The organism is Mycobacterium sp. PS03-16 (genome assembly GCF_004570325.1).
Taxonomy (GTDB): Bacteria; Actinomycetota; Actinomycetes; order Mycobacteriales; family Mycobacteriaceae; genus Mycobacterium.
In genome coordinates this window covers 57,672-114,009 of the sequence record NZ_SPQO01000012.1, presented here as the reverse complement: position 1 = coordinate 114,009, position 56,338 = coordinate 57,672, and the positions used below count along the sequence as shown (strand labels likewise).

Sequence of the window (56,338 nt, the reverse complement as noted above, 5' to 3'; positions counted from 1 at the left end):
CGGGGTACCCATCCACTCGCCGTAGGCCGCGAAGAACGGCGGTCCCGCCTCCCCCTTGCCGGCCTGATTGGGCACGGTGAGGCTCGGCGGCCGCATCGTCTTGGCCCACTGCAGCAGCCAGCGGGGCCTGGTCAACCCCTCCGGCATCATCCGGATCGCGGTCTTGAGGTCCATCGCCTCGGGGATCTTGGGGCTGCCCCAGTCCCGCCCGTGGCTGAAGCTCCAGTCGGTGGTGACGATGAGGCCGACGGCGCCGGCGGCCCGGGCCCGCTCGACCCGCGCGGCGATCGCGTCGCGGCCCCCCAGCCAGTACACCTGGAAGAAGAGCTTGGGGTTGGCGGCGATGACCTCTTCGACGGGCTTGCTGGCGAACGACGACAGACCCATGGCAGTGCCGCGGGCGGCGGCCGCGCGGGCCACCGCGACCTCGCCGTCGGGGTGGACGGCCTGCACGCCGGTCGGTGAGATCACCACCGGCAGCGAAATCTCCTGCCCCATGACCGTTGTCGCGAGGTCACGCTTTTCCAGCGCACCGATGACGTGTGGCGCGAAACCCAAATCGTTGAAGGCCTCGTTGTTGCCGTTGACCGTCAGCCCCTTCTCGCTGCCGCCGATCAGCGCGCCGTATGCGGACTTGGGCAGTCGCTTCTTCGCGCGTTCCTGCGCGATGGCGACGGTCTCGAACCACTGGTCGCGGGCCATGGTCACACCGGGCTTTCGTTGCACAGCCGGGCGGGCGGCTTGGTGAGCAGTTTCAGGGGGATGGGGCCCTGTTTGGTCCCCCGCGAGTGGTCGCCGCTGGGCTTGGGTTTGACGCGGTCGCGTTCGAGCGCCGGGGCGCCGTAGCCCTGCACGCACTCGGGGTCCGGCCCGTCGAGCGGCAGACCGGTGAAGAACTTCGCGGCCATGCACCCGCCGCGACAGCTGTCGTAGTGGCCGCAGCTGCCGCACGCGCCCGCCGACTGCGGCTCACGCAGCTCGCGGAACAACTCGGAGTTCTGCCAGACGTCCCGGAATCCGTTGCTGGTCAGGATGTTTCCGGCCAGGAACTTCTCGTGGATGGCGAACGGGCAGGCGTAGACGTCGCCGACCGGATCGATCAGGCACACCACACGTCCCGCGCCACACAGGTTCAGCCCGGCCAGTGCACCGGGCTCCCCCAGCCCCGACAGGTGGAAGAACGAGTCGCCGGTGAGCACGCGCTCACCCTTGGCGACCAGCCAGTCGTAGAGCCGCACCTGCTGCTCGGCGGTGGGGTGCAGCTCGTCCCACACGTCGGCGCCGCGCCCGGAGGGCCGCAGCCGCGTGATGCGCAGGGTGGCGCCGTAGCGGTCCGCCAGCGCCTTGAAGTCGTCGAGCTGGTCGACGTTGTGCCGGGTGACGACGACCGAGATCTTGGCGTCGGCGAAGCCGGCCGCGGCGAGGTTCTCCAGCGCGCGGACGGCCATGGCGAACGAACCGGGTCCGCGGACCGCGTCGTTGACCTCGGCGGTCGCGCCGTCGAGTGAGATCTGCACGTCGACGTAGTCGCTGGCGGCCAGTTTGGCGGCGATCTGCGGGGTGATGCGCACGCCGTTGGTGGAGAACTTCACCCCGACGTGGTGTTCGGTCGCGTAGTCGACCAGCTCCCAGAAGTCCGACCGCACAGTGGGTTCCCCACCGCCGATGTTGACGTAGAACACCTGCATGCGCTCGAGCTCGTCGATGATGTCCTTGCACTGCTGCGTCGACAGCTCGCGCGGATCGCGTTTGCCCGACGAGGACAGGCAGTGCACGCACGCCAGGTTGCAGGCGTAGGTGAGCTCCCAGGTCAGGCAGATCGGGGCGTCGAGGCCCGATTCGAACTGCTCGACGAGCCGGGGTACCGGCGCGGGCGCCGGAACAACGTGAGTCATGGCATCTCCTCGCGGACGAGCATCTTCGACTGGGCGAGCACACCGAGGGCGTGCAGGTAGGGCGCCTGTTGTTCATCGTCGATTCCCGCTGCGCGGCAGGCGGACCGGGCGTCGCGGTGCTCGGCCAGCGAGTTCACCACGTCGACGATCGTGCGGTTCTTCAGGAACGACAGCTTGCGGGTCCCGAAGTGGTACAGCAGCGCCCCGAACGGCTCGGGCCGCACCGCCACCTGGTGGTGCAGCCGCCAGCACGCATCGGGGTCGAACCCTACAGGCGCCGTCACCGTCAGTAGACCCCGCACATCCCGTCGATCGAGACCTCTTCGACCAGGCTCTCGGTGACCAGGCCGCTGTCCGGGGTCGCCGCGGCGGCGGTGTCGGTGACGTGCTGATTCGGCTCCATGAGCGCTGCCTTTCGTCGCGTAGGGTCACTCGAAGTGTGACCTAGGTCGCTTACGATATGGCATCGGGTGCCAGAATGGAAGGGTGGATCTCATGCGGCAGGAGGCCCCGCCCCGGGTGGGCCGGCGTCGCACGACCACCCGTGACCACATCAGCGCCGTCGCCCTCGACCTGTTCGCGGCCCGTGGCTTCGACGAGGTCAGCGTCGACGACGTGGCGGCCGCGGCCGGCATCGCCCGGCGCACGCTGTTCCGGTACTACGCGTCGAAGAACGCGATCCCCTGGGGCGATTTCGACGCCCATCTCGGACACATGCGTGATCTGTTCGACCGGGTCGATCCCGACGTGCCGATCGGTGACGCGCTGCGCTCCGCGCTGTTGGCGTTCAACGAGTTCGACGAGAACGAGACCGCGCGGCACCGCCAGCGTATGCGGGTGATCCTGCAGACCGATGCGCTGCAAGCGTATTCGATGACCATGTACGCCGGGTGGCGGACGGTGGTGGCGGAGTTCGTGGCGCGCCGCCTCGGGGCCGACACGCAGGACCTGGTGCCGCAGACCGTGGCGTGGACGATGCTCGGGGTGGCGCTGTCGGCATACGAGCGCTGGCTGGCCGACGAGTCGGTGTCGTTGGCGCAGGCACTCGGCGCGGCGTTCGACACCGTCAGCCACGGCCTGCGCGCCCTGCCTTGAGCGATTTCGGTGTCGCCCGTAGCGGTGGGCGCGACGAAGTACACCGAAATCGCTTCACGATCGGGCGTCGGAGTTGGGCGCCGCGCGGCGACGATAAGGGTGTGAGCGCCGAACCGGACGGCGACGACGCTCCGCGCGCCCTGATGGCGCTGTATGACGAGGCCCTGCCGGTGGTGTACGGCTATTTCGTCAGACGGTGTCCGGACCGCGGAACCGCCGAGGACCTGACGTCGGAGACCTTTCTGGCGGCGATGGACGCCGCCCGCAGGGGCACCGCCGCCACGCTGAGCGTGCCGTGGCTGGTCGGGGTGGCGCGGCACAAACTGGCCGACCACTACCGCCGTCGCCACGACCGGCACAGCGTGCCGGTCCCGGAACTGCCCGAACCGGCGCAGCCCGCCGACGACTGGGACGCCGAGCTGGACCGGATCGTCGCCGAGAGCGTGCTGGCCCGGCTGCCCGAACAGCACCGCACCGTGCTGACTCTGCGGTATCTGGACGGCTGCTCGGTGCCCGAATGCGCCGACCTGATCGGCCGCACGGTGCACGCGACCGAAGCGTTACTGGTGCGGGCCCGCCGCGCCTTTCGCGCGCACTACCCGGAAGGAGGTGCGTCGTGAGCGACGACCGCGACCCGCTGTGGGCGCTGCACAGCGCCGACCTCCCGGTGCAGCCCGACCCGGCCTTCGCCGCACGGTTGCGCGGCCGGCTGGAGGCGGCGCTGCGACTGCCCGTCAACACCGAAGGAGTGGACATGAGTGGAACCGACACCGCCATCGCCGAACTGACCCGGCCCGCAAGCGCGCCGGCGCCGGTCGTCCCGCGCAGCGCGGCACTGCCGTACCTCACCGTCGACCGGGCCGCCGAGGCCATCGCCTGGTACGTCGACGCGCTGGGCGCCTCGCTCGTCGGCGACCCGATCCGGATGGACGACGGCCGCATCGGGCACGCCGAGCTCGCACTGTCCGGCGGCGTCTTCTACCTGGCCGACGAATATCCCGAGATCGGCGTGAGAGCGCCGCAGCCTCAAGCCGTTCCGGTCAGCCTGATGATCGCGGTCGACGACACCGACGCCGTGCTCGCCCGCGCCAGGGCCAAGGGCGCCAGCGTGACCTCCGACGTGCGCGAGGAGCACGGCTCGCGCAACGCGACCATCGTCGACCCGTTCGGGCACCGCTGGATGCTGACCGGTCCGCTCACCGGCGGCGCCGTCCCGATCCAGCACGGTGACGTCGGGTACGTGTCGGTGTGGACTCCCGACGCCGACCGCGCCGCCGCGTTCTACGGCCACGTCCTGGGCTGGACCTACGACCCGGCCACCCGCCAGGTCACCAACACCAGGGCACGCATCGGACTGTTCAGCGTCGCGAGCCGGCAGGGCATGCTCTGCTGCTACGCGGTCACCGACCTCGACGGCGCACGCCGGTCGATCCTCGACGGCGGTGGCACGGTGGGCGAGGTCCGGGAGTTGGAGTTCGGCACGGTGCTCGACGCCACCGACCCCGAGGGCACCGAGTTCGCGGTCTTCCGCCCGGCACCGGGGACACCGCGTCCGGAACTCAACGGCGCTGGGCCGGGCGAACTCTCGTACCTCACCTATCAGGTGCCCGACTCCGCGGCGTTCAAGGCCTTCTACAGCCGATTCCTGTTCTGGTCCTACGAACCGGGCCACGTCGACGACGGCTGGCAGATCCGCCAGACCCATCCGATGGCGGGGTTCGCCGGCGGCAGCGCGCAGGCGGTCACGGTGCCGATGTGGACCGTCGCCGACATCGACGCCGCGGTCGCCCGGGTCCGCGAGGCCGGCGGCACGGTGCTCGACGAACCGTCGCGCCAGCCGTACGGGCGCTCGGCGCTGTGCACCGACGACCAGGGCACCCGCTTCTACCTCGGTCAGTTGTGATTTCGGCGTGGTTGGTAGCGCCCAGCGCAACCAACGACGCCCGAAGCGCTAGCCCAGGACGTCGGCGATGGGGGCGCCGTTGGCGATCTTGGCGCGGGTCTTCATGACCTTGCCCGGCATCCCGCCGCCGACGACACCGGCCACCACGCCGTCGCGCTCGTAGAACGCCAGGAACTTGCGGCCGTCGTCCTCGACGATGTGCACGGTGTCGTCGGCCTCGGGTTCACCCAGGCACTGGATCTTGACGTCGTACTGGTCGCTCCAGAAGTACGGCACCGAGACCACCGGCGCGGCGTCCTGGCCGAGCAGCGCCGGCACCAGCACCCGCGCCTGGTCGGCGACGTTGCTCCAATGTTCCACGCGCACTTGGTTGCCGATGGTGTCGAGCCACGAGGCGACGTCGCCGATCGCCCAGACGTGCGGTGCACTGGCGCGACCCGCCGCATCGCACACCACGCCGTTGTCCAGCGTGAGCCCGCTGCCCTCGAGCCATTCGATGGCCGGGCGCGACCCGATGCCGACCACGACGAGGTCGGCCTCGACCTCGGTGCCGTCGGACAGCACGACCGACCGCACCGCGTCCTGACCCTTCACCTCGGCGACGCCGATCCCGCAGCGCACATCGACGCCCTCGGCGCGGTGCAGCCGGGCCACCAGCTCGCCGATCCGGGTGCCGAGCACGGAGGCCAGCGGCGCGGGTTGCGGTTCCACCAGCGCGACGTCGACGCCGAGTTTGCGCAGGCTCGCGGCCACCTCGCAGCCGATGAACCCGGCGCCGATCACCACGGCACGGCGCGCCGAACCCGCCTCCTCGCGCAGCTTGAGGCTCTCGTCGAAGTTGCGCAGGACGTGGATGCCGGCGAGGTCGGGGAACGACGGGATCCGCTTGGGCACCAGCCCGGTCGCGATCACCACCTCGTCGTAGCCGATCTCGCGGCCGTCGGTCAGCGTCAGCGTCTGCGTCTCGGTGTCCAGGGCCGCCGCGCCTGCGCCGAGCAGCACGGTGATGTCGTTCTCGCGGTAGAACTCGGCCGGTTTGAGCGTGACGTCATCGGTCTCGCTACGCAGGACCTCCTTGGACAGCGGCGGCCGGTCGTAGGGCAGGTGGTCCTCGTCGCTGACGATCGTGACCGGCCCCGCGTACTCCGAACGGCGCAGCTGCTCGGCGGTGCGGGCGGCCGCCAGACCTCCGCCGACGATGACGACGCCACGAGATGTGCTCACGTGGTGGTTCTACACGATCCCCCGCGTGATCGGTACGCCCCCCTGTGACCCACGACTCAGGCGCGGGCGCGCTCGATCAGGTTCGACAGCACCACGATGCTCTCGCTGCGTTCGATGTCCGCGCTGGCCCGGATGCGTTCCAGCGCCTCCTCGAGGTGGCGCATGTCGCGGGCCAGCACGTGCAGGATCGCGTCGGCCGTCCCGGTCACCGTGGCCGCGCTGACCACCTCGGGAATGTCCGCCCAGGCCGCCCGCAGCGCCTCGGGCGCAATGGTGCCGTGGCAGAAGACCTGCACGTAGGCCTCGGTGTTCCAGCCGATCGCGTTGCGGTCGACCACGGTGGTGAAACCCTTGATGACGCCGTCGTCGAGCATGCGGTCGACGCGGCGTTTCACCGCGGGCGCCGACAGGTTCACCCGCTGCCCGATCTCGGCGAACGTCGCCCGGGCGTGCTCGGCCAGCTCGGCCAGGATCTTCTCGTCGGTCTCGTCCAGCCGCTCCATGATCACTCCTGCGCAACGCATCGCCGCTTCCGGCGGTCCAGCACAACAAACTGAGCATATACGCGCAAGGTTCGGCGATTGATTGCGCCAGCCGGCCTGCATATCGTCGATTCATGACGATCCCGGTCGCCAGAATTCCCCGTGTCCGCCACTACGTCATGACGGCGCCCACCTTCTTCGCCGTCGACTACGCGATCAATCCCTGGATGGATCCCGCCGCGACGGTCGACATCCATCGCGCACTGGATCAGTGGGAGACGCTGCGCCGCACCTATAAGGAACTCGGTCACACCGTCGAGGTGATCGAACCGATCGCCGGCCTGCCCGACATGGTCTACGCCGCCAACGGCGGTGTGCTGGTCAACGGACGGGCGGTGGTGGCGCGGTTCGCCTATCCGCAGCGCGAGGGAGAAGCCGATGCGCACGCGGAGTGGATGACCCGGCACGGGTACCGGCCGATGCGCACCCGCCATGTCAACGAGGGTCAGGGCGACTTCCTGGTGGCCGGCCGGATCATGTTGGCAGGCTACGGTTTCCGCACCGACCGGCGCGCGCACGACGAGGTCGCCGCGGCCGTCGGGATGCCGGTGGTCAGCCTCGAGTTGGTCGATCCGCGGTTCTATCACCTCGACACCGCGTTGGCGGTGCTCGACGACACCACAGTGGCCTACTACCCGCCGGCCTTCGGTGCCGCGTCGCTGGCCCGGCTGCGGGAGATGTACCCGCACGCCATCGAGGTGGACGACACCGACGCGTACGCATTCGGGCTCAACGCGGTTTCCGACGGTCGCCACGTGGTGCTGCCCGCGGCGGCCACCGGCTTCGCCGCGCACTTGCGGGCGGCCGGCTTCCGTCCCGTCGGCGTCGACCTGTCCGAACTGCTCAAGGGCGGCGGATCCGTCAAATGCTGCACACTGGAGGTACATCCGTGACCGTTCTGGACCACGAGACCGCGACCGACGCGGTGATCGCCGACGACGATCGTCACGTCGCGCACAACTACTCACCGCTGCCGGTGGTCGCCGCCCACGCCGAGGGCGCGTGGATCACCGACGTGGAGGGCCGTCGCTACCTCGACTGCCTCGCGGCGTACTCCGCGGTCAACTTCGGACATCGCCACCCGCAGGTGATCGCGGCCGCGCACGCCCAACTCGACGCGGTGACGCTGGTGAGCCGCGCATTCCACTCCGAGCGGCTGGCGCCGTTCTGCCGTGCGCTGGCCGGGCTGTGCGGCAAGGACATGGTGCTGCCGATGAACACCGGCGCCGAGGCCGTCGAGAGCGGTATCAAGGTGGCGCGCAAGTGGGGCACCGACGTCAAGGGCGTCCCCGCCGGTCAGGCCAACCTCATCGTGGCGCGCAACAATTTCCACGGCCGCACCACCACGATCATCAGCTTCTCCGACGACGACACCGCCCGCCGCGGGTTCGGCCCGTACACGCCGGGTTTCCGCGCGGTGCCGTTCGGGGACGCGGCGGCGCTCGCCGCCGTGATCGACGAGAACACCGTCGCGGTGCTGCTCGAGCCGATCCAGGGTGAGGCGGGCATCATCGTCCCACCCGACGACTACCTGCCGCGCGTGCGGAGCATCTGCACCGAGCGCAACGTCCTGCTGATCGCCGACGAGATCCAGTCCGGGCTGGCACGGACCGGCCGCACGTTCGCCTGCGACCACTGGGATGTGGTGCCGGATGTGTATCTGCTCGGCAAGGCGCTCGGCGGCGGGGTGGTGCCGGTGTCGGCGGTGGTGGCCGACCGAGACGTGCTCGGCGTGCTGCACCCCGGTGAGCATGGGTCCACGTTCGGCGGGAACCCACTGGCCGCGGCCGTCGGCGCCACCGTGGTGGAGATGCTGCAGACCGGCGAATACCAGCGTCGGGCAACCGAACTCGGCGCGCACCTGCACGCCCGGCTCAACGAGCTGGTCGGTCGCGGGGTGCTGGCCGTCCGCGGCAAGGGTCTGTGGGCCGGCGTCGACATCGACCCGGCGCTGGGCACCGGGAAGCAGATCAGTCACGCGCTGGCCGGGCGCGGGGTGCTGGTGAAGGACACCCACGGGTCGACGCTGCGATTCGCCCCGCCGATCGTCGTCACCGCCGACGAGATCGACTGGGCAGTGGCGCAATTGACCGAGGTGCTGGCGCTGCGCTAGTACTTGGCGGTGCCGCGGTCGACGGCGATCTGCGAACCCGAGATGGTCCGCGATCCGTCGCCGGCCAACCAGGCCACCACATCCGACACCTCTTCGGGCGTCATGAACTCCTGCAGGCCCGGCTTACCGTCGTGCGCCACGGGTTTGTAGGGCATCGGCGAGAAGCTGTGCAGGAACGCCGGGTACTTGCCGAAGATCTCCATCATCGCCTCGGGCTCCACCATCGGCGTGTCGATGGAGTACGGGTGAATCGAGTTGACCCGGATGCCGAACTCGCCCGCCTCGATCGCAAGCGCGTTGGTCAACGCCACCAGGCCGTGTTTCGACGCCGCGTAGTGCGCGTTGCCCGGCGTGGCCTTGGTACCGGCCGACGAACTGACGATGACGATCGACCCGCCGTTGCCGGCTTCGATCATAGCGGGGACAGCCGCACGGAGGGTCTTCCAGGTGCCGTTGAGGTTGACGTCGATGACGGTCTCCCACTGCTCCTCGGACATCTCCCAGATGCGCCCCCAGCTCAGGATGCCGGCGTTGGCGACGACGATGTCCAGGCGGCCGAACTGCTCGACCCCGTCGGCGACCACCTGCTCGAGCGCGGCCAGATCGCGGATGTCGACCTCGCGGGCGAGCACCTTGCGGCCGGTCTCCTCGACCAGGCGCACCGTCTCGGCCAGTTCCTCGGAGGTGGCCGCCGGGTAGGTGACGGTGTCCGAGACGGGACCGCAGATGTCGATCGCGATGATGTCGGCGCCGTCGTTCGCCAGTCGGACCGCGTGCGCGCGGCCCTGGCCGCGGGCGGCCCCGGTGATGAATGCCACTCGACCGTCCAACGGGCCACCATCTGCCGCCACCGCTGCTCCTTCCGATCCGATGCGGACAGGCTAACAGCCGAACTGGAACGTGTTCTAGGAACCGTCCCGGCCGCCTACAGGGCGTCGATGATCTGCTGACGCTTGGCGGTGTACTCGGCCTCGGTGATGGTGCCGGTCGCGCGCAGCGTCTCGAGTTCCTGCAGCCGCTGCGCGGTCGACGGCTCCGCCGGGGCGGTCGTCGCCGCGGCGGGCGCCATCGCGGGCGGCGCGGGCGCCGGCATCGGCTGCTGCGCGGCCGCGTTGCGCACGATGTGCTGGACCTGTTCGCGGGCAGCCGGATTGGAGCGCAGGTCGATCATGTTGTTCATCCCGATGCCGTGCGCTTTGAGGATCTGCAGGATCTCGAGCAGTGGTCCGGCCTGACCGGTCAGATCGTAGGTGCGGTTGTCCTCGGAGACGGTGAACGTGGCGGGCATCAGGCCGCTGATCAGACCGCTTCGCTCCCAGTCGATCTGGTAGGAGTTGGTGGCCGGGTCCACCAGGGCGACGAGCTTGCGGTTGGTGATCATCGGCAGCCGCGACACCGAGGCCACCACTCGGTCCTGGGTCGTGAACGGCGTCAGACCCGGCCCGGTGATGTGCAGGTCGAGTTTGACCAGCGGCTGTTCGTTGATCGTGGTGTTGGTGTCGTGGATGCCGGTGATCTGCGCCAGCCCCAGCACTCCGCGGGCCTCGAGTTCGGCGGTCTTGGCCGCCGACCGGGCGCCGAAGCTGGTGATGGCCAACGCGATCAGCACGTCGGCGGCCGTGATGAGCAGCCCTGTCCAGAACATCCACTTCATCATCGGGTCGGGCCCGAGCATGAAGTAGACGGCCAGGAAGATCGGGCCGACGATGCCGCACAGCAACACGAACAGCTGGATGCGGACGTAGCGCCAGAAGGTCGACATGGCCATGCTCCTGTCGGTCGCGCGGGCGCTCACAGCGTAGCCCGCGCGAGCGCCCGGCGGTGCCGGAGCGACTCAGGCGCCGGCGACCGAGATCTGTCCCGCGACCGGCGCCGGGCCGAGCAGCTGGTACAGCGGTGCGGTCCACGAGTAGCCGCCCGCGGGCGAGGTGGCGTAGCCGGTGTGCACGGCCACTGCGGTGGCGGTGATCTCCTCGGCCTCGGGGTCGTAGTCGCAGACCGCGTCGCCGAGATCGCACACGCTGACGGTGCGGGCGGCGATGTCCAGCGGTAGCGGCGCGGGCGCGTGCGCGAGGATCGGCCAGTCCTGGGCGACGCCCTTGCCCGCGCCGGGGACGGCCGTCACCGACCCGACGTTGATGGTGGCGTCGGTGGGCAGCCGGTCACCGTCGGCGATCAGCAGCGCGGCGGCGAGGTTCGGGCTGGCGGCCAGCGCCTGCAGGTTGCGGTGCACCACCATGGCGCCCTGCGAGTAGCCGGCCAGCACCACCTTGCTGGCCGGGCAGCGCGCGACGAACGCGTGATACTGGTTGGCCAGCGCCGCGGTGCCGGCGTCGACACTGCTGATGAAGCCGGCCCAGCCGAGGATGCTGTCGTCGGCGGGCACCGGTGTCGCGGGGTAGATGACCGCCTCGGAGGTGACGGTGCGGCCGTCCCGGGCGGCGTAGGCGCTGAAGTCCTGCAGCGACCGGTAGGTCACCCGGCCCATACCGTCGTTGGTGCCCACCTCGGCGCCGCGCTCACCGGAGCCGGCAGCGCCGATCCAGTGGACGTCGGGGCAGCTCGGCTGGGCGCCGGCGGCTCCGGCGGTGACGAGTGCGGATCCGGCCAGTGCGACAGCGGCCACCAAACCAGCGATACGACGAACCACGAACCCGACCCTTTCCCGGCCGCGACGCGGCCACTGCCATCAACATCGCTGCGGGCGAGGAACGCGTTACCCCGGGTCCGCCGCCGCGTCGATTTCCACGCCGGGGTTGCCCTCTCCGACCAAGCACGACCCTGACGTAGAACTCGCGCGGACATACGAAAACGGCGCCCACCCCGAAGGGTGGACGCCGTTTCGGCGATCGAACTTACTTGTTGATCTTGGTGACGCGGCCGGCGCCGACGGTACGGCCGCCCTCGCGGATCGCGAAGCGCAGGCCCTCGTCCATGGCGACGGGCTGGATCAGCTTGACGGAGATGTCGGTGTTGTCACCGGGCATCACCATCTCGGTGCCCTCGGGCAGAGTCACCACACCGGTCACGTCCGTGGTCCGGAAGTAGAACTGCGGACGGTAGTTGTTGAAGAACGGCGTGTGGCGGCCACCCTCGTCCTTGGACAGGATGTAGACCTGGCCCTCGAACTCGGTGTGCGGGGTGGTGGTGCCGGGCTTCACGACGACCTGGCCGCGCTCGACGTCCTCACGCTTGATGCCGCGCAGCAGCAGACCGACGTTGTCGCCGGCCTGGCCCTGGTCGAGCAGCTTGCGGAACATCTCGACACCGGTGACCGTGGTCTTGGTGGTGCCGGGGCGGATGCCGACGATCTCGACTTCCTCGTTCACATTGATCACGCCGCGCTCGACACGACCGGTGACCACGGTGCCGCGGCCGGTGATCGTGAAGACGTCCTCGACGGGCATCAGGAACGGACGGTCGGTGTCGCGGACCGGGTCCGGGATCGACTCGTCGACGGCCTCCATGAGCTCCTCGACCGACTTGACCCACTTCTCGTCGCCCTCGAGCGCCTTGAGCGCCGAGACGCGCACGACCGGGGCATCCTCGTCGAAGTCCTGGGCGGCCAGCAGCTCGCGGACCTCCATCTCGACGAGCTCGATGAGCTCCTCGTCGTCCACCGCGTCGGCCTTGTTCAGCGCGACGAGGATGTAGGGCACACCCACCTGGCGGGCCAGCAGCACGTGCTCGCGGGTCTGCGGCATCGGGCCGTCGGTCGCGGCGACCACGAGGATCGCACCGTCCATCTGGGCAGCGCCGGTGATCATGTTCTTGATGTAGTCGGCGTGGCCCGGGGCGTCGACGTGCGCGTAGTGGCGCTTGTCGGTCTGGTACTCGACGTGCGAGATGTTGATCGTGATGCCGCGCTGACGCTCCTCAGGCGCGTTGTCGATCTGGTCGAATGCACGCGACTCGTTCAAATCGGGGTACTTGTCGTGCAGAACCTTGGTGATAGCCGCGGTCAGCGTGGTCTTGCCGTGGTCAACGTGACCGATGGTCCCGATGTTGACGTGCGGCTTCGTCCGCTCGAACTTCGCCTTCGCCACTTCTGTGTCCTCCTGGACTGTTGTTGGTGCTTTGGTTAAAGCAGGTTGGTTTCTTCAGTTGTGTGGCCCGAAGGCCACCGGCCTACTGGCCGGTCGCCTTCGCGATGATCTCCTTCGACACGTTCGCCGGAACCTCGGCGTACGAGTCGAACACCATGGAGTAGTTCGCCCGGCCCTGGGTCTTCGACCGGAGGTCGCCGACGTAGCCGAACATCTCCGACAGCGGCACCTGCGCCTTGACGACGCGCGCACCGCTGCGCTCCTCCATGGCCTGGATCTGACCACGGCGGGAGTTCAGGTCGCCGATGACGTCACCCATGTAGTCCTCGGGCGTGGTCACCTCGACCGCCATGATCGGCTCGAGGATCACCGGCTGGGCCGCCTGGGCGGCCTTCTTGAGCACCTGCGAACCGGCGACCTTGAACGCCATTTCCGACGAGTCGACCTCGTGGTACGCACCGTCGAGCAGGGTGACCTTGATGTTCACCAGCGGGTAGCCGGCGAGCACGCCGTACTGCATGGCGTCCTGGGCACCGGCATCCACCGACGGGATGTACTCGCGCGGGATGCGACCGCCGGTGACCTTGTTCTCGAACTCGTAGGTCGCGCCGTCCTCGCCGATGAACGGTTCGAGGTCGATGAGCACCTTCGCGAACTGGCCGGAGCCACCCGTCTGCTTCTTGTGGGTGAACTCGACCTTCTCGACCTTGCGCCGGATGGTTTCGCGGTAGGCCACCTGCGGCTTGCCGACGTTGGCCTCGACCTTGAACTCGCGACGCATACGGTCGACCAGGATGTCGAGGTGCAGCTCGCCCATACCGCCGATGACGGTCTGGCCGGTCTCCTGATCCAGGTGCACCTTGAAGGTCGGATCCTCTTCGGCCAGCTTCTGGATCGCCGTGCCGAGCTTTTCCTGGTCGCTCTTGGTCTTGGGCTCGATGGCCACCTCGATCACCGGATCGGGGAAGGTCATCGACTCGAGCACGATCTGCTGGTTCGGATCGCTCAGGGTGTCACCGGTGGTGGTGTCCTTGAGGCCGATCACCGCGTAGATGTGGCCGGCCGAGGCCCGCTCCACCGGGTTCTCCTTGTTGGAGTGCATCTGGAACAGCTTGCCCAGCCGCTCCTTCTTGCCCTTGGTCGCGTTGATGACCTGGCTGCCCGACTCGACGGTGCCCGAGTACACGCGCACGTAGGTCAGCTTGCCGAAGAACGGGTGCGTGGCGACCTTGAACGCCAGCGCCGAGAACGGCTCGTCGACCGACGGGTTGCGGGTGATCTGCTCGTCTTCCTTACCGGGCGCGTGGCCTTCGGCGGGCGGGACGTCCAGCGGGGAGGGCAGGTAGTCGATGACCGCGTCGAGCATGGGCTGCACGCCCTTGTTCTTGAACGCGCTGCCGCAGAGCACGAGGTAGGCCTCGGAGTTGATGGTGAGCTTGCGCAGCGCACCCTTGATCTCCTCGACGGTGAGCTCTTCGCCGCCCAGGTACTTCTCGAGCAGCGCCTCGTCGGTCTCGGCGGCGGCCTCGATCAGCTTGGTGCGGTACTCCTCGGCCTTGTCGGCGAGGTCGGCGGGGATGTCGACGACGTCGTACTTCTCACCGAGCTTTGCTTCGGCGCTCCACACCTTGGCCTTCATCTCGACCAGGTCGACGACGCCGGCGAAATCGCTCTCGGCGCCGATCGGCAGCTGGATCGGGATGACGTTGGCGCCGAGGCGCTCCTCCATGGTGCGCACGGAGAAGTAGAAGTCCGCGCCCAGCTTGTCCATCTTGTTGACGAAGCAGATGCGCGGGACGTTGTACTTGTCCGCCTGCCGCCAGACCTGCTCGGACTGGGGCTCCACGCCCTCCTTGCCGTCGAACACGGCCACGGCGCCGTCGAGCACGCGGAGGCTGCGCTCCACCTCGACGGTGAAGTCGACGTGGCCGGGGGTGTCGATCAGGTTGATCTGATTGTCGTTCCAGAAGCACGTTGTGGCCGCGGAGGTGATGGTGATCCCCCGCTCCTGCTCCTGCTCCATCCAGTCCATGGTGGCCGCGCCATCGTGGACCTCACCGATCTTGTAGCTGATACCGGTGTAGTAGAGGATGCGCTCGGTCGTCGTCGTCTTGCCGGCGTCGATGTGCGCCATGATGCCGATGTTGCGGACCTTGTTCAGGTCGGTCAGCACGTCCTTCTGTGCCACAGAAGTCTTCCCACTCTTTCGCTTGCGTAGTTAGCTGTTGTCAGCTCGGTTGTGTCCTGCGCCGACCGCTACGCTGCCGCCGGCGCGGTGATCACCAGCGGTAGTGCGCGAAGGCGCGGTTGGCCTCGGCCATCTTGTGGGTGTCTTCACGTCGCTTGACGGCGGCACCCAGGCCGTTGCTGGCGTCGAGGATCTCGTTCGCCAGACGCTCGACCATGGTCTTCTCACGACGAGCCTTGGAGAAGCTGACCAGCCAACGCAGGGCCAGCGTGACCGAACGGTCCGGACGCACCTCGACGGGCACCTGGTAGGTGGCACCACCGACGCGACGGCTGCGGACCTCGAGAGCGGGCTTGACGTTGTCCATGGCGCGCTTGAGCGTCACCACGGGGTCGGTGCCCGTCTTGTCGCGGGCCTGTTCGAGCGCACCATAAACAATGCGTTCGGCCAGCGATTTCTTCCCGTCGAGCAGGACTTTGTTGACCAGCTGGGTGACCAGCTGCGACCCGTAGACCGGATCGTTGACCAGCGGACGCTTGGGTGCGGGGCCCTTGCGCGGCATCAGCTCTTCTCCTTCTTCGCGCCGTAGCGGCTGCGGGCTTGCTTGCGGTTCTTCACGCCCTGGGTGTCGAGCGATCCGCGGATGATCTTGTAACGCACACCGGGCAGGTCCTTCACACGACCGCCACGCACCAGCACCATCGAGTGCTCCTGCAGGTTGTGGCCCTCGCCCGGGATGTAGGCGGTGACCTCGACCGCGCTGGTCAGCTTCACGCGCGCGACCTTACGAAGCGCCGAGTTCGGCTTCTTCGGGGTGGTCGTGTACACGCGGGTGCACACGCCGCGGCGCTGCGGGCTGCCCTTGAGGGCCGCGGTCTTCACCTTGGCGATCTTGTCGCGGCGACCCTTGCGGACCAGCTGGTTGATGGTTGGCATGTACCGGCTTTCTGTGTCTTGTCTGGTGCTGTGCTCTGCTGTTCAAGTCTCTGTACTGCTGTTTCACCTGGCGCGCGTCCCCCGCGTCCGGGCGTGTCGCACGTGTCCACGCCGACGGAACATCCGATGCGTGATAGACATGCGAATTGGCCCGGCGTGCGGGCATGCTGTCTGGATCTACACCCGTCGCATGCGCCTCAACGGCCAGGCACGAGTTCCCACAATACCAGGGTGGCCGCCCCCCTCCAAAAGCCGACCGCACACCGCGATGACCCACGCCGACGTGCGCATTCGGGGCCGTCAGCGGAGGTCGACGCCCACGCCGCCGGAGCGGTGTTCCATCCCCGACGCCAGGCGCAGCACCATGTCGGTGAACACGGCGTCGGTGTCGATTCCGTTCATCACCCCGGTCATCTCGAGCAGCACGAATCCGTGCATGGCCGACCAGAACTCGAGCGCGGCGTAGAACGCGTCCTCCCCCTCCAGCCCGTAGGAGGCCAGCACCTCGATCACCGGGCCGGCCGCCGCGCGGGTGGCGTCGGTGAACTCGGGGTCGTCGCCCCCCAGCGGCATGCGGGTGAACGCCGAATAGCGGCCCGGATGGTGGTGGGCGTAGCTGCGGTAGGCACTGGCCATCGCCATCACGGCGTCGTCGCGGGTTCGGCCCTGTCCGACGGTGTTGAGCATGCCGATGATGTCGCCGACCACCCGCATCCGCACGGTGCGCCGCAGGTCGTCGAGGCTGTGCACGTGGTTGTACAGCGACGGCCCCTTGGTGCCGAGCTGGGTGGCCAGCGCATTGATCGTCAGCGCGTCCCAGCCCTCACGGTCGAGGAAGGTCAGCGCGGCGTTGACGATGGAGTCCCGCGACAGCCGGCCTGCCCGCGCCGAGGTGCGCGCCCGCCCACCCGCCGGCTGCGGGTCCGGCTGAGGTGGCATCAGGTGACCGCCCTTCGTCGTCACGGCCCGGACAACGGGCCGGCGTTGAACTGTAACCCGTTCGCCCGCGGGCGGTCGTGGTCAGTTCACCCGTTCCTGGCTGAGTTTGGCCAGGCGTTCGGTCACCGCGCACAGGTCGGGCAGGCTCGCCGGGTTCATCGTCTGGATCGACCAGGTGATCACATCGTCGCCCTTGGCCACGTAGATGCTGCAGGCGTTGGTGTCGGCGGCCTTGAAGCCCTTGTTGCCGTCGACGGACAGTTCGGTGAGCAGGCGGCCGGCCTGCTGTTCGAGTTCGCGCTCGACGTCCATGTCGCTGCCGCGGTACCACCACGTGGAGATCCCCATCCCGGCCCCGAAGGTGCCGATCATCGAGTTCTCCTGCCAGAAGCACCCCACGGGGCTGTCCACGACCTTGGTGAACATGCCCGTCCCGACCGCCTCGGTGATGTCCTGGTCGGTGACGCCGTTGCAGTCGTCGCTGCGGAACCCGCCGTCGGCGGCGGCGCTCGGGGTCGGGGCCGCCGGCGCGGCCGGCTCCTCGCCGCCGCAGCCGGACAGCGCCAGCGCCGCCACCAGGGCGCCGCATCCGAGAATCTTCGCGATCGTCATGTCACAGGTCCGACGACAGGGTGGCCGACAACAACTTCTCCGCGTCCTGACACGGGTCCCCGTCCTGTTGACCCCGGAGTTGCACCCACCAGCTCAGCACGCCGGATCCGGCGGCCGCGGTGGCCGCGCACGACACCCCGGCGCCGGAGCGGCGGGCCAGGAAGGCGGGATGGCGTTCGATGACGGTGTCGGTCACCTCGGCGCCGCGTCCGGCGGCGACCGCCCGTTCCCGGTCCAGCGTGCCGCGGTCGAACCACGCGAACGTCACGTCGACGGTCATCGGGCCGCGCACCAGGACGTACTGGCAGACCGCGCCGCTGTAGGGCCGGACCACCTCGTCGGCGGCCAGCGTCTCCTGGACCGACGAGTCCTCGAGCAGTCCGCACCGGTTGTCGACGTAGCCGTAGTCGCGGTCCGGATCGGGCACCGCATCGCGCGCAGGCTGGGCGCTGCCGTCCACCGTGTGCGCGCAAGCGGCGGCGGCCACCGCCACGGTGACCGCCGCAGTCGCCATTCCCGCAACAACGCTCACACGCCGACGCATCACCACTCACGCTACTCAGCGGTGGCGGTGTTAGCGACCGGAGCCGGCCACGCGTCACCGACCGCAGAACCGCGGAAGGCTGCCGCGGGCCCGGAGGTGGCACGTACGCTGCTGGGAATCAGGTTCTCCGAGCCGGACGGCGACGAAGGGAAGACGACGGTGCGATCGATCGTGGCAACCCGATGCGGGACGGCTGTCGTGGCGGCGCTCTTCGCGGCGTCCGGGGTGGCGGCGCCTGCCGCGCACGCCAAGAACGGCGACACCCACATCACCGGCCAGGGGCTGGTGCAGACCGTCGACTGCCGCGATTCGACGCTGCACGTCACCGGCACCGGCAACCAGGTCTTCGCGATGGGCACCTGCTGGGCGGTGACCGTGCAGGGCTCGTCGAACGTGATCGTCGCCGACAACGTCATCAACGACATCACCGTCTACGGCTGGGATCAGACCGTCTTCTTCAAGAACGGCGACCCGGTGCTGTGGGACCGCGGCCGGGAGCTCGGGATGACGAACCGGCTCGGCCGGGTGCCCGCTTGATCGTTGCGATCCCGGTGAGCAGAAAGCGAGAGACGATGCCCAGCTACTTCCGCGGTACAACCGTGACGCTGGCCGCGGCGGCGGCGCTCGCGCTGGCGGGCTGTGGCTCGGAGAGCTCGGACACCACGACGCCGACGGCCACGGCCGGATCGTCGGGGGCGCAGGTCGAGATCGGCAACACGATCAACTACGGCTCGGTCGGCACCACCGCCGACGTCGACTGCGCGGACGGCAAATCGCTCAACGTGGGCGGGTCCAACAACAAGCTGACGGTGACCGGGACGTGCGCCAACGTCAACATCGGCGGCACCGACAACGCGATCACATTCGACCGGGTCGACAAGGAGATCACGGTCGTCGGGCTGAACAACACCATCACCTACCGCGACGGTGAGCCCAAGATCGAGGACCTCGGCTCGAACAACACGGTCACCAAGGGCTGACTCATCCCAGGCGGTTTCGGTGTCGTTGGTCGCGGCCTGCGCGACGTACCACACCGAAATCGCGGGGTCAGGTGCTCGCGCCGTGCCGGCCGGCGCCCGCGGCGAAGCGGCCCGCGCCCTCGAGCGCCTCGTGCTTGACCCGCGAGATGCTCGCGAACTCCCGGTCGATCGCCTCGGCCTCCTCGAGACCCCACTGCCCCAGCGCCGAGAGCCGGTCGGCGCGCATGCACATCTGCGGCAGCCGGCTCAGTTCGGCGGCCAGGTCCTCGGCGGCCTGCCGCGCCTGCCCCTTCGGCACCACCCGGTTGGCCAGTCCGATCTGCAGGGCCTCGGCGGCGTCGACCGCGCGGCCGGTCAGGATCAGGTCCATCGCGCGGCTCTGCCCGATCAGCCGGGGCAGCCGCACGGTGCCGCCGTCGATCAGCGGCACTCCCCAGCGCCGGCAGAACACGCCCAGCACCGCATCCTCTTCGACCACCCGCAGGTCGCACCACAGCGCGAGTTCCAACCCGCCCGCGACGGCGTATCCGCTCACCGCGGCGATCACCGGTTTGGACAGCACCATCCGCGTCGGCCCCATCGGGCCCGGCCCGCTGCGGTGCACCGCGTTGGCGTCGGGAGTGCCGAACGCCTTGAGATCGGCACCCGCGCAGAACGTTCCGTGGTCGCCCCACAACACGGCCACCGACGCGTCGTCGTCGCGGTCGAACTCGTCGAACGCCTCGTACAGCGCCTCGGCGGTGGGCCGGTTGACCGCGTTGCGGGCCTGCGGGCGGTCGATGATCACCGTCGTCACCGCGCCGTGGCGTTCCACGCGCACCGGTTGGGTCATGTCGGCACCTCCACTGTCGTGATCTCGTCGCGCCGCGCGACCAATTCGGCGGCGAAGTCGGTGTAGGCCTGCCGCAGAGGCGCGCCGGGCCAGTCGCGGGGCAGCAGTTCGGCGGGCAGCACCGGGTCGGTGAGCAGGTGGCGCACGATCGCCGCGGCGGTGACGAACCGGGCCGGAACGTCGGCGGCGACGGCCATCTCGTCGAGCAGGTGCCGGCCGGTCGCCGCCCAGCCGGCCAGATCCCACAGCCGGGCGGCCAGCTCCGCCGGGTCGTCGTCGCGGGCGTGCAGGGTGCGCACGCGGTCGGCGACGTCGGCGGGCAACGCGGCATCCAGGTTGTCCGGCCGCAGCCACACCCCTTCGCGGAGTTCACCGAAGCGGTTCTGCTGCAGCGTGTTTCGCAGCCCGGCACGGGTGCGGGCATCGGTGCCGACGCTGGTGACCACCAGCGTCGTCCACGTCCCGTCCCACGGGCGCAGCCGCGGGGTGACGGCGTCGTCCTGACGGCGCTGCCGCGCCAGCAGCCGGTCCGACAATCGGTACCCGTCGGCTGAGCGCACCAGATCCCCGGCGCCGACCATCCGCGTCAGCGCCACCCGCACGGTGGGTTCGCGGATGTCGAAATCGGCGGTGAGCCGGATCAGCTCACTGGCGGTGGCCCACGCCGGATGCGCGCCCAGCAGCACTGACAGCACCACCGACCGTGCCGTCAACCGCATGGCTACACCCCTGAGGCGCGGCGACCGTGGTCGCCGAATGGTTCGTCCCGCCGGCGGACGGCCTCGCGGAACCCGTGTTCGCGAGACTGCGCGACGAACGCGTGCCCCTCTGGGGTGTGCCGGGCGATGCCGTCGAACACCGTGCTGACCATCCGACTGGTGGCGACACCCTGCTGCAGCAGCGCGGAGTTCATCGCGAGCTTGACCATGATGAGCTGGTTGACGGGCACGGCGGCGATGCGATCGACCAGCCGTTCGGTGCGTTCGTCGAGGTCCTCGGGTTCCGGCGCCTCGACCGCCAGACCCCATTCGGCGGCCTGCCTGCCGGTGAGGCAATCACCGGTCAGCAGAAGGCGTTTGGCGCGCTGGTCGCCGAGGCGGTGCGCCCACATCCCGGCTGCGGGCACGCCCCACACCCGGGTGGGCGGGTAGCCGATCTTGGCGTCGGCGGCGGCGATCACCTGGTCGGCGTGCAGCGCGATGTCGGTGCCGCCGGCCACGCAGTAGCCGTGGATCTTGACCACCGTGGGCTTGTCGCAGTGCAGCAGGCTGGAGAAGCCGCGCACGAACCGGCTCATCATCTGGTAGTCGATCATCGGATCCCACGGCTGATCCGGCAGGTGGTTGACCGCCTGCGTCCTCCCGGACAGCACGGTGTCGCGGTAGGGGCTACCGCCCCCGGCGCTCGACGAGCCTTCCGCATAGGCCGTCAGGTCGAACCCGGCGCAGAACCCCTCACCGCGGCCGGACACCAGGATGACGTGCACGTTGGGGTCGAGGTCGGCACGCTCGACGAGCGCCGACAGTTCCAGCGGGGTGTCGGCCACGATCGCGTTGCCCTTCTCGGGCCGGTTGAACGTGATGCGCGCGACGCGTCCGGTGACCTCGTAGGTCATGGTCTTGAGGTTGTCGAAGTCGACGGGCCTGATCGCGTGCGTCATCGGGTCACCACTTCCCGCGAGAGTGCGTGTCTGCACACGACACGCCGCTGCCACATCTGCACCTGCGCACGCTGGCGGTGACTGGTCATCCCTTGACCAGTGCGCGCTCGAGGATCGGGTCGAGGTCCAGCCCGACGGGCAGCGTGCCGAACGCGCCACCCCAGCGGCGGTCCAACCGGGTGGCCAGGAAAGCCTCGGCCACCGCCGGGTGCCCGTGGCGCACCAACAGCGACGCCTGCAGCGCGAGGCAGATGTCCTCGGCGACCTTGCGGGCCCGGTACTGGATGGTCTCGACGTCGCCGAGCGCCTGCTTGAGCGCATCGACGTGCACGCCGAGTCGCGGATCGTCCCCCGAGGTCTGCGCGAGCTCGTCGAACAGCACCTCGACACTGTCGGGCCGGGTCACCATGGCCCGCAGCGTATCCAGCGCGCTGACGTTGCCCGACCCCTCCCAGATGCCCATCAGCGGTGCCTCGCGGTACAGGCGCGGCATGCCCGAATCCTCGACGTAGCCGTTGCCGCCCAGGCACTCCATCGCCTCCGCCGCGTGCGGGGTGGCGCGTTTACACACCCAGTACTTCGCGGATGCCAGTCCGATGCGGCGCAGCAGCGACTCCCGGTCGTCACCGCGTACGGCGCGGTCGGTGGCGCCGGCCATCCGCATCGCGACCATCGTGGCGGCCTCGGCTTCGACGGCCAGGTCGGCCAGCACGTTGCGCATCAGCGGCTGGTCGATCAGGTTGGCGCCGAACGCCTTTCGGTACCGGGCGTGGTGCATCGCGCGGGTCACCCCGCTGCGCATGCTCGTGGCGCTGCCCAGCGTGCAGTCCAGCCGGGTGAGGTTGACCATCTCGATGATGGTCGGCACGCCGCGGCCCTCCTCGCCGACCAGCCACGCGGTGGCGCCGTCGTACTCCACCTCGCTGGAGGCGTTGGCGTGGTTGCCGAGCTTGTCCTTGAGGCGCTGCAAGCGCATCCGGTTGCGGGTGCCGTCGGGCAGGACCCGCGGCAGGAAGAAGCAGCTCAGGCCGCCGGGCGCCTGGGCCAGTACGAGGAAGATGTCGCACATCGGCGCCGAGGTGAACCACTTGTGGCCGGTCAGCGTGTACGTGCCGTCACCGTTGGGCGTCGCCTCGGTGGTGCCGGCGCGGACGTCGGAGCCGCCCTGTTTCTCGGTCATCGACATGCCCGCGGTGATGCCCGGCTTCGTCGCGGGGATCGCGAGGTCGGGGTCGTATACGCGGCTGGTCAGCAGCGGCTCGTAGACCGCGGCCAGGTCCGGGTTGAACCGCAGCGCGGGGACGACGGCGTAGGTCATCGAGATCGGACAGATGTGTCCGGGTTCGGGCGTCCACACCGAGGTCTTGGCCGCGCGCACGACGTGGGCGCCGGGCCGGTCGTCGGCCCACGGCGCGGCGTGCAGACCGTGCTCGATCGCGGTGCGCATCAGCTCGTGGTAGGCGGGGTCGTATTCGACCTCGTCGACGCGGTGGCCGTAGCGGTCGTGCGTGTGCAGCACCGGCCGGTTGCGGTCGGCGAGCTCGCCCCAGCGTTGCGCCCGGGCGCTGCCCGACAGCGCACCGAGTTCGGTGACCTCGTCGAGCCCCCACTGGCCGCCCTCGCGGATCAGCGCCTCGATGAGCACCGGCGAGGTGGCCGGGTTGTGGTCCGCGAGCGGCGGGACCTGGTTGGTGACGACGTGCGTGTCGGGCATACCCGCAGTGTTACACCTCTGCCGACAACCGCACAAGACCTGTAACACACCCACGCGCCTTCGCGAGCGTGCGTGTCTGCCCACGACACGCCGCGGCGGCGCAGCACGACGCGCACCCTCGCCATCCACCGAGCGCGCCCATAATGTCGCGGTGCACCCGAACTCCGTCGTCCACGCCGCCGCACTAGCCCTCGACCACGAACCGGTGCCGAAGGACCAACGCGTCGACGGCGACCCGACCACGGCTCTCACCCCGCTCACCACGATCGAGGGTGTCGAGGTCGGAGTGTGGGAGATGACCGCAGGCGCCATGCGCGACGTCGAGGCCGATGAGGTGTTCGTCGTGGTGTCGGGCTCAGCGCAGGTCGAGTTCGCCGACGGCAGCCCGGGGCTTGACCTCGGCCCGGGCGACGTCGTCCGGCTCGCCGCCGGCGCCGAGACCGTCTGGACCGTCACCGAACCGCTGCGCAAGGTCTATCTGACCGGGGTCTGATGTGCGGCGTTGCCGCCAGGCGTCGTAGCGGCTCAGCGCGGCGATGACCACCGCTGCGAACCCCCAGCCGAGCAGGATGTCGATGACGTAGTGCTCGGCGGTGTAGACCAGCGTGAACGCCATGATCAGCACGTAGGCCACGAGCAGCGGGCGCCAGCCGCGGTGCACGCGGTGCCACAGGAACGCCGCGATCGCCGCGGTCATCCCGGCGTGCAGGGACGGGATCGCGGCCACCAGGTTGACGCTGGCCTGTCCGGCGTCGAGCAGCGCGGTCGCCGAGTGCAGGTTCATCGCGCCCCAGCCGCGGCCGACGATGCGCTCGATCCACTGGTGGGCGCCGTCCTGGCTGGTCTGCATCGCGCCGAGGACGCCGCCGTCGGGCACCCCGCGCGCGGAGCGGAACATGCACGCCGGTCCGGACGGCCCGTCCTCGACCTGCGCGGCGGTGCAGCGCGCGGCGGCCCACGGCGGCGCCGCGGGCACCAGCACGTAGACGATCAGCGCGGCGAAGTTCAGGCCGACGAACATCCGCACGAACTTCTTCCACTCGTCGCGGTTGCGCAGCCACAGCACCGCGGCGACGACGTAGGGCAGGACGAAGAACGACATGTAGACCGAGCTGATGACCACCTCCCACCACGGCGGCGTCGGCTGTTTGAGCCGCTCCTGCAGCCACACGGTCGGCATCGTGCCGAAGAACATCCACCGGTCGGCGTCGGCCTGCCAGTGCCACAGCGTCGGACGGCCGACCAGATCGGCCGCGCCCCTGCTCAGGTCGTAGGCCAGCAGCACCAGCGCGAACGGCAGCCAGTCGCGGATGACGTAGAGCATCCGGCGACCCTGCCCGATGCTGGCGGCCAGCAGTCCGGTCGCGATGTAGAGCAGCAGCAGTTCGCGGTTGAAGGCGAAGCCCTCGGTCGCCGTCCGATAGACCACGACGATCGCCCACACCGCGACGGCCACCCACCGCGCGATCGCCCGCCAACGCCGTCGGGTCGAGTCGTCCGGGGGCGTCAGCGCAATCGACGACTGGTCAATCGCGGACACAGGGGCCTTTCGGGTGAGAGGGGTGGGGTTCCCTCGATCAGCCTAGTTAACCGGTGCGCTACCGCCCGTTCTGCGGTCGTTCGCTATGAAAGCGTGATCTAGGGCGGTCACCGCTGCACCGACCTGGCGTGTCCGCCGTACTGCTCACGCAGGATCGTCTTGAGCACCTTGCCGGTGGCGTTGCGCGGCAGCTCAGCGACGAATTCGACCCTCGTCGGGCATTTGAAGTGAGCGAGGCGCACGCGGGCGTAGTCGATCAACTCTTCGCCGGTCAGCTGCTCACCGTCTTTGCAGGCGACGACGGCGATCGGTGTCTCCCCCCACTGCGGGTGCGGCACGCCCACCACCGCGACCTCCCGGACCGCGCCATGCCGGCACAGAACCTGTTCCACCTCGATCGGATAGACGTTCTCGCCACCGCTGATGATGAGGTCCTTCTTGCGGTCGACCAAGGTCATGAACCCGTCCGCGTCGGCGTGCGCCAGGTCGCCGGTGTGAAACCAACCTCCCCGGAACGCCTCGGCCGTCGCGTCGGGCCGTCCCCAGTAACCGACGAAGACGTTCGGCCCGCGGATGACGAGCTCACCGACCTCGCCGACGGCCACGTCCGCGTCGTGGTCGTCGACGATCCGCGTCTGCACGTGCATCAACGGCCGACCGATCGACCCGGCTTTCTCCTTGACGTGCTCGGGGTCCAGGAGCGAGACGCCGGGCGCGGCCTCGGTCAGGCCGTAGCCCTCCTGGAACGGCACGCCGTTGCCCTGGAAGAACTCGAGCACCGTCAGCGGACACGGCGCTCCCCCGGTCAACGCCAGTTCCAGCGCCGAGAGGTCGAAGGATTCGAAGTGCGGCACGGCCATCAGCGCGGCCCACATGGCGGGCACCAGGAACTGCACGGTGACGCGGTCGTGTGCCATCGCTGCGAGCAGCTGTTCGGCGTCGAACGCCGGCATGAGCCGGTTGGTGCCGCCGACGTACAGCAGCGGCAGCGTGTGCCCGGCGAGGCCGCCGATGTGGAACAGCGGGGCGACGGTGACGGTGCGGTCGCCTTCGCGCAGCCCCCGGCCGACGCCCAGGGTGTGGATGACGCTCCAGAGCAGGTTGTCGTGGGTGAGCATGACGCCCTTCGGACGGCCGGTGGTGCCCGACGTGTACGGAAGGCAGCACAGGTCGTCGCCGGAGACCGGCATCCCGGGCGCCCGCCGCTCGCCTGCGGCAAGCACCTCCTCGAACCGCTCCGCCCCGTCGCCGGACGCCTCCCCGACCACGATTCGCGTTCGCACCCGGACACCGTCGACGGCCAGTGCTGCGCGGGCCAGCGACGCCAGCTGCTCTGACCACACGAGCACATCGGCGCCGGAGTCGGTCAACACGTAAGCGACCTCGGGCGGGGCCAACCGGAAGTTGATCGGCACGTAGATCGCGCCCAGCTTGGCGGCGGCGAACATCGTCTCGAGGAAGGCGATGCCGTTCAGCTGCAGGGCGGCGACTCGATCGCCTCGCCGCACACCGCGCACGCGCAGCGCCTGCGCGAGCTGGTCGGTGCGGCCGTCGAAGTCGCCGTACGTGACACGCCGGTCACCGTCGATCAACGCGACGCGGTCTCCGGAAAGAGACGCGCGTCGCGCGACCCAGCTCCCGATCCCTCCGTCGACACCCCAGTACATGGGCGACCTCCTGACGGGAAATCAACCATGCCGGGTAAGCCCGCACCTCATCCGAACGGCTGATTACCGTTCGGGTCGGAGTGTGATCAACCCGCGTGTTCGCGCAGGAACGCGATGTCGTCCTTGCGTCCCTCGTCGCTGGTCTCACAGATGACGGGCGCATCGGCCGCCTGGACCACCGCGGCGAGCAGGCCCGGATCGATCTGCCCGAGACCGATGTTGGCATGCCGGTCGGCGCCCGAGCCGGCCGCATCGCGCGAATCATTGCAGTGCACGAGGTCGATGCGCCCGGTGATGCGTTTGATCCGCGACACCGCGTCGACCAGCGCCTCGCCCGCGGCCCAGGCGTGGCACGTGTCGAGGCAGAAGCCGATGCCGAAGTCGCCGATGTGGTCCCACAGCCGGCCGATGGTGTCGAAGTGCCGCGCCATCGCGTGGTCGCCGCCGGCGGTGTTCTCCAGCAGCACCTGCACGTCGGTCTCGAGATAGTCCAGTGCCTTGGCCCACCGCTCGAAGCCGGCCTCCATGTCGTTGTCGTCGGCGTGGCCGCCGTGCACGATCACCGCCGTCGCCCCGATCGCCGCCGCCGCATCGCACGTGTCCTGCAGGATCTTGCGCGACGGGATGCGCACGCGGTTGTTCGCCGAGGCGACGTTGATCAAGTACGGCGCATGCACGTACAGCGGGATGCTCGACGCCTTGAGCACCTCGGCGTCTTCCCGCGGCTTGGGCTTCTTCCAGCTCTGCGGGTTGCCGAGGAAGAACTGCACGACGTCGGCGCCGTCGGCCTGCGCCGCGGCCAGGGGATCGTCTCCGTGGACATGCGAACCGATGAGCACGCGGCCAGTCTAGGCCCGGTCCCCGACACCCCCGTCCCTCCCCGCGAGCAGACGCAAAAGTGCCCTTAGTACCCCAGTTTCGGACACTTTTGCGTCTGTTCGGCGGGAGAAATCAGCCCGCGAGGGCGGCACGTTCGAGGTGAAACGCGATGCGGGCAACGAGATCGAGCGGGTGGTGTCGCACATCGTCGATGACCAGCGGGACGGTCGTCCACCCGCACTCCCCCAACCGCGCCGTCTTCATCCGGTCGTGTCGGAGGGCGTCAGGCGTAGCGTGCCACTGCATGCTGTCGTACTCGGCGACGACCATGGCTTCCGGCCACGCGAAGTCGACTCGCCAGAGTCGGCCCCACCGGTCGACGATCTCGTACTGCAGTTCCGGCGGTGGCAGACCGCCGTCGACGAACACCAGCCGGGCCTCGCTCTCCATCGGCGATTCGGCGAGACCGTCGGCGATCTGCACCAGTTCGCGGACCCGCACGATGCCACGGCGGCCCCTCTGCTCGTCGATCGTCGCCCGCAGCTCCGCCGGGGTGCACGCACCAACATGTAGCGCGGCATCGAGCGTCGCCAGCGCACGATGACGCCGCAGCGTGCGCGCGACCTCGACCGCGGTCCATGCCGGGGCCGTCACCAGTCGGCCATGCAGGAGTTGCATGCTCGCACCGACCCGCTGGTGCACCATCAATTGCGCGGACGGTCGCATGCGAACTCCGGGATCGAGGATGTGAATGCGGTCGTCGGGTTCGGTGGCGAAGCCGTGGAGCTCCGCCGCGGTATGCATGCATGCCACGATCCGCCGGCCGGAGATCAGGTCGAGGGCCGCCATCCGAGCGAGGGTGTCGGGCGGCGTCTGGGCGTAGACGCCATGCCACACCCGCACCAATTCGCCGAGCCGTACCCGTCTGGCGATCGTGCGGTTGGTCATGACCGATAGCAACTGTTTGGTGGTCAGCAGCCCACCGTGAACGGCGAAGAGCTCGTCGAGCGGCACGCTCCTGATGCTGGCTGGCGACGGCTCCAGGCGAAAGTCCCGCCACCCCAGGCCTGTGGCAACCCGCCCACCAGACGCAAAGTGCCCCAAACCCGAGGGTTTGGGGCACTTTTGTGTCTGCTCGCGCAGAGAGGTGACTACCGGTAGTCGCTGTAGCCGTAGTCGTCCAGCGGCACCGCGGCACCGGTGGCCTGGCCGAAGTCCGGGCTGTAGTACTGATCCTCGTAGGACGGGATCGTGTACGCGGCGGCCCGGGCCTCCTCGGTCGGCTGCACCTGGATGTTGCGGTAGCGGTTGATGCCGGTACCGGCCGGGATCAGCTTGCCGATGATCACGTTCTCCTTCAGACCCTGCAGCTTGTCGCTGCGGCAGTTGATCGCCGCATCGGTCAGCACTCGCGTGGTCTCCTGGAACGACGCCGCCGACAGCCACGAATCCGTGGCCAGCGACGCCTTGGTGATACCCATCAGCACCGGGCGGCCGGCGGCGGGCTCCGCGCCCTCGGCCACGACGCGACGGTTCTCCGACTCGAACTCCGCACGCTCGGTCAGCGAGCCGGGCAGGAACTCCGTGGCGCCCGAGTCGATGATCGTGACGCGACGCAGCATCTGCCGGACGATGACCTCGATGTGCTTGTCGTGGATCGACACGCCCTGGGCCCGGTAGACCTCCTGGACCTCGTGGACCAGGTGGATCTGCACCTCGCGCGGGCCCTGCACACGCAGCACCTCGTGCGGATCGGCCGAGCCTTCCATCAGCTGCTCACCGACGCGCACGTGATCGCCGTCGGAGAGCACCTTCTCGGTGCCGTCCTCGTGCTTGATCACGCGCAGCCGCTGACGCTTGGAGAGCTTGTCGTACACCACTTCCTCGCCACCGTCGTCGGGGACGATGGTGATCTTGTAGAAGCGGTCGCCCTCCTCCAGCCGCACGCGGCCGGTGACGTCGGCGATCGGCGCCTTGTTGCGGGGCACGCGGGCCTCGAACAACTCCTGCACGCGGGGCAGACCACCGGTGATGTCCTCACCCACACCGCCCTGGTGGAAGGTGCGCATGGTCAGCTGCGTGCCGGGCTCGCCGATGGACTGCGCGGCGACGATACCGACGGCCTCACCGATGTCGACCAGCTTGCCGGTGGCCATCGAGCGGCCGTAGCAGCGGGCGCACACGCCGGTGGCCGACGCACAGGTCAGCACCGAGCGCACCTTCACCGTGGTGATGCCCGCGGCGAGCAGCGCGTCGATGGCCGGGTCACCCAGGTCGTGGCCGCGCTCGATGACGACGTTGCCGTCGGCGTCGACCGCATCGGTGGCCAGGGTCCGGGCGAACGCCGAGGTCTCGACGTGCGCATCGCGCACCAGCGTGCCGTCGGGCAGCTTCTCGGCCAGCGTGACGGTGATGCCGCGCTCGGTCTCGCAGTCGGTCTCGCGCACGATGACGTCCTGCGACACGTCGACCAGACGACGGGTCAGGTAACCCGAGTCCGCGGTACGCAGCGCGGTGTCCGCCAGACCCTTACGGGCGCCGTGGGTGTTGATGAAGTACTCCAGCACCGTCAGGCCCTCGCGGAACGAGGACTTGATCGGCCGCGGGATGAACTCACCCTTCGGGTTGGTCACCAGGCCCTTCATGCCGGCCAGGGTGCGGGTCTGGGTGAGGTTACCCGTGGCGCCCGACTTCACGATCGTGATGATCGGGTTGTCCGCCGGGTAGTGCTCCTCCAGGGCCTTACCGACCTCTTCGGTGGCGTCCTGCCAGATCTTGACCAGCGAGTCGTTGCGCTCCTTGTGGTTCAGGGCGCCACGCTGGTACTTGCGCTCGATCCCGTCCGCTTCCTTCTCGTAGCGGTCGAGGATCTCCTGCTTCTGCGGCGGCACGAGCACGTCGGCCATCGACACGGTGACACCCGAACGGGTGGCCCAGTAGAAGCCGGCGTCCTTGAGCTTGTCGACGGTCTGCGCCACCACGATCATCGGGAAGCGCTCGGCCAGATCGTTGATGATCCGGGCCTGGACCTTCTTGTGCATCTGCTCGTTGACGAACGGATACGAGATCGGCAGCAGCTCGTTGAACAGCACCCGGCCCAGCGTGGTGTCCGCGGTCCAGGCGTCGCCGGGCTTCCAGCCGTTCTCGAACAGCTGGGGCTCCAGGTCGGCCGGCGGACGCAGCTGCGTCAGCCGGACCTTGATGGGTGCCCGCACCGACAGCGCACCGCGGTCCATGGCCATGATGGCCTCGGCCGGCGAGCTGTAGACGCCTTCCTCCGGCTGATCCTTCTCGGCGGCCCGGTAGTGCCCGGTGTCCCCGTCGATCTGGGTGGTCAGGAAGAACAGCCCGGTCACCATGTCCAGACGCGGCATGGCCAGCGGCTTACCCGAGGCCGGCGACAGGATGTTGTTCGACGACAGCATCAGGATGCGGGCCTCGGCCTGCGCCTCCGCGCTCAGCGGAAGGTGCACGGCCATCTGGTCACCGTCGAAGTCCGCGTTGAACGCCTCACAGACCAGCGGGTGCAGCTGGATGGCCTTGCCCTCGACCAGCTGCGGCTCGAAGGCCTGGATACCGAGGCGGTGCAGCGTGGGTGCGCGGTTCAGCAGCACGGGGTGCTCGGCGATGACCTCTTCGAGGACATCCCACACCTGCGGCCGCTGACGCTCGACCATGCGCTTTGCGCTCTTGATGTTCTGCGCGTGGTTCAGGTCGACCAGACGCTTCATCACGAACGGCTTGAACAGCTCGAGCGCCATCAGCTTGGGCAGACCGCACTGGTGCAGCTTGAGCTGCGGGCCGACGACGATGACCGAACGGCCCGAGTAGTCGACGCGCTTACCGAGCAGGTTCTGACGGAACCGGCCCTGCTTGCCCTTGAGCAGATCGCTCAAAGACTTCAGCGGACGGTTGCCGGGCCCGGTGACGGGCCGGCCGCGACGGCCGTTGTCGAACAGCGCGTCCACCGACTCCTGGAGCATGCGCTTCTCGTTGTTGACGATGATCTCGGGCGCGCCGAGGTCGATCAGTCGCTTCAACCGGTTGTTGCGGTTGATCACGCGGCGGTACAGGTCGTTCAGGTCGGAGGTCGCGAAGCGGCCACCGTCGAGCTGAACCATCGGGCGCAGCTCCGGCGGGATCACCGGGACGGCGTCGAGCACCATGCCCATGGGCGAGTTGGCGTTGGTCTGGAACGCCGCGACGACCTTCAGACGCTTGAGGGCGCGCAGCTTCTTCTGGCCCTTGCCGTTCTTGATGGTGTCGCGCAGCGACTCGGCCTCGGCGTCGATGTCGAAGTTCTCGATGAGCTTCTTGATCGACTCCGCGCCCATGGCGCCGGTGAAGTACTCGCCGTAGCGGTCGACGAGCTCGCGGTAGAGCACCTCGTCGACGATGAGCTGCTTGGGCGCCAGCTTGGTGAAGGTCGTCCAGATCTCCTCGAGCCGGTCCAGCTCGCGCTGGGCCCGGTCACGCAGCTGACGCATCTCGCGCTCGCCGCCGTCGCGCACCTTGCGGCGCACGTCGGACTTGGCACCCTCGCGCTCGAGCTCGGCCAGGTCGTTCTCGAGCTTCTGCGCACGCTCGGCCAGGTCGAGGTCACGCTGATCCTCGACGGCCTTGCGCTCGACGGCCATCTCGGCCTCCAGCGTCGACAGCTCGTTGTGGCGCATCTCGTCGTCGACCGACGTGATCACGTACGCGGCGAAGTAGATGATCTTCTCGAGATCCTTCGGCGCCAGGTCCAGCAGGTAGCCCAGGCGCGACGGGACGCCCTTGAAGTACCAGATGTGCGTGACGGGTGCGGCCAGCTCGATGTGGCCCATCCGCTCACGGCGCACCTTGGCGCGGGTCACCTCGACGCCGCAGCGCTCGCAGATGATGCCCTTGAACCGGACGCGCTTGTACTTACCGCAGTAGCACTCCCAGTCGCGAGTCGGTCCGAAGATCTTCTCGCAGAACAGGCCGTCCTTCTCGGGCTTGAGCGTGCGGTAGTTGATGGTCTCCGGCTTCTTGACCTCGCCGTAGGACCACTGACGAATGTCGTCGGCGGTGGCGAGGCCGATGCGGAGCTCATCGAAGAAGTTGACGTCTAACACGTAACTCCCTTTCCCCTTTCGGGATTAGTGACTATCTGGGGCCGGACTTGCGGCGGGCGCTGAAGCGCCCGCCGGTTCGTCAGGCCAAATCCTCGACAGAAGCCGATTCGTTGCGCGACAGGTTGATGCCCAGGTTCGCCGCGGCGCGCTCCAGGTCCTCGTCGTCGCCGTCGCGCATCTCGATCGCGGCGCCGTCCGAAGACAGCACCTCGACGTTGAGGCACAGCGACTGGAGTTCCTTGAGCAACACCTTGAACGACTCGGGGATGCCGGGCTCGGGGATGTTCTCGCCCTTGACGATCGCCTCGTACACCTTGACGCGACCCACCGTGTCGTCGGACTTGATGGTCAGCAACTCCTGCAGCGTGTAGGCGGCGCCGTAGGCCTGCATGGCCCAGCACTCCATCTCGCCGAACCGCTGACCACCGAACTGCGCCTTACCACCGAGCGGCTGCTGGGTGATCATCGAGTACGGACCGGTCGAGCGGGCGTGGATCTTGTCGTCCACCAGGTGGTGCAGCTTGAGGATGTACATGTAGCCGACCGTCACCGGGTACGGGAACGGTTCGCCGCTGCGTCCGTCGAACAGCTGGGACTTGCCGTCCGAGTCGACCATGACCTCGCCGTCGCGGTTGGGCAGCGTGGACCCGAGCAGGCCCTGCAGCTCGTTCTCGCGGGCACCGTCGAACACCGGGGTGGCGACGATGCTGTCCGACGGGGCTGAGTACAGCTCCTCGGGCAGCTTGCTCGCCCAGTCCGGGACACCTTCGGCGCCGGCCACGTTGATGTTCCAGCCGGCCTTGGCGACCCACCCGAGGTGGGTCTCCAGGATCTGGCCGATGTTCATACGACGCGGCACACCGTGGGTGTTCAGGATGATGTCCACCGGGGTGCCGTCGGGCAGGAACGGCATGTCCTCGACGGGCAGGATCTTGCCGATGACGCCCTTGTTGCCGTGGCGTCCGGCCAGCTTGTCGCCGTCGGAGATCTTGCGCTTCTGCGCGACGTAGACGCGGACCAGCTCGTTGACGCCGGCGGGCAGCTCGTCGTCGTCCTCGCGGGAGAACACCCGGATGCCGATGACCTTGCCGGACTCACCGTGCGGCACCTTCAGCGACGTGTCGCGGACCTCGCGCGCCTTCTCACCGAAGATCGCGCGGAGCAGCCGCTCCTCCGGGGTCAGCTCGGTCTCACCCTTCGGGGTGACCTTGCCGACCAGGATGTCGCCGTCGCGAACCTCGGCGCCGATGCGGACGATGCCGCGCTCGTCGAGGTCAGCCAGCACCTCGTCGGAGACGTTCGGGATGTCCCGGGTGATCTCCTCGGCGCCCAGCTTGGTGTCGCGGGCGTCGATCTCATGCTCCTCGATGTGGATCGAGGTGAGCACGTCCTCCTCCACCAGGCGGTTGGAGAGGATGATCGCGTCCTCGTAGTTGTGGCCCTCCCACGGCATGATCGCCACGAGCAGGTTCTTGCCCAGGGCCATCTCACCGTTCTGGGTGCACGGCCCGTCCGCGACCACCTGACCGGCCTCCACGCGCTGGCCGGCGTCGACGATCGGACGCTGGTTGGCGCAGGTGCCGTGGTTGGAGCGGGCGAACTTGCGCATCCGGTAGGTGTGCCGGGTGCCGTCGTCGGCCATCACGGTGATGTAGTCGGCCGAGACCTCCTCGACCACGCCCGCCTTATCGCTGACGACGACGTCGCCGGCGTCGATCGCGGCGCGCAGCTCCATCCCGGTGCCGACCAGCGGGGCCTCGCTGCGCACCAGCGGAACCGCCTGGCGCTGCATGTTGGCACCCATCAGGGCACGGTTGGCGTCGTCGTGCTCAAGGAACGGGATCATCGCCGTCGCGACCGACACCATCTGGCGCGGCGAGACGTCCATGTAGTCGACCTCGGTGGCCGAGACGAACTCGACCTCACCACCCTTGCGTCGGACCAGGATGCGGTCCTCGGTGAAGTGGCCCTCGTCGTCCAGCGGCGAGTTGGCCTGCGCCACGACGTGGCGGTCCTCCTCGTCGGCGGTGAGGTAGTCGATCTGGTCGGTGACCACGCCGTCGACGACCTTGCGGTACGGCGTCTCGATGAAGCCGAACGGGTTGACCCGCGCGTACACCGACAGCGAGCCGATCAGGCCGATGTTCGGACCCTCAGGGGTTTCGATCGGGCACATGCGGCCGTAGTGGCTGGCGTGCACGTCGCGGACCTCGAGGCCGGCGCGCTCACGGGACAGACCGCCGGGGCCCAGCGCCGACAGGCGGCGCTTGTGGGTCAGACCCGACAGCGGGTTGTTCTGGTCCATGAACTGCGACAGCTGCGACGTACCGAAGAACTCCTTGATCGCCGCCACGACGGGACGGATGTTGATCAGGGTCTGCGGCGTGATCGCCTCGACGTCCTGGGTGGTCATGCGCTCACGCACGACGCGCTCCATACGCGACAGGCCGACGCGGATCTGATTCTGGATCAGCTCGCCGACGGTGCGCAGACGACGGTTGCCGAAGTGGTCGATGTCATCGACCTCGACCGGCACCTCGACACCGCCCGGGACGGTCATCATCGTGTCGCCCTGGTGCAGGCGCACCAGGTACTCGATGGTGGCGACGACGTCCTCTTCGGTCAGCGTGGTGGAGCTGAACGACTCGGCTCCCTTTTCGCCGTGCAGGCCGAGCTTCTTGTTGACCTTGTAGCGGCCGACGCGGGCCAGGTCGTAGCGCTTCTCCTTGAAGAACAGGTTCTCCAGCAGGGTCTGCGCGGACTCCTTGGTGGGCGGCTCGCCCGGACGCAGCTTGCGGTAGATGTCGAGCAGCGCCTCGTCGGTGCCTGCGGTGTTGTCCTTCTCCAGCGTGCTCATCATGATCTCGCTGAAGCCGAACCGCTCGGTGATCTGCTCGTTGGTCCAGCCCAGCGCCTTGAGCAGCACGGTGACCGGCTGACGACGCTTGCGGTCGATGCGGACACCGACGGTGTCGCGCTTGTCGACGTCGAACTCCAGCCACGCACCGCGGCCGGGGATCACCTTGACGCTGTGCAGCGTCTTCTCGGTGGACTTGTCGATCGACTCGTCGAAGTAGACGCCCGGCGAGCGGACCAGCTGGCTGACCACGACACGCTCGGTGCCGTTGATGATGAAGGTGCCCTTCTCCGTCATCATCGGGAAGTCACCCATGAACACCGTCTGGCTCTTGATCTCACCGGTGTTGTTGTTGATGAACTCGGCCGTGACGAACAGCGGGGCCGCGTACGTCATGTCCTTGTCTTTGCACTCCTCGACCGGGGCCTTGACCTCGTCGAAGCGCGGGTCGGAGAAGGACAGCGACATCGAGCCCGAGAAGTCCTCGATCGGCGACAGCTCGAGCAGAACCTCTTCGAGGCCACCCGTCGGGTTCACGTCCCCGCGGGCCGTGGCCTTCTCACGCCAGCTGTCGGCACCGACCAGCCAGTCGAATGACTCGGTCTGAACGTCGAGCAGCCCCGGAACCTCGAGGGGCTCACGGAGCTTGGCGAAGGAAATACGATTTGGTGCTCCGGGGACGGAGTTATTGGTGATAGCTTTTGCTGACTTGCTCTGGCTAGAGACTGCCAAGATGCATCCTTCCAGCACCTCAAGCGACATTTCGGGTGCCGGCCTGCACCGGACCTTGTGCCGCGTATCTGCGTCGGTTCGGCTGGCATAGCGGCCTGTCCGGGCTCCCCGAACAACGGCACGCGTCTAGATCACTGAGCAGAGATCGAGCTCAGGCTAGGACCACGATGTCTAGTGCAGGTGAGGTGGGCAGGATGCAGCCAGCGCAACGTCCAACGATAGCGCACGCGCGCCTATTCCTCAACCGCCATATAACGGCCGCATCACACGGCCGATCAGGCGCTGGCTGGCGTCCTCAACCCGTGAATACATGCTGCCCAACAGATTGGCCGGTCTCGGGCATTCCGTCAAGAGATGACGCGAGGTTGGCTGGGGAAATGTCGCCTCGGAGCTGCGGTCCTTCAAGATCGTGGGCGGTCGATGTCCCCGGTGGCTTCCCGCTGACCGTTCCGGAGAAACGGCCGCGGCGCCGACCGAGACGCAACGCACTCCCCCGCGGGGCGACGCGGGCGCAAACGCCGACGCGGCGCGCCGGTCGCCCGGCACGCCGCGTCAGAAGGCTCGCGTCAGCTCTCGCGAGAGACCGGGATCGACGCGGTGGGGGCGTCGTCCTCGTGGTGGTGCCGGTTGGTCGGCTCGTCGCCGAAGTCGTGCACCGGGTACTTGTGGGTGCCTTCGAGGTCGTCGCGGATCGCTTCCTGCGCCTTGGGCGGCAGGGTGTGCAGAATCTCGCGCACCCGAGCCTGGCGGCGGGCGACGGCCCGGCGCTCCGGCATCCCCGGCGTGGCGCTGACCTGCGGCGGCACGCCCTCGATCTCCTCGACGCCACCGTCGTGGTGACCGGCGTCGACCATGGCCTGCTCCTCGGCCATCGTCGACTCGTCCTTCTCCTCCGACATGCCGATGGGGCCCAGCCGGCGGCCGTTGAGGAACTGCTTGACCACGGGCTCGTCGCTGGTCAGCAGCACCTCGCGCGGGCCGAACATCACCAGGTGCTTGCGGAACAGCATGCCCATGTTGTCCGGCACCGTGCGGGCGATGTTGATGTTGTGCGTGACGATCAGGATCGTGCAGTCGATCTGCGCGTTGATGTCGATCAGCAGCTGGCTCAGGTAGGCGGTACGCACCGGGTCCAGACCGGAGTCGGGCTCGTCGCAGAGGATGATCTGCGGGTCGAGCACCAGCGAGCGGGCCAGGCCGGCGCGCTTGCGCATACCGCCGGAGATCTCGCCCGGGAACTTGTTCTCGTCACCGGCCAGACCGACGAGGTCCAGCTTCTCCATGACGATCTGGCGGATCTCGCTTTCCTTCTTCTTGGTGTGCTCACGCAAGGGGAAAGCGGTGTTGTCATACAGGCTCATCGAGCCGAACAGCGCACCGTCCTGGAACATGACGCCGAACAGGGTGCGAATCTCGTAGAGCTCCTTGGCCGAGCACTCGATGATGTTGGTGCCGTCGACGATGACCTTGCCGCGCTCGGGGCGCAGCAGACCGATCAGCGACTTGAGGAACACCGACTTACCGGTACCGGACGGGCCGAGCAGCACGCTCACCTCGCCGGCCGGGATCTCCATCGTGACGTCTTCCCAGATTCGCTGGGAACCGAAGGACTTGGTGAGCCCCTCAACCTGAATCCCGATCCCCACGCGCAAATCCTTCCGCCAGAGTGCTTCGCGCCACGTGCTCCCCGCCTGTGGCTTGAGTCACCATAGCGTACGCCGCAGCGTGGCAGCACTTGTGCCCGTTGACCATAGTGACCGGACAGGAATCCGGGTGCCGAAATGCGCGGTTTGCTGGGTGGCCGCAGAGACGACTGTGGGGCCGACCCGTGACCGGGCCGACCCCACAGAACGACGTGCGAACTTACTTGACGGAGACCGTCGCGCCGGCCGCCTCCAGCTTGGCCTTGGCGTCGTCGGCAGCTTCCTTCGGAGCCTTCTCGAGGATCGGCTTCGGGGCGCTGTCGACCAGGTCCTTGGCTTCCTTGAGGCCCAGGCCCGAGACGATCTCGCGGACGACCTTGATGACGCCGATCTTCTTGTCGCCGGCGCTCTCGAGGATGACGTCGAACTCGGTCTGCTCCTCGGCGGCCTCGGCCGGAGCGGCGCCGGCACCACCGGCGGCGGCAACGGCGACCGGAGCGGCCGCGGTGACCTCGAAGGTCTCCTCGAACTGCTTCACGAACTCGGAGAGCTCGAGCAGGGTCATTTCCTTGAACGCGTCGAGCAGTTCGTCGGTGGACAGCTTGGCCATGGTTAGGTCCTTTCCTTACTTACTTCGGTCTGTGGGTGGTGTGGATCAGGCGGCGGATTCGCCGGACTTCTTCTCTTGCAGCGCGGCAGCCAGGCGGGCGACCTGCGACGCGGGCGCGTTGAACAGGCCGGCGGCCTTGCTCAGGTTGCCCTTCATCGCGCCGGCCAGCTTGGCCAGCAGCACCTCGCGCGACTCGAGGTCCGCAATGCGATTGACCTCGTCGATGGAGAGCGCGCGGCCCTCCATGTAGCCGCCCTTGATGACGAGCGCCTTGTGGTCCTTGGCGAAGTTCTTGATCGCCTTGGCGGCGTCGACGGGCTCGCCCTTGACGAACGCGATCGCCGTCGGGCCGGCGAACAGGTCGTCGAGACCGTCGATCCCGGCTTCGGCAGCGGCGCGCTTGACCAGGGTGTTCTTCGCGACGGTGTAGGTGGCGGAGTCACCGAGCGAGCGACGCAGCTCGGCGAGGTTGGCCACCGTGAGGCCGCGGTACTCGGTGACGACGGTGGCCGTCGCCTCCTTGAACTGCTCGGCGATGTCGGCAACCGCCGTGGCTTTCTCAGCCGTGGCCATGCATGCCTCCTTGTGGTGGGTAGCGGATGCCCCACCGGGTCACGCTGGCCGGCCCCGAAACGACGAACGCCCCGGCGCAGACAGGCCGGGGCGCACACGAATAGTGTTACCTCGTCCTCCTGCGTGGGCCGCCCGGATCAGATCCGGGACCTTCAACCGATCACTCGGTAACCGACGGTCTTCGGTGGAACCCGGCAATGTTAGCGTGCCGCGCTCGTATCAGGCAAAACGCCGCCCCCTCATTACCGCGAGCGTGCGTGTCTGCACCCCGAAACGCCGCTGCGGGGCAGCACTTCGCGCACGCTCGCCGCGGTCCGAGCGGGCAAGAACTACTCCGGCGTGACGCGTTCGGGGGTCTCGGCGGGGGTCAGCCGTTCGGGCGTCTCCGCGGGCGTCAGCCGTTCGGGGGTCTCGGTCGGGGTGCCGCGTTCCGGCGTCTCGGCGGGCTGCGGTTCGGGTGCGGTCATGGTGGCGGCGTACCCGGTCGGCGTGCGGCGGAACCGTTGGCCAGCGCGGCGGCGCCGATCAGCCCGGCGTCGGCGAGTTCGGCGGGCACCACCCGCAGCCCGCGCAGGAAGTCCAGCCCGGCGTACCCGTCGAGCGCCGCGCGCAGCGGATCGAACAGCACCGCCCCGGCGCGGGCGACGCCGCCGCCGATCACCACCAGGTCCAGGTCGCACACCGCGGCCACCGACGCGATCATCGCCGCCACCGCGCGGCCGGCCCGCGTGAACGCCTGCACCGCGACCGCCTCCCCGTCGGCCGCAGCGGCGGCCAGCGCCCGGGCGTCGTCCCCGCCCCAGCCCTGCGCGCGGGCCCACGCCACCATCCGCGGGCCGCCCGCGAGCGTCTCCACGCAGCCGTGCCCACCGCATGAACACAGCGCACCGGACGGGTCGACGACGACGTGCCCGACGTGCCCCGCGTTGCCGGTGCGGCCGTGGTACGGGGCGCCGTCGAACACCAGCCCGCCGCCGACCCCCGTCGACACCACCATGCCGAGCAAAAACTCCGCGCCGCGACCGGCGCCGCGCCACCGCTCCCCCAGCGTCATGCACAGCCCGTCCCCGCCCAGCACGACCGGCAGCCCGGTCGCGTCCGCCACCCGCGAAACGACCGGAAACCGTTGCCACGCCGTCACATTGATGGGGCTGACGGTTCCCGACGGTACGTCGATGGGACCGGCCGAGGCGATCCCCACCCGGTCCACCGGCCCGCCGCGCATCCCGTCTGCAAGAAGCGCGGCGACGGCATCCCACACCGCCTCGGCGTCGCCGCGCGGCGTCGGCCGCTCCCAGCGCGCGACCAGCGCACCGTCGGGGTCGACGAGCCCGGCGGCGACCTTCGTGCCGCCCACGTCGAGGGCCAGCGTGAGCACGCATCGAACCTATGCGCGGGAGATGTCGACGACCAGCGCGCGGTGGTCGGAGATCGGCAACGCCACGGTCTCGCAGTGGTCGACGCGCAGCCCGGGGTCGTCGGTGAGGATGTGGTCGAGCTGGCGGTCGGGGTTCTCGGTGGGGAAGGTCAGCCCCTCGGCGAGCGGTCGCATGGTGGTCCACCGCGTCGGTGACGGCGGGGTGACGTTGAGGTCGCCCATCAGCATCCGGGGCCCGTCGAAGCCACGCAGGTCACGGATCAGCCGACGCATCTGCACACGGTTCCAGCCCGGCACGAACGACAGGTGGGTGTTGGCGACGGTCAGCGGGCCCAGCGGCGTGTCGAACCGGCCGACCATCGCCGCCCGCGGCTCCTCGTGGACGACCTGCACGCGGTTGGGGCCGGGCAGGTACATCGGGAAGCGCATCGGGATCCGCGGCAGCCGCACCACCTGCCACATCTCGGCCGGGAACCGGGACAGCAGCGCGATGCCATAGGCGGCGGTGCCGGGCTGTTCGCGGCCGGTGGCCGCCATCCACGTCGCGCCCGGTGTGCCCGCGAGCGCGGCGACGAAGCGGTGACTCACCGCGTGCATCGCCTCGGCCGCAACGGCGGTCAGGTCGGCCTTGCCGGAGCGTGGCTGGTCGAGGTCCACCTCCTGCAGCGCGACGATGTCGGCGTCGAGGTCGCGGATCGCGTCGGCCAGCCGGCCGAGCTTGACGTCGCCGTCGTGAACGCTGCGTCCATGGAGAATGTTGAATGTCGCCAAGCGCATGGGGTACTAGGTACCCGCCGTGCTCGTCCCCCGACACCCGTGAAAGTAGGTCGATGTCCGCCCGTAACGATGCGCTGCGTGATGCGCTGCGCCGCTCAGCTTCGGCCCTGCGGGCCGAGGGTCCGGACTTCGCGCTGGCGGGCAGCTACGCGCTGTGGGCCTTCGGCGGCCCGGAGCCGGTGCACGACGTGGACTTCGTGGTCGCCGAGGAGGACACCGAGGCGGCGGCGCTGACGCTGGAGAAGGCTGGGTTCCGCATCGAGCGCACCCCGGAGGACTGGCTGTTCAAGGCCTGCGTCGGCGAGGATTTCGTGATCGACGTGCTGCACCGGCTCAACGGCATCCCGGTGACGAAGGAAGCGGTGGCTGCGGCCGAGGAACTCGACGTGCTGGCCATCCGGATGCGGGTGCTGGCGCCGACGCACGTGGTCATCGAGAAGCTGAACTCGCTCAACGAGCATCACTGCGACTTCGCGGCGCTGCTGCCGTCCATCCGCGCCACCCGGGAGCAGGTGGACTGGGACAGCGTGCGCCGCGACACCGCCGACAGCCCGTTCGCCGCGGCGTTCCTGGTGCTGCTCGAACGCCTCGGCATCATCGACTGACGGCGCGGCCCAGCCGGTCGGCCACGGCGCCGACGGCGGCGATCACCTCGGGCGGTTCGAGCACCTCGAATTCCGCGCCGGCGACGGCGAAGTACAGCGCCATGCGTTCGGGGTCGTCGGCGCCCGCGGTGACGATGCACGCGTCGGGGCCGTCGGGTTCGATGGTCGCCGAGGCGGGCGGGAAGTGGCCGGCGATGACGTCGCGCGGCGCCCGGTAGCGCACCTTCGCGACGTAGCGGTACGGCGAGGTGCTGATGGAGCGGCGGACGTAGTCGGCGGCGTCGGGCGCCTCGCGTGGGGTGAAGGTGGTGCCTGCGGCGGCGACGTCGGCCATCCGGTCCAGGCGCAGGCTGCGCCAGTCCTGGCGGTCGCGGTCGTAGGCCAGCAGATACCAGCGCCGGCCGGTGGTCACCAGCTGGTAGGGCTCCAGCCGGCGGCGGGTGGCCTTGCCGGCCCGGTCAACGTAGCCGGCGGTGACGTGTTCGCGGTCGCGGCAGGCGCGGGCGAGCGTCATGAGCACGTCGGGGTCGACCACCTCGGGCGGGGTCGAGGCGAGCGTGACGGTGGTGTCGTGCACGGCCGAGACCTGCGAGCGCAGCCGCGCCGGCATCACCTGATCGAGCTTGCTCAGCGCGCGCAGCGCGGATTCGGTGACGCCGGCGACCGTGCCGCCCGCGGCGACGCGCAGGCAGACCGCCATCGCGACGGCCTCGTCGGGGTCGAGCAGCAGCGGGGGCAGCGCCGCGCCCGCGCCGAGCTGATAGCCGCCGCCGTGGCCGGTGCTGGCCGCAACGGGGTAGCCGAGTTCGCGCAGCCGGTCGATGTCGCGGCGCACGCTGCGGGTGGTGACGCTGAGCCGTTCGGCGAGTTCCTCCCCGGTCCACACGCGCCGCGACTGCAGCAGACCCAACAGCTGCAGCACCCGGCTCGTCGTCTGCGACATCTACTCAGACTGCCAGAGGTTGCGGACAGGTTCTGTCCGCTAATTGAGCAGGCGCGCGCCGCGCCGGTAGATCACCCACCCGACGGCGATGAGCAGGGCGCCGAAGATCAGGAAGCCGATGTCCCAGACCAGCGGGCCGCCGAGGTCGTCGCGCACGTGGTGCACGCCGAGCATCTGACGGTCGATCACCCCTTCGACGACGTTGAACACGCCCCAGCCGAGCAGCAGCAACCCGAGGTGGAACGACCAGTTCGGCGCGAGGCGCCCCTGCCGCCAGGACACGACGGTCAACGTCGAGCCGGCCATCACCAGCAGCCAGGTGGCGACGTGGAAGAAGCCGTCGGCGACGACGTTCAGCTCCAGACCGGCGACGGTGTCGGTCGGCTCGGTGCCGCTGATCATGTGATGCCACTGCAGGATCTCGTGGAGCACGATGCCGTCGACGAAGCCGCCGAGGCCGAGGCCCATGAGCAAGCTCGGCAGCGGGGTGGGCGGTCGTCGATCGATCATGATGCCCGCGGTACCCGCGAACCGCCTGCCCAATCCCCCTTTTGACCTTGACGTAACCGGGTAGTTCGTGGCGATGGGGCTGACCGAGACCCTGCTGCTGTTCGCCGCCGAAGAACCGCCCGGGCTGCTGCCTGCGCGTCAGCAGATGGCGTTCTCGCTGGGCTGGCACATCGTGCTCGCCTGCTTCGGGGTGGCGTTCCCGACGATCATCTTTGTCGTGCACCGGCGCGGCATCGTGCGCGACGATCCGGTGGCGCTGGGCCTGGCGCAGCGCTGGGCGAAGGTGTCGGCAGTGCTGTTCGCGATCGGCGCGGTGTCGGGCACGGTGCTGAGCTTCGAGATGGGCCTGCTGTGGCCGGGCCTGATGGGCCGCTTCGGCGACGTCCTCGGGTTGCCGTTCGCGTTCGAGGGGCTGTCGTTCTTCGTGGAGGCCATCTTCCTGGGCATCTACCTGTACGGCTGGGGCCGCATGCCGCCGCGGCGCCACCTGTTGATGCTGGTCCCGATGGGCCTGGCCGGGATCGTCGGCACGTTCTGCGTGGTCTCGGTCAACGCGTGGATGAACCATCCGGCCGGGTTCGCGATCCGCGACGGTGAGGTCGTCGACGTGAACCCGTGGCGGGCGATGTTCAACGAAGCCTCGGGGCTGCAGTTCCTGCACATGTGGGTGGCCGCGTTCATGGTCGTCGGGCTGACGGTCTCGGGCGTGTATGCCTTCGGGCTGCTGCGCGGCCGCGTCGACGCGCATCACCGGCTGGGGTTCACGGTGCCGTTCGCGTTCGCGTCGGTGGCGGCCGTCGCGCAGCCGGTCATCGGGCACCTGCTGGGCATGAAGATCCACGACACCCAACCGGCCAAGCTCGCGGCGTTCGAACTCGCGCAGACCACCGAGAGCCCGGCGCCGTTGCGGCTGGGCGGGGTGCTGATCGACGGTGAGGTGCGGTGGGCGCTGACGATCCCGCGGCTGGGCTCGATCATCGCCCGCAATTCGTGGGACGCGCCGGTGCCCGGCCTGGAGGACGTCCCGCGCGCGGAGTGGCCGCCGGTCAACATCACGCATCTGGCCTTTCAGTCGATGGTCGGGATCGGGACACTGCTGGCCGCCGTGGCGGTGGGGTACTGGCTGTTTTGGTGGCGCGGACGCGATCTCCTGGCCAACCGGTGGTTCCTGCGGCTGTCGGTGATCACCGGGCCGCTGGCGATCGTGGCGGTGGAAGCGGGCTGGATCGCCACCGAGGTCGGCCGCCAGCCGTGGACGGTGTGGCAGGTGCTGCGCACCGAGGATGCGGCCAGCCAGAGCAGCGGCCTGTGGTGGAGCTACATCGCGGTGCTCGTCGTCTATCTCGGCATGACGGTCGGTGCGTACGTGGTGCTGCGGTCGATGGCCCGGCGGTGGCGCGCCGGGGAAACCGATCTGCCGAGTCCGTACGGGCCGCCGCGCACGGAGTCGGTGCCGTGACGCTGGCGACGGTGGTGGCGATGGCGATGTTCGTCGGCGTGATCGCCTACGCGCTGTTCGCCGGCGCCGACTTCGGTTCGGGCTTCTACGATCTCACTGCCGGGGACGCCGAGCACGGCGCGAAGATCCGCACGCTGGTCGACCACAGCATCGGACCGGTGTGGGAGGCCAACCACGTCTGGCTGATCTACATCCTGGTGATCTGGTGGACCGGTTTCCCGGAGACCTTCGCGGCGGCGACCACCACGCTTTTCATCCCGCTGGCGCTCGCGCTGGCCGGAATCGTGTTGCGCGGCGCGACATTCGCCTTCCGCAAGTATTCGGCGACGGTGTCGCAGGCCAGGCTGTTCGGCGCGATCTTCGCGGGTTCCTCGTTGATCGGCCCGTTCTTCCTGGGCACCGTGGCCGGCGCGATCGCCTCAGGGCGGGTGCCGGCGCAGGGCTACGGCGACCGGGTGGGGTCGTGGGTCAACCCGACGTCTCTGGTGGGTGGGTGCCTGGCCGTGGCGACGTGCGTGTTCCTCGCCGGGGTGTTCCTGACCGCCGACGCCGCCCGCGCCGGCGACGACGCGCTGGCCGACGGCCTGCGGGTGCGCACGCTGGCGGTCGGGGTGGTCACCGGGCTCATCGTGTTCGCCGGGCTCTACCCCGTCGCCCATGACGCGCCGACACTCGCGGCGGGCCTGCGCAGCCACGCCGCGCCGCTGCTGGCGGTCGCGCTGCTGGCCGGGGTGGCCGCGCTGGTGCTGGTGTTCCGGCGCCGCCACGCGCTGGCCCGGTTCCCGGCCGCGGCCGCGGTCGGTGCGGTGATCACCGGGTGGGGTGTCGGCCAGTATCCGTGGCTGTTGGTCGACGAGGTGACGATCGCCGACGCCGCCGGCGCCCCGGCCACGCTGGTCGGGCTGCTGATCGTCGTCGCGCTGGCCGGGGTGATCGTGCTGCCCGCGCTGGGCTACCTGTTGTGGCTCACCCAGACCGAACAGTGGACGCGCGGGTAGTGGTCCCCGCGCTACCGTAGTCGCGTGACTACAGCAGGCGGCCCGACCGATGCGGGAGCGCGGATCCGACCGGTTGTGCTGGCGCATGCGGCTGACCTGTTCGCCGAGCGGGGCCCCGCGGCGACCTCGTTGCGCGATATCGCCGAACGCTCGAACATCAATCAGGGCTTGATCTTTCGCCACATCGGCAATAAAGAGGCCGTTGTGGCGGCGGTGCTCGAGTACCTGGCCGAGGACCTGGAGTCCGTGCGCGACGCCGAACCGTCGCCGGAGGCGGTCGAGGCCCGCGCCGAACGGAACTGGAGGGTGATCGCCCGTGCGCTGTTGGACGGGTTCGACGTCGGCCGACTCCAACACCGGTTCCCCAACGTGGAGCAACTCGTCGCCGCCGCCCGCGCCGACCATGACGACGAGTACGCCGCCCGCGTGGCCACTGCGGACGCCCTGGCCCTGCAGTTGGGGTGGCGGCTGTTCGGGCCGTTCCTGCGGGCGGCCACCGGGTTGACCGACGGGCCGGCAGACTCGCTCGCGAGTCCCGCGAAGGGCGTCCTCGGCGAGCACCTCGCCGATCCGCGCGGGCTTGGGCGCGAGTGACTCACCGGCGCCGTCGCCGGGCCGACACGGTCAGCCACAGCGCGGACATCAGGAAGTAGAACGCGCCGAACGCGGCGTAGGGCGCGATGTCGGCGACCCCCGGCGTCTCCGCGGCGCCCGCCTTCACGAGGAACATCAGCCCGGCGAGCGTGGATTGCGCACCGCTGAGCACCATCACCCACTGGGCGCCGACGGCCTGCCGACGGCGGACGGCCGTCGCCAACTGTAGGAGCCCGGACAGGCCGGCCCACACCCCGAAGACGCCCAGCACCGCGTTCAGGCCGACTGCGAGCGCGATCCCGACCGCAATCGTGGTGAGGCCGCTGACGGCCGCGTTGACCGCTTGCGTGGTGTTGCGCCGCATTCCGCCGTTCCGGCGGGCGTCCGCCACGTTGGCGACCGCATCCCAGGCCGGATACAGCACCAGCAGCACCGCGGCGAGGAGCGCTGACTGATGGCCGACGGCCAGCGCCGCCGCGACCCACAGCACAGAGACCGCGCCGCGCACCAGGTAGTAGGACCTCAGATAGCCGTCGGTATCCACCGCATCGTGGTCGAGCGTGGCGTTGGCCATGTCATCTCCTTGCCGGCCCTCGAGCGGTCTTGTGCGCGTGGGCGTTCGAGGTGCACCGACCGGTCGAGACACCGGCGCACCAGCTGTAGTCGATCGACTACAACGTAGCGTAGTGGATCGACTACAACAACCGCATCCGCTTTTAGGACCAAACCTGTCCTATAGCGGTGCAACGCTGTGCGCATGAACCTCACCGAGCAGTTGGCCGACCAGTTGGACTTCCACTGGACCCATCAGCTGCGGCCCCGCCTGAACGGCATGACCGACGACGAGTACTTCTGGGAGCCGGTGCCGGGCTGCTGGACCGTGCACCGCGACGGCGGGATCGACTTCAGCTATCCGCCACCGCAACCCGAGCCGTTCACCACGATCGCCTGGCGGATGGCGCACGTGATCGTCGGCGTGTTCGCCGCCCGCAGCCATTCGCACTTCGGCGGGCCGCCCGCCGACTACGAATCGTGGGCGTATGCCACCGACGCCGCCACCGCGTTGCGCCAACTCGACGACGCCTACCGCGATTGGATCACCGGAGTGCGCGGGCTGAGCGAGGATGATCTCGCCCGCCCGTGCGGCCCCGCCGAGGGGCCCTACGCCGACTACCCGATGACCGCCCTGGTGCTGCACATCAACCGCGAAGCCATCCACCACGGCGCCGAAATCGCCTGCATCCGAGACCTGTACGCCCACACCACCACCACGAAGGGAAACTGACCATGCCCGGTATGCCGCCCCCCGCCGACGGCGAACGCCAGACGCTGATCGAATTCCTCGCGTTCAACCAGAACGCGTTCTTCTCGGTCGCCTACGGCCTGACCGACGAGCAGGCCCGCGCGACGCCGTCGGTCAGCGCGCTGTCGATCGGCGGGCTGATCAAGCACGCCGCCGGGGTGCAGCGCGGGTGGGCGCAGCGCGCGGCCGCCGCCCCCGACTTCCCGCCGCCGGATCCGCGGCCCATCGAGGAGCAGATGGCCGAGTACTCCGACCAGTACGTGATGCGCGAGGACGAGACCCTCGCGGACCTTCTGGCCGATCTGCGCGCGGCGAACGAGGAGACGCTGCAGGTGTTCCGCGACAAGGACCTCGACGCGCCGGTGCCGGTGCCGCCGCACGTGCCGTGGTTCCCGAAGGACATCGAGCACTGGAACGTGCGCTGGGTGGCGCTGCATCTGATCGAGGAGCTGACCCGCCACGCCGGGCACGCCGACATCATCCGCGAGTCGATCGACCGGGCCACGATGTACGAGCTGATGGCCGCCAACGAGGAGTGGCCGGAGACCGACTTCATCAAGCGCTGGCGCCCGGCGAGCGTCTGACCACCACCCCCGCGACTGCACGGTTGATGACGCCGCCACCGGCGTTCGCGTACACCAACCGTGCAGTCAGCGGTCGAGCACCAGCCGCAGCGCGTGGTCGACGACGGCGTCGAGGTCGTCGCCGAGCGTGCCGGCCAGCCACTGCTGGGCCAGTTCGGCCATCGCGCCGGTGTACATCGCGGCGCCGATCTGCGCGGCGACCGGATCGGAGTCGGGGTGCAGCCGCCATCCCTCGACCAGCACGGCCTCGCGCAGCTGGTCCTGGGTGGCGGCGCGGCGCGCGGTCAGCACCGGGTTGGCGCGGGCGTCGGTGAACAGCACCCGGCCCCGCCGCGGGTCGGCCGAACTGAAGTCGAGCACCGCGGCGATGCCGGCCCGGGTGCGGTCGCGCAGCGTGCCCTCGGCGGCCATGGCGTTCGCGACCTCGGCGGCCAACTGCGCGCTCACCTGGTCGTAGAGGGCGCCGAGCAGATCGTCGGTGTCGGTGAAGCTCTCGTAGAAGTAGCGGGTGTTCAGCCCGCATTCCCGGCAGACCGAGCGCACCGCCAGCGCGGCTTCTCCCCCGTCGCCGAACAGCCGCAGCGCCGCATCGATGAGCAGCGCGCGGCGTTCGGCGCGCCGGTCGGTGAGCGGCACGCCGGCCCAGCGGGTGGGTGTCGGCATCGCCTCAGCCTATCGGCCGGCGCGCGGTCTGGTCACAGTTGTAACCAAAGCGGTAGGCTGGGCCCGACGACCCACAGGAGGCCCCGCCGTGGACATGCCGCACGAGATCGCCCTGCAACTGCTGCGCCGCCGGCTCGATTACGGCAGCATCCGGCGCAACTACTTCCGCGGGATGGAGTTCGCGGCGCCGGTGGGTGATCCGGGCTGGTTCGGCCCGGGCAGCGCGGTGTGGCACGTCCATTCGCACATGGAGGCGCTGATCTTCGGGCTGCAGTGTGCGGCGTACATGGAGCGGCTGGATCCCAGCATCTTCTGGATGGGTATGCACCACTCCCGCCTGGTCGAGCGCGACGACGACGGCGCGGCCACCGGGCGCCTCGATCCGGCGGGTGCGATGGCGCGGCTCGGCCATTCGGTGGCGTTCTTCATCGGCACCGCCTACGGGTCCACCGAGACCGCCGAGCGGCTGGCCACCACGGTGCGCTCGATGCACCACACCATCAAGGGCGTGCGCCCCGACGGGTTGCGCTACGACGCCGACGATCCGGACTGGCTGCGCTGGAACTACGCCACGGTGGTCTGGGGCATCGCCACCGCGCACCAGCTCTACCATCCGAACCCGTTGCGCGGCAAGGCGATCGACCGCTACTACGGCGAGTTCGTCCGCGTCGGGCACGCACTCGGCGGCACCGACCTGCCTGCCACCAAGGCCGAGACGGCCGAATGCCTGCGGTCGTATCTGCCGCGTCTGGCGGTCACGCACGGCACCGCGATGGCCACCGGCTCGAACGTCGGGCTGCCGCAGAGCGTCGTCGACTGGGCGATCCGCGACACCATGCCGAAATGGGCCAAACAGCTCATCCAGCACCGCGACCCCAACGTCGTCGAGCGCACCGCCCGGCGCACCGCGGTGTGGGGCATCATCAACGGCCTGCACACCGCGGCCGGCGCGACGCCGGAGTTCCGGCAGGCCCAGGCCAGGGTCGAGGCGGGGACGACGGTCCCGCACACCGTCCCGAGCTACGTCCTGGGTTCGGATCCCGCCCGCAGCCGCGAGGAGATCGAGCACAGCTTCGCCTGAGCAAGAGGACGGTGCGTGCGCCCGTGGGAACGGACGTCGAAGCCGTGGCTCCCGCATCGTGATGACGGCAATCGCCACGATGTTCGGACTCGTGTCGCGATAGCGCACGGGACGCACCGGCTACAGACGTCACGGGCACCTGTCGCGCTGCCGCATGGCAGATGATTGATTATGCAAATCTTAATGGCTTTGCAGTTTGCTCGGTGTACCGTGGCGACATGTCGGAGCACCATGCCTACCTACTCGTGAACTGGCTCAACAACCAGGCGCGGTGCCAATGTGGTTACGAAGGCAAACGCCGCTGGTTTCGCGGCTTGGCCGTGAATGACGTGCTCGAACACAGTACGCAGACCGGCCACATGCCCGTCGGGCTACCAAAAATCAAACGCGCAATGCACGCGGTCTGACTCCGTCGGACCGCCCCGGAAGTAGCGCAGGCCCGAGCACAACCACACCGGCTCGCTGACAGCGCGACACGCTTCGTCGGCCATCCGTGGGTCGACGAGCCCCGGCGAGTACGCGCAGCACTCATGAGGTGAGCACCATGAGGCGTCGCGTGAGGCGCTGTGCCGTTCAGCGGTAGGTCAGCGCCATTTCGCCACCAGTGCAGCCCGGTCCGACGGCACAAGCCTCAGCACTGGTTGAAGCGCGCCACCTCGAGCTCCGGCGGCTCCTCGGCCGAGAAGGTCCCGCCCTCCGACGGCGACTGCGCGCAGACCACCCAGTTCGTCAGGTTGATCTGCTCGTAGGGCATGCCGTCGGCCGACGACGTCGCGGGGACCACGGCGCCCTCGGAGGTCGCCAGCACGGCGTCCCAGGCCGACTGCAGGATCTGGCCCTCGACATCCGGCATCTCCCACTCGGTGGCGGCGGCCGCCGGGCTCGCCAGCCCGATCGACGCGCTGACCACCAGGGACACCACACCGGCGATGCTTGCACTGCGCTTGCTCATATCAACCCCTTACGACGCGAAAGGTGCAACAGCGATACCCCGAACCCCGTTACTTATGAGCAGCCGAGATGAGCAAATCCACACGCGCGGGTTAACGCACTGTGACCCCTTCCACACATTTTCCGAACCCACGGTCGCTTTTGAGACACTGGGACCCATGAGTGTCACGCGAAAGACCCAGCACCGCGAGGTCGCCAAGCTGGACCGGGTGCCTCTGCCGGTCGAAGCCGCCCGTATCGGCGCGACCGGGTGGCAGCTCACCCGCACCGGCGCGCGGGTGGTCACGAACCTCGGCGGCCGCGGCTCGCTCTCGCAGAAGATCGTCAAGCAGGTCCCGCAGACCTTCGCCGATCTGGGCCCGACGTATGTGAAGTTCGGCCAGATCATCGCGTCGAGCCCGGGCGCGTTCGGCGAGCCGCTGTCCAGGGAGTTCCGCGGCCTGCTCGACCGGGTGCCGCCGGCCGACCCCGAGCAGGTGGCCAAGCTGCTGCGCGAGGAACTCGGCGACGACCCGAAGAACCTCTACAAGAGCTTCGATGAGAAGCCGTTCGCCAGCGCCTCGATCGCCCAGGTGCACTACGCGACCCTGCACACCGGCGAAGAGGTGGTCGTCAAGATCCAGCGGCCGGGCATCCGCCGCCGCGTCGCCGCCGATCTGCAGATCCTCAAGCGCGGCGCCCGCGTCGTCGAGTTCGCCAAGCTCGGCCAGCGCCTGTCCGCCCAGGATGTGGTCGCCGACTTCGCCGACAACCTCGCCGAGGAGCTCGACTTCCGGCTCGAGGCCCAGTCGATGGACGCGTGGGTGTCGCACATGCACGCCTCGCCGCTGGGCCAGAACATCCGGGTGCCGCAGGTGTACTGGGACCTCACCAGCGAACGGGTGCTCACCATGGAGCGCGTCAGCGGTGTGCGCATCGACGACGCCCCGGCCATCCGCAAGAAAGGCTTCGACGGCACCGAACTGGTCAAGGCGCTGCTGTTCAGCGTCTTCGAGGGCGGCCTCAAACACGGCCTGTTCCACGGCGACTTGCACGCCGGCAACCTCTATGTCGACGACGACGGCAAGATCGTGTTCTTCGACTTCGGCATCATGGGCCGCATCGACCCGCGTACCCGCTGGCTGCTGCGAGAGTTGGTGTACGCGCTGCTGGTCAAGAAGGACCACGCCGCCGCGGGCAAGATCGTGGTGATGATGGGCGCGGTCGGCACGGTGAAGCCCGAAGCGCAGGCCGCCAAGGACCTGGAGAGGTTCGCGACGCCGCTGACGATGAAGACGCTCGGCGACCTCAGCTACGCCGAGATCGGCAAGCAGCTCTCCGCGCTGGCCGACGCCTACGATGTCAAGCTGCCGCGCGAGCTGGTACTGATCGGCAAGCAGTTCCTCTACGTCGAGCGCTACATGAAGTTGCTGGCCCCGAAGTGGCAGATGATGAGCGACCCGCAGCTGACCGGCTACTTCGCCAACTTCATGGTCGACATCAGCCGGGAACACAAGGAAGAGGGAGTCGAGGCGTAAGTGGAGATCCGCGAAGGCAAGGCCACCAACGGAGACGTCCAGATCCACTACGAGGACATGGGCAGCCCGGACGACCCGGCCGTCCTGCTCATCATGGGCCTCGGCGCGCAGCTGCTGTTCTGGCGCGAGGACTTCTGCCAGAAGCTGGTCGACCAGGGGCTGCGGGTGATCCGCTACGACAACCGCGACGTCGGCCTGTCCACCCACTTCGACGGCCAACGCACCAGGGGCTCGCAGATCGGCAACATGGCCCGCTCACTGCTGGGCCTCAAAAGCCCGTCGGTGTACACGCTCGAAGACATGGCCGACGACGCCGCCGCGCTGCTCGACCACCTGGGCATCGACCAGGCCCACATCGTCGGCGGGTCGATGGGCGGGATGATCGCACAGATCGTCGCCGCCCGGCACGCGCAGCGCACCAAGACGCTCGCGGTCATCTTCTCGTCCAACAACCAGCCACTTCTCCCCCCGCCGGGGCCGCAGCAGCTGCTGGCCGTCATCACCGGGCCGTCGCCGAACTCGCCGCGCGAGGTCATCATCGAGAACTCGATCCGGGTCAGCCGGATCATCGGCAGCCCGGCCTACCCGTCAACCGATGAGAAGCTGCGCGCCGACGCCATCGCGTTCTACGACCGCGCGTTCTACCCGCAGGGCATCGCCCGGCAGTTCAACGCGATCACCGGCAGCGGCAGCCTGCTGCACTACAACAAGCAGACCACCGCGCCGACGGTCGTCATCCACGGCAAGGCCGACAAGCTGATGCGCCCGTCGGGCGGCAAGGCGATCGCCAAGGCAATCCCGAACGCCCGGCTGGTGCTGTTCGACGGGATGGGCCACGAGCTGCCGGAGCCGCTGTGGGACGACATCGTCGGTGAGCTCAAGACGACGTTCGCGGAACGGCCCTGACCAGCGCCGGAATTTCGTAATTCGGACCTCGGCGTCGTATCGGATAGCATCGCGACGCGAGTGCAGAGGGCTCAACGGGCATCATGACGATGCGCCGGCCCGGGTCCTCACCCGCCAGAAAGGCACCACCATGGCCCCATCGGGCAAACTGAAGCCGCATTTCGAGGACGTCCAGGCCCATTACGACCTGTCCGACGACTTCTTCCGGCTGTTCCTCGACCCGTCGCAGATGTACAGCTGCGCCTACTTCGAACGCGACGACATGACGCTCGAGGAGGCGCAGCGCGCCAAGGTCGACCTGGCGCTCGGCAAGCTCGGCCTGCAGCCCGGGATGACGCTGCTCGACGTGGGCTGCGGCTGGGGCTACACGATGATGCGCGCGGTCGAGAAGTACGACGTCAACGTCATCGGCCTGACGCTGAGCCAGAACCAGAAGGCGCACGTCGAGAAGGTCTTCGCCGCCTCCGACAGCCCCCGCAGCAAGCAGATCCTGCTGCAGGGCTGGGAGCAGTTCGACCAGCCCGTCGATCGCATCGTGTCGATCGGTGCGTTCGAGCACTTCGGCAAGGACCGCTGGGACGACTTCTTCACCACGGCCTACAACGTGCTGCCCGACGACGGTGTGATGCTGCTGCACACGATCACCGCGCTGACGATCCCGCAAATGATCGAGCGCGGCATCCCGCTGACGTTCTCGGTCGCGCGGTTCATCAAGTTCATCCTCACCGAGATCTTCCCGGGCGGATATCTGCCGACCATCGAGCTGGCCCAGGAGCACGCGCAGAAGGCCGGCTTCACGGTGACCCGCACGCAGTCGCTGCAGCCGCACTACGCCAGGACGCTCGACCACTGGGCCGCCGCGCTGGAGGCCCACAAGGACGAGGCCATCGAGATCCAGTCGCAAGAGGTCTACGACCGCTACATGCACTACCTGACCGGCTGCGCGGACTCGTTCCGCAAGGGCTACACCGACGTCTGCCAGTTCACGCTGGAGAAGTAACGCGCCAGCGTGTCACGGTGACTGTTCGGCCCTTCGGTGAGTCCGAAGGGCCGGGCACGACGGAAAGGTTTGTTTGTCCTTGTCTGAAATGACGCCCCACTTCGAGGACGTGCAGACGCACTACGACCTCTCCGACGAGTTCTACCAGCTGTTTCTCGATCCGACGCAGACCTACAGCTGTGCGTATTTCGAGCGCGACGACATGTCCCTCGAAGACGCTCAACTCGCGAAGATCGACCTGTCGCTGGGCAAGCTGGGTCTCCGACCGGGCATGACACTTCTCGACATCGGTTGCGGCTGGGGCGCGACGCTGCTGCGCGCCGCCGAGAAGTACGACGTGAACGTCATCGGGCTCACGCTGTCCAAGAACCAGTTCACCCACGTGCAGTCGGCGCTCGAGGCGTCGGACAGCCGGCGGTCGAAGCGGGTGCTGCTGCAGGGCTGGGAGCAGTTCGACGAGCCGGTGGACCGCATCGTGTCGATCGGCGCGTTCGAGCACTTCGGCGCCGACCGGTGGGTGCCGTTCTTCGAGATGGCCGACCGCGTGCTGCCCGATGACGGCGTGATGCTGCTGCACACGATCACCCGGTTGATGATGGACGAGGTCAAGCGGCGCGGGATTCCGCTGTCCATGGACGTCGCCCGGTTCACGTTGTTCATCGCCAAGGAAATCTTCCCCGGCGGCCAGTTGCCGGCGATCCAGGACGTGGAGCACCATGCATCAGCTGCCGGCTTCACCGTCGGACGCGTGCAGTCGTTGCAGCTGCACTATGCGCGCACGCTCGACACCTGGGCCGGGGCGCTGTCGGCGCGACGCGACGAGGCGATCGCCCTGCAGTCCGAAGAGGTCTACGACCGCTACATGAGGTATCTCACGGGCTGCGCCGACACGTTCCGTAAGGGCTACATCGACGTCAATCAGTTCACGTTGGCGAAGTCGCCGACGGCGAATTAGGGCCGAACACAGGCGAAACGCTAGGGTGAAGCTGGTTGCGCCTGTGGTGGCCTTTGTGCCCGTAAGGTGCGGATACGCGAGAAGTTCGACACCCGGCTGCGCGCCGATGTCGTCGAAGAAAGGCCGATAGGAAACCATGTCTGACAACTCCACGGGTACCAAGGACCTGATCCCTCACTTCGAGGACATCCAGGCCCACTACGACCTGTCGGACGACTTCTTCGGCGTCTTCCAGGATCCGACGCGCAAGTACAGCAGCGCGTACTTCACCGGGCCGCACGTGACGCTGTCGGAGGCCCAGATCGCCAACGTCGATCAGCACCTGGACCGTCTCGACCTCAAGCCGGGTATGACGCTGCTCGAGGTGGGTTGCGGCTGGGGCCTGACCCTGGCGCGGGCCATGGAGAAGTACGACGTCAACGTCATCGGCCTGACCCTGAGCAAGAACCAGCAGGCGTACTGCAACAAGCTGCTCTCCGGGCTCAACAGCGAGCGCACCTTCGACGTCCGACTGGAGGGTTGGGAGCAGTTCCACTCCCCCGTGGACCGCATCGTGTCGATCGAGGCCATCGAGCACTTCGGGTTCGAGCGCTACGACGAGTTCTTCAAGCGATGCTTCGAGATCCTGCCCGACGACGGCCGGATGACGATCCAGAGCAGCTGCGGGTACCACCCGGACGATCTGCAGGCGCGCGGTAAGAAGCTGACCTTCGAGTTGGCGCGGTTCGCCAAGTTCATGGCCGAGGTGATCTTCCCGGGCGGCCGCATCCCGAGCACGCAGATGCTGGTCGACCACGGCGAGAAGGCCGGCTTCGTGGTGCCCGAGACACTGTCGCTGCGCAACCACTACATCAAGACGCTCGGCATCTGGGCCGCCCGCCTCGAGCACAACAAGGAGCAGGCCATCGCCGCCGCCGGCGAGGAGCACTACAACGACTACATGCGCTACCTGACCGGCTGCCAGTACTACTTTGTCGACGAGGCGCTCGACGTCAGCCTGGTCACCTACCTCAAGCCCGGCGCCGCCGCGGCCTGACCGCCACGCAACGAATACGCCCCGGCACTCTTCGGTGAGTGCCGGGGCGCTTTCGTTGTGTCAGCGCGTCAGCATTGATTGGGTCGGTTGACGGCGACGATGGCGCTCGACTTGGCGCGCAGCGTGCCGCCGGGGCTGGGCGACTGGGCGCAGACGGTCCAGTTGGTCAGGTTGATGACCTCGCCGGGTCCCGAGCGGTTGAGGTAGCGCAGCCGGGGGCCGCCCTCTTCGGTGATCCCCGCGAATTCGGCCTGGGCAGCGCCCAGGTTCATGCCGCGGAAGTCGGGCATCTCCCACGTCTGCGTGGGCTGCGCG

The 56,338-nt window shown here is 68.7% G+C and carries 58 protein-coding genes and 1 pseudogene (2 of these 59 only partly in view); 21 read left to right on the top strand and 38 right to left on the bottom strand.

Annotation, left to right across the window (positions count from 1 at the left end):
- The 4 genes in view from mftD to mftA are tightly spaced (at most 2 nt apart) and all read right to left on the bottom strand, a layout consistent with a single transcriptional unit that may run on beyond the window.
- Positions 1–702, bottom strand: the 5' portion of a protein-coding gene (mftD, locus tag E4P42_RS12845; protein WP_135126443.1) for a pre-mycofactocin synthase MftD. 492 nt of this gene lie to the left of the window's left edge; only the first 702 of its 1,194 coding nucleotides appear in the window; it begins with the start codon at positions 700–702; its stop codon lies beyond the left edge, outside the window.
- A 2-nt stretch (positions 703–704) separates the two neighbouring features.
- Positions 705–1,895: a mycofactocin radical SAM maturase gene (gene mftC, locus E4P42_RS12840; protein WP_135126442.1), complete on the bottom strand. Its 1,191-nt coding sequence runs from the start codon at positions 1,893–1,895 to the stop codon at positions 705–707.
- Entirely contained in the window at positions 1,892–2,197 is a 306-nt protein-coding gene (mftB, locus tag E4P42_RS12835; protein ID WP_209305764.1) for a mycofactocin biosynthesis chaperone MftB, read from the bottom strand. Before mftB ends, mftC begins: the two co-directional genes overlap by 4 nt.
- A complete protein-coding gene (mftA, locus tag E4P42_RS12830) occupies positions 2,182–2,298 on the bottom strand; it encodes a mycofactocin precursor MftA (protein WP_135126440.1) in 117 nt (38 codons plus the stop codon). Before mftA ends, mftB begins: the two co-directional genes overlap by 16 nt.
- A 92-nt stretch (positions 2,299–2,390) precedes the next feature.
- Between mftA and mftR the strand changes: the two genes are divergently transcribed.
- From mftR to E4P42_RS12815, 3 genes are all read left to right on the top strand, one after another.
- Entirely contained in the window at positions 2,391–2,990 is a 600-nt protein-coding gene (mftR, locus tag E4P42_RS12825) for a mycofactocin system transcriptional regulator (RefSeq protein WP_135126439.1), read from the top strand.
- 101 nt (positions 2,991–3,091) lie between these two features.
- Positions 3,092–3,610: an RNA polymerase sigma factor gene (locus tag E4P42_RS12820; RefSeq protein ID WP_135126438.1), complete on the top strand. Its 519-nt coding sequence runs from the start codon at positions 3,092–3,094 to the stop codon at positions 3,608–3,610.
- The gene (locus E4P42_RS12815) at positions 3,607–4,893 is read left to right on the top strand and encodes a VOC family protein (RefSeq protein WP_135126437.1); all 1,287 of its coding nucleotides are present in this window, start codon (positions 3,607–3,609) and stop codon (positions 4,891–4,893) included. Before E4P42_RS12820 ends, E4P42_RS12815 begins: the two co-directional genes overlap by 4 nt.
- Positions 4,894–4,941: 48 nt before the next feature.
- Here E4P42_RS12815 and E4P42_RS12810 read toward each other — a convergent pair whose 3' ends face one another.
- Complete coding sequence (locus tag E4P42_RS12810) at positions 4,942–6,117, bottom strand: NAD(P)/FAD-dependent oxidoreductase (RefSeq protein ID WP_135126436.1); 1,176 nt, start codon at positions 6,115–6,117, stop codon at positions 4,942–4,944.
- A 56-nt stretch (positions 6,118–6,173) separates the two neighbouring features.
- Entirely contained in the window at positions 6,174–6,620 is a 447-nt protein-coding gene (locus tag E4P42_RS12805) for an Lrp/AsnC family transcriptional regulator (RefSeq protein WP_135126435.1), read from the bottom strand.
- 113 nt (positions 6,621–6,733) lie between these two features.
- On the opposite strand from E4P42_RS12805, the gene ddaH reads away from it, so the two are divergent.
- Both ddaH and rocD read left to right on the top strand, forming a co-directional pair.
- A complete protein-coding gene (ddaH, locus tag E4P42_RS12800) occupies positions 6,734–7,552 on the top strand; it encodes a dimethylargininase (protein ID WP_135126434.1) in 819 nt (272 codons plus the stop codon).
- The gene (rocD, locus tag E4P42_RS12795) at positions 7,525–8,772 is read left to right on the top strand and encodes an ornithine--oxo-acid transaminase (RefSeq protein ID WP_135126433.1); all 1,248 of its coding nucleotides are present in this window, start codon (positions 7,525–7,527) and stop codon (positions 8,770–8,772) included. Before ddaH ends, rocD begins: the two co-directional genes overlap by 28 nt.
- On the opposite strand, the gene E4P42_RS12790 is transcribed toward rocD, so the two are convergent.
- From E4P42_RS12790 to E4P42_RS12745, 10 genes are all read right to left on the bottom strand, one after another.
- A complete protein-coding gene (locus tag E4P42_RS12790) occupies positions 8,769–9,623 on the bottom strand; it encodes a mycofactocin-coupled SDR family oxidoreductase (protein ID WP_209305763.1) in 855 nt (284 codons plus the stop codon). The genes rocD and E4P42_RS12790 overlap by 4 nt on opposite strands.
- Before the next feature lie 74 nt (positions 9,624–9,697).
- Entirely contained in the window at positions 9,698–10,534 is an 837-nt protein-coding gene (locus tag E4P42_RS12785; RefSeq protein ID WP_135126432.1) for an SHOCT domain-containing protein, read from the bottom strand.
- Positions 10,535–10,606: 72 nt separating this feature from the next.
- Positions 10,607–11,398: a cutinase family protein gene (locus tag E4P42_RS12780; RefSeq protein WP_245234002.1), complete on the bottom strand. Its 792-nt coding sequence runs from the start codon at positions 11,396–11,398 to the stop codon at positions 10,607–10,609.
- Between the two features lie 229 nt (positions 11,399–11,627).
- Positions 11,628–12,818: an elongation factor Tu gene (gene tuf, locus E4P42_RS12775; RefSeq protein WP_135126430.1), complete on the bottom strand. Its 1,191-nt coding sequence runs from the start codon at positions 12,816–12,818 to the stop codon at positions 11,628–11,630.
- A gap of 82 nt (positions 12,819–12,900) precedes the next feature.
- A complete protein-coding gene (fusA, locus tag E4P42_RS12770) occupies positions 12,901–15,006 on the bottom strand; it encodes an elongation factor G (protein WP_135126429.1) in 2,106 nt (701 codons plus the stop codon).
- Between the two features lie 91 nt (positions 15,007–15,097).
- Positions 15,098–15,568, bottom strand: coding sequence for a 30S ribosomal protein S7 (rpsG, locus tag E4P42_RS12765; RefSeq protein ID WP_135126428.1), 471 nt, complete (start codon positions 15,566–15,568; stop codon positions 15,098–15,100).
- Positions 15,568–15,942 carry a 30S ribosomal protein S12 gene (gene rpsL, locus E4P42_RS12760; RefSeq protein ID WP_135126427.1) on the bottom strand — a complete coding sequence of 125 codons (375 nt, stop codon included), beginning with the start codon at positions 15,940–15,942 and terminating at the stop codon, positions 15,568–15,570. The genes rpsG and rpsL overlap by 1 nt, the downstream gene beginning before the upstream one ends.
- Before the next feature lie 300 nt (positions 15,943–16,242).
- Positions 16,243–16,881 carry a TetR/AcrR family transcriptional regulator gene (locus E4P42_RS12755; RefSeq protein WP_135126426.1) on the bottom strand — a complete coding sequence of 213 codons (639 nt, stop codon included), beginning with the start codon at positions 16,879–16,881 and terminating at the stop codon, positions 16,243–16,245.
- 81 nt (positions 16,882–16,962) lie between these two features.
- Positions 16,963–17,493, bottom strand: a complete 531-nt coding sequence (locus tag E4P42_RS12750; protein WP_135126425.1) for a DUF3558 domain-containing protein — start codon at positions 17,491–17,493, stop codon at positions 16,963–16,965.
- A gap of 1 nt (position 17,494) precedes the next feature.
- Positions 17,495–18,037 carry a DUF3558 domain-containing protein gene (locus E4P42_RS12745; protein ID WP_167759476.1) on the bottom strand — a complete coding sequence of 181 codons (543 nt, stop codon included), beginning with the start codon at positions 18,035–18,037 and terminating at the stop codon, positions 17,495–17,497.
- Between the two features lie 198 nt (positions 18,038–18,235).
- On the opposite strand from E4P42_RS12745, the gene E4P42_RS12740 reads away from it, so the two are divergent.
- Both E4P42_RS12740 and E4P42_RS12735 read left to right on the top strand, forming a co-directional pair.
- Positions 18,236–18,574 carry a DUF3060 domain-containing protein gene (locus E4P42_RS12740; protein ID WP_245234000.1) on the top strand — a complete coding sequence of 113 codons (339 nt, stop codon included), beginning with the start codon at positions 18,236–18,238 and terminating at the stop codon, positions 18,572–18,574.
- Between the two features lie 35 nt (positions 18,575–18,609).
- Complete coding sequence (locus E4P42_RS12735; protein WP_135126424.1) at positions 18,610–19,017, top strand: DUF3060 domain-containing protein; 408 nt, start codon at positions 18,610–18,612, stop codon at positions 19,015–19,017.
- A 67-nt stretch (positions 19,018–19,084) separates the two neighbouring features.
- Here the strand turns inward: E4P42_RS12735 and E4P42_RS12730 are convergent, their stop codons facing one another.
- The 4 genes from E4P42_RS12730 to E4P42_RS12715 form a co-directional block, all read right to left on the bottom strand.
- Positions 19,085–19,849, bottom strand: coding sequence for a crotonase/enoyl-CoA hydratase family protein (locus E4P42_RS12730; protein WP_135126423.1), 765 nt, complete (start codon positions 19,847–19,849; stop codon positions 19,085–19,087).
- Positions 19,846–20,568 carry a PaaX family transcriptional regulator C-terminal domain-containing protein gene (locus E4P42_RS12725; protein WP_135126422.1) on the bottom strand — a complete coding sequence of 241 codons (723 nt, stop codon included), beginning with the start codon at positions 20,566–20,568 and terminating at the stop codon, positions 19,846–19,848. The genes E4P42_RS12730 and E4P42_RS12725 overlap by 4 nt, the downstream gene beginning before the upstream one ends.
- A gap of 2 nt (positions 20,569–20,570) precedes the next feature.
- Positions 20,571–21,509 (bottom strand): crotonase/enoyl-CoA hydratase family protein, encoded by a 939-nt coding sequence (locus E4P42_RS12720; protein WP_135126421.1) that lies wholly within the window; start codon positions 21,507–21,509, stop codon positions 20,571–20,573.
- Positions 21,510–21,594: 85 nt separating this feature from the next.
- Positions 21,595–23,223 (bottom strand): acyl-CoA dehydrogenase family protein, encoded by a 1,629-nt coding sequence (locus tag E4P42_RS12715; protein ID WP_135126420.1) that lies wholly within the window; start codon positions 23,221–23,223, stop codon positions 21,595–21,597.
- Between E4P42_RS12715 and E4P42_RS27695 the strand changes: the two are divergent.
- Positions 23,147–23,641, top strand: a pseudogene (locus tag E4P42_RS27695) (cupin domain-containing protein); the annotation flags it as partial. The gene E4P42_RS12715 and the pseudogene E4P42_RS27695 overlap by 77 nt on opposite strands.
- On the opposite strand, the gene E4P42_RS12705 reads toward E4P42_RS27695, so the two are convergent.
- From E4P42_RS12705 to E4P42_RS12655, 12 genes are all read right to left on the bottom strand, one after another.
- A complete protein-coding gene (locus E4P42_RS12705) occupies positions 23,579–24,763 on the bottom strand; it encodes a phosphatase PAP2 family protein (RefSeq protein ID WP_135126418.1) in 1,185 nt (394 codons plus the stop codon). The pseudogene E4P42_RS27695 and the gene E4P42_RS12705 sit on opposite strands and share 63 nt — an antisense overlap.
- 107 nt (positions 24,764–24,870) lie before the next feature.
- Entirely contained in the window at positions 24,871–26,430 is a 1,560-nt protein-coding gene (locus tag E4P42_RS12700; RefSeq protein ID WP_135126417.1) for a long-chain fatty acid--CoA ligase, read from the bottom strand.
- Positions 26,431–26,516: 86 nt separating this feature from the next.
- Entirely contained in the window at positions 26,517–27,269 is a 753-nt protein-coding gene (locus E4P42_RS12695; RefSeq protein WP_135126416.1) for a deoxyribonuclease IV, read from the bottom strand.
- Between the two features lie 112 nt (positions 27,270–27,381).
- Entirely contained in the window at positions 27,382–28,263 is an 882-nt protein-coding gene (locus E4P42_RS12690; RefSeq protein WP_135126415.1) for a type IV toxin-antitoxin system AbiEi family antitoxin domain-containing protein, read from the bottom strand.
- Positions 28,264–28,400: 137 nt separating this feature from the next.
- Entirely contained in the window at positions 28,401–32,348 is a 3,948-nt protein-coding gene (locus E4P42_RS12685) for a DNA-directed RNA polymerase subunit beta' (RefSeq protein WP_135126414.1), read from the bottom strand.
- Positions 32,349–32,427: 79 nt separating this feature from the next.
- A complete protein-coding gene (locus E4P42_RS12680; protein ID WP_371287025.1) occupies positions 32,428–35,937 on the bottom strand; it encodes a DNA-directed RNA polymerase subunit beta in 3,510 nt (1,169 codons plus the stop codon).
- A gap of 566 nt (positions 35,938–36,503) precedes the next feature.
- The gene (locus E4P42_RS12675; RefSeq protein ID WP_135126412.1) at positions 36,504–37,583 is read right to left on the bottom strand and encodes an ABC transporter ATP-binding protein; all 1,080 of its coding nucleotides are present in this window, start codon (positions 37,581–37,583) and stop codon (positions 36,504–36,506) included.
- Between the two features lie 217 nt (positions 37,584–37,800).
- Positions 37,801–38,190, bottom strand: coding sequence for a 50S ribosomal protein L7/L12 (rplL, locus tag E4P42_RS12670; protein WP_135126411.1), 390 nt, complete (start codon positions 38,188–38,190; stop codon positions 37,801–37,803).
- 45 nt (positions 38,191–38,235) lie between these two features.
- Positions 38,236–38,763, bottom strand: a complete 528-nt coding sequence (gene rplJ, locus E4P42_RS12665; RefSeq protein WP_135126410.1) for a 50S ribosomal protein L10 — start codon at positions 38,761–38,763, stop codon at positions 38,236–38,238.
- Positions 38,764–39,092: 329 nt separating this feature from the next.
- On the bottom strand, positions 39,093–39,230 hold the full coding sequence (locus E4P42_RS26985) for a hypothetical protein (RefSeq protein ID WP_167759468.1): 138 nt from the start codon (positions 39,228–39,230) through the stop codon (positions 39,093–39,095).
- Positions 39,227–40,141, bottom strand: coding sequence for an ROK family protein (locus E4P42_RS12660; protein WP_135126409.1), 915 nt, complete (start codon positions 40,139–40,141; stop codon positions 39,227–39,229). The genes E4P42_RS26985 and E4P42_RS12660 overlap by 4 nt, the downstream gene beginning before the upstream one ends.
- 9 nt (positions 40,142–40,150) lie before the next feature.
- Complete coding sequence (locus E4P42_RS12655) at positions 40,151–40,918, bottom strand: endonuclease/exonuclease/phosphatase family protein (protein WP_135126408.1); 768 nt, start codon at positions 40,916–40,918, stop codon at positions 40,151–40,153.
- 53 nt (positions 40,919–40,971) lie between these two features.
- Here E4P42_RS12655 and E4P42_RS12650 point away from each other — a divergent pair, with 53 nt between their 5' ends.
- Positions 40,972–41,523 carry a nucleotidyltransferase gene (locus E4P42_RS12650; RefSeq protein WP_135126407.1) on the top strand — a complete coding sequence of 184 codons (552 nt, stop codon included), beginning with the start codon at positions 40,972–40,974 and terminating at the stop codon, positions 41,521–41,523.
- On the opposite strand, the gene E4P42_RS12645 is transcribed toward E4P42_RS12650, so the two are convergent.
- Positions 41,513–42,466: a YafY family protein gene (locus tag E4P42_RS12645; protein WP_135126406.1), complete on the bottom strand. Its 954-nt coding sequence runs from the start codon at positions 42,464–42,466 to the stop codon at positions 41,513–41,515. The two genes, E4P42_RS12650 and E4P42_RS12645, sit on opposite strands and share 11 nt — an antisense overlap.
- Before the next feature lie 39 nt (positions 42,467–42,505).
- Complete coding sequence (locus E4P42_RS12640) at positions 42,506–42,976, bottom strand: DUF2243 domain-containing protein (RefSeq protein ID WP_135126405.1); 471 nt, start codon at positions 42,974–42,976, stop codon at positions 42,506–42,508.
- Positions 42,977–43,049: 73 nt separating this feature from the next.
- Here E4P42_RS12640 and E4P42_RS12635 point away from each other — a divergent pair, with 73 nt between their 5' ends.
- Genes E4P42_RS12635 through E4P42_RS12625 form a run of 3 tightly spaced genes read left to right on the top strand, consistent with a single transcriptional unit; the run spans position 43,050 to position 46,027 of the window.
- Positions 43,050–44,435, top strand: a complete 1,386-nt coding sequence (locus E4P42_RS12635) for a cytochrome ubiquinol oxidase subunit I (RefSeq protein ID WP_135126483.1) — start codon at positions 43,050–43,052, stop codon at positions 44,433–44,435.
- A complete protein-coding gene (locus tag E4P42_RS12630) occupies positions 44,432–45,433 on the top strand; it encodes a cytochrome d ubiquinol oxidase subunit II (protein ID WP_135126404.1) in 1,002 nt (333 codons plus the stop codon). Before E4P42_RS12635 ends, E4P42_RS12630 begins: the two co-directional genes overlap by 4 nt.
- Positions 45,434–45,457: 24 nt before the next feature.
- Positions 45,458–46,027, top strand: coding sequence for a TetR/AcrR family transcriptional regulator (locus E4P42_RS12625; protein ID WP_135126403.1), 570 nt, complete (start codon positions 45,458–45,460; stop codon positions 46,025–46,027).
- Position 46,028: 1 nt separating this feature from the next.
- Here the strand turns inward: E4P42_RS12625 and E4P42_RS12620 are convergent, their stop codons facing one another.
- The gene (locus tag E4P42_RS12620) at positions 46,029–46,601 is read right to left on the bottom strand and encodes a DUF308 domain-containing protein (protein WP_135126402.1); all 573 of its coding nucleotides are present in this window, start codon (positions 46,599–46,601) and stop codon (positions 46,029–46,031) included.
- Positions 46,602–46,784: 183 nt separating this feature from the next.
- On the opposite strand from E4P42_RS12620, the gene E4P42_RS12615 reads away from it, so the two are divergent.
- Both E4P42_RS12615 and E4P42_RS12610 read left to right on the top strand, forming a co-directional pair.
- A complete protein-coding gene (locus E4P42_RS12615; RefSeq protein WP_135126401.1) occupies positions 46,785–47,312 on the top strand; it encodes a DinB family protein in 528 nt (175 codons plus the stop codon).
- 2 nt (positions 47,313–47,314) lie between these two features.
- On the top strand, positions 47,315–47,914 hold the full coding sequence (locus E4P42_RS12610; RefSeq protein ID WP_135126400.1) for a DinB family protein: 600 nt from the start codon (positions 47,315–47,317) through the stop codon (positions 47,912–47,914).
- Between the two features lie 66 nt (positions 47,915–47,980).
- On the opposite strand, the gene E4P42_RS12605 is transcribed toward E4P42_RS12610, so the two are convergent.
- A complete protein-coding gene (locus E4P42_RS12605) occupies positions 47,981–48,577 on the bottom strand; it encodes a TetR/AcrR family transcriptional regulator (protein ID WP_135126399.1) in 597 nt (198 codons plus the stop codon).
- Between the two features lie 88 nt (positions 48,578–48,665).
- Between E4P42_RS12605 and E4P42_RS12600 the strand changes: the two genes are divergently transcribed.
- Both E4P42_RS12600 and E4P42_RS12595 read left to right on the top strand, forming a co-directional pair.
- Positions 48,666–49,658 carry an oxygenase MpaB family protein gene (locus E4P42_RS12600; protein WP_135126398.1) on the top strand — a complete coding sequence of 331 codons (993 nt, stop codon included), beginning with the start codon at positions 48,666–48,668 and terminating at the stop codon, positions 49,656–49,658.
- Positions 49,659–49,876: 218 nt separating this feature from the next.
- A complete protein-coding gene (locus E4P42_RS12595; protein WP_135126397.1) occupies positions 49,877–50,065 on the top strand; it encodes a hypothetical protein in 189 nt (62 codons plus the stop codon).
- A gap of 224 nt (positions 50,066–50,289) precedes the next feature.
- Here the strand turns inward: E4P42_RS12595 and E4P42_RS12590 are convergent, their stop codons facing one another.
- On the bottom strand, positions 50,290–50,610 hold the full coding sequence (locus tag E4P42_RS12590; protein WP_135126396.1) for a hypothetical protein: 321 nt from the start codon (positions 50,608–50,610) through the stop codon (positions 50,290–50,292).
- 157 nt (positions 50,611–50,767) lie between these two features.
- Here E4P42_RS12590 and E4P42_RS12585 point away from each other — a divergent pair, with 157 nt between their 5' ends.
- From E4P42_RS12585 to E4P42_RS12565, 5 genes are all read left to right on the top strand, one after another.
- The gene (locus E4P42_RS12585; RefSeq protein ID WP_135126395.1) at positions 50,768–52,126 is read left to right on the top strand and encodes an AarF/ABC1/UbiB kinase family protein; all 1,359 of its coding nucleotides are present in this window, start codon (positions 50,768–50,770) and stop codon (positions 52,124–52,126) included.
- A complete protein-coding gene (locus tag E4P42_RS12580; RefSeq protein WP_135126394.1) occupies positions 52,127–53,032 on the top strand; it encodes an alpha/beta fold hydrolase in 906 nt (301 codons plus the stop codon).
- 130 nt (positions 53,033–53,162) lie between these two features.
- Positions 53,163–54,032, top strand: coding sequence for a cyclopropane mycolic acid synthase family methyltransferase (locus E4P42_RS12575; protein WP_135126393.1), 870 nt, complete (start codon positions 53,163–53,165; stop codon positions 54,030–54,032).
- Between the two features lie 88 nt (positions 54,033–54,120).
- The gene (locus E4P42_RS12570) at positions 54,121–54,987 is read left to right on the top strand and encodes a cyclopropane mycolic acid synthase family methyltransferase (RefSeq protein WP_135126482.1); all 867 of its coding nucleotides are present in this window, start codon (positions 54,121–54,123) and stop codon (positions 54,985–54,987) included.
- A 136-nt stretch (positions 54,988–55,123) separates the two neighbouring features.
- The gene (locus E4P42_RS12565) at positions 55,124–56,023 is read left to right on the top strand and encodes a cyclopropane mycolic acid synthase family methyltransferase (protein ID WP_135126392.1); all 900 of its coding nucleotides are present in this window, start codon (positions 55,124–55,126) and stop codon (positions 56,021–56,023) included.
- Between the two features lie 68 nt (positions 56,024–56,091).
- On the opposite strand, the gene E4P42_RS12560 is transcribed toward E4P42_RS12565, so the two are convergent.
- Positions 56,092–56,338 carry the 3' portion of a PASTA domain-containing protein gene (locus E4P42_RS12560; protein WP_135126391.1) on the bottom strand. It continues 71 nt past the right edge of the window, so the window shows 247 of its 318 coding nt (coding positions 72–318); the start codon falls outside the window, past its right edge; its stop codon occupies positions 56,092–56,094.

What these genes read in the sequence shown, in the direction of transcription:
- mftC (WP_135126442.1), bottom strand. Translation starts at nt 1,895, where the DNA reads ATGACTCACGTTGTTCCGGCGCCCGCGCCGGTACCCCGGCTCGTCGAG.
- mftA (WP_135126440.1), bottom strand. Translation starts at nt 2,298, where the DNA reads ATGGAGCCGAATCAGCACGTCACCGACACCGCCGCCGCGGCGACCCCG.
- mftR (WP_135126439.1), top strand. Translation starts at nt 2,391, where the DNA reads ATGCGGCAGGAGGCCCCGCCCCGGGTGGGCCGGCGTCGCACGACCACC.
- E4P42_RS12805 (WP_135126435.1), bottom strand. Translation starts at nt 6,620, where the DNA reads ATGGAGCGGCTGGACGAGACCGACGAGAAGATCCTGGCCGAGCTGGCC.
- ddaH (WP_135126434.1), top strand. Translation starts at nt 6,734, where the DNA reads ATGACGATCCCGGTCGCCAGAATTCCCCGTGTCCGCCACTACGTCATG.
- rocD (WP_135126433.1), top strand. Translation starts at nt 7,525, where the DNA reads ATGCTGCACACTGGAGGTACATCCGTGACCGTTCTGGACCACGAGACC.
- E4P42_RS12785 (WP_135126432.1), bottom strand. Translation starts at nt 10,534, where the DNA reads ATGTCGACCTTCTGGCGCTACGTCCGCATCCAGCTGTTCGTGTTGCTG.
- rpsG (WP_135126428.1), bottom strand. Translation starts at nt 15,568, where the DNA reads ATGCCGCGCAAGGGCCCCGCACCCAAGCGTCCGCTGGTCAACGATCCG.
- rpsL (WP_135126427.1), bottom strand. Translation starts at nt 15,942, where the DNA reads ATGCCAACCATCAACCAGCTGGTCCGCAAGGGTCGCCGCGACAAGATC.
- E4P42_RS12755 (WP_135126426.1), bottom strand. Translation starts at nt 16,881, where the DNA reads ATGCCACCTCAGCCGGACCCGCAGCCGGCGGGTGGGCGGGCGCGCACC.
- E4P42_RS12750 (WP_135126425.1), bottom strand. Translation starts at nt 17,493, where the DNA reads ATGACGATCGCGAAGATTCTCGGATGCGGCGCCCTGGTGGCGGCGCTG.
- E4P42_RS12745 (WP_167759476.1), bottom strand. Translation starts at nt 18,037, where the DNA reads ATGCGTCGGCGTGTGAGCGTTGTTGCGGGAATGGCGACTGCGGCGGTC.
- E4P42_RS12735 (WP_135126424.1), top strand. Translation starts at nt 18,610, where the DNA reads ATGCCCAGCTACTTCCGCGGTACAACCGTGACGCTGGCCGCGGCGGCG.
- E4P42_RS12730 (WP_135126423.1), bottom strand. Translation starts at nt 19,849, where the DNA reads ATGACCCAACCGGTGCGCGTGGAACGCCACGGCGCGGTGACGACGGTG.
- E4P42_RS12725 (WP_135126422.1), bottom strand. Translation starts at nt 20,568, where the DNA reads ATGCGGTTGACGGCACGGTCGGTGGTGCTGTCAGTGCTGCTGGGCGCG.
- E4P42_RS12720 (WP_135126421.1), bottom strand. Translation starts at nt 21,509, where the DNA reads ATGACGCACGCGATCAGGCCCGTCGACTTCGACAACCTCAAGACCATG.
- E4P42_RS12715 (WP_135126420.1), bottom strand. Translation starts at nt 23,223, where the DNA reads ATGCCCGACACGCACGTCGTCACCAACCAGGTCCCGCCGCTCGCGGAC.
- E4P42_RS12700 (WP_135126417.1), bottom strand. Translation starts at nt 26,430, where the DNA reads ATGTACTGGGGTGTCGACGGAGGGATCGGGAGCTGGGTCGCGCGACGC.
- rplL (WP_135126411.1), bottom strand. Translation starts at nt 38,190, where the DNA reads ATGGCCAAGCTGTCCACCGACGAACTGCTCGACGCGTTCAAGGAAATG.
- rplJ (WP_135126410.1), bottom strand. Translation starts at nt 38,763, where the DNA reads ATGGCCACGGCTGAGAAAGCCACGGCGGTTGCCGACATCGCCGAGCAG.
- E4P42_RS26985 (WP_167759468.1), bottom strand. Translation starts at nt 39,230, where the DNA reads ATGACCGCACCCGAACCGCAGCCCGCCGAGACGCCGGAACGCGGCACC.
- E4P42_RS12655 (WP_135126408.1), bottom strand. Translation starts at nt 40,918, where the DNA reads ATGCGCTTGGCGACATTCAACATTCTCCATGGACGCAGCGTTCACGAC.
- E4P42_RS12650 (WP_135126407.1), top strand. Translation starts at nt 40,972, where the DNA reads ATGTCCGCCCGTAACGATGCGCTGCGTGATGCGCTGCGCCGCTCAGCT.
- E4P42_RS12645 (WP_135126406.1), bottom strand. Translation starts at nt 42,466, where the DNA reads ATGTCGCAGACGACGAGCCGGGTGCTGCAGCTGTTGGGTCTGCTGCAG.
- E4P42_RS12640 (WP_135126405.1), bottom strand. Translation starts at nt 42,976, where the DNA reads ATGATCGATCGACGACCGCCCACCCCGCTGCCGAGCTTGCTCATGGGC.
- E4P42_RS12635 (WP_135126483.1), top strand. Translation starts at nt 43,050, where the DNA reads ATGGGGCTGACCGAGACCCTGCTGCTGTTCGCCGCCGAAGAACCGCCC.
- E4P42_RS12620 (WP_135126402.1), bottom strand. Translation starts at nt 46,601, where the DNA reads ATGGCCAACGCCACGCTCGACCACGATGCGGTGGATACCGACGGCTAT.
- E4P42_RS12615 (WP_135126401.1), top strand. Translation starts at nt 46,785, where the DNA reads ATGAACCTCACCGAGCAGTTGGCCGACCAGTTGGACTTCCACTGGACC.
- E4P42_RS12610 (WP_135126400.1), top strand. Translation starts at nt 47,315, where the DNA reads ATGCCCGGTATGCCGCCCCCCGCCGACGGCGAACGCCAGACGCTGATC.
- E4P42_RS12605 (WP_135126399.1), bottom strand. Translation starts at nt 48,577, where the DNA reads ATGCCGACACCCACCCGCTGGGCCGGCGTGCCGCTCACCGACCGGCGC.
- E4P42_RS12595 (WP_135126397.1), top strand. Translation starts at nt 49,877, where the DNA reads ATGTCGGAGCACCATGCCTACCTACTCGTGAACTGGCTCAACAACCAG.
- E4P42_RS12590 (WP_135126396.1), bottom strand. Translation starts at nt 50,610, where the DNA reads ATGAGCAAGCGCAGTGCAAGCATCGCCGGTGTGGTGTCCCTGGTGGTC.
- E4P42_RS12585 (WP_135126395.1), top strand. Translation starts at nt 50,768, where the DNA reads ATGAGTGTCACGCGAAAGACCCAGCACCGCGAGGTCGCCAAGCTGGAC.
- E4P42_RS12575 (WP_135126393.1), top strand. Translation starts at nt 53,163, where the DNA reads ATGGCCCCATCGGGCAAACTGAAGCCGCATTTCGAGGACGTCCAGGCC.
- E4P42_RS12570 (WP_135126482.1), top strand. Translation starts at nt 54,121, where the DNA reads ATGACGCCCCACTTCGAGGACGTGCAGACGCACTACGACCTCTCCGAC.
- E4P42_RS12565 (WP_135126392.1), top strand. Translation starts at nt 55,124, where the DNA reads ATGTCTGACAACTCCACGGGTACCAAGGACCTGATCCCTCACTTCGAG.